At 61.8% G+C, this 56,611-nt stretch carries 55 protein-coding genes and 1 pseudogene (1 of these 56 cut by a window edge); 25 read left to right on the top strand and 31 right to left on the bottom strand.

Annotation, left to right across the window (positions count from 1 at the left end; genetic code table 11):
- From CHU95_RS08220 to CHU95_RS08210, 3 genes are all read right to left on the bottom strand, one after another.
- Window positions 1-189 carry the 5' portion of a hypothetical protein gene (locus CHU95_RS08220; RefSeq protein ID WP_094455586.1) on the bottom strand. 57 nt of this gene lie to the left of the window's left edge, so 189 of the gene's 246 nt are visible here — the first part of the coding sequence; the start codon lies at window positions 187-189; its stop codon lies off the left edge, out of view.
- 4 nt (window positions 190-193) lie between these two features.
- Window positions 194-652, bottom strand: a complete 459-nt coding sequence (locus tag CHU95_RS08215; protein ID WP_094455584.1) for a Fur family transcriptional regulator — start codon at window positions 650-652, stop codon at window positions 194-196.
- Between the two features lie 107 nt (window positions 653-759).
- On the bottom strand, window positions 760-1,134 hold the full coding sequence (locus tag CHU95_RS08210; protein WP_094455582.1) for a helix-turn-helix domain-containing protein: 375 nt from the start codon (window positions 1,132-1,134) through the stop codon (window positions 760-762).
- A 431-nt stretch (window positions 1,135-1,565) separates the two neighbouring features.
- Here CHU95_RS08210 and CHU95_RS08205 point away from each other — a divergent pair, with 431 nt between their 5' ends.
- Window positions 1,566-2,816 (top strand): Hsp70 family protein, encoded by a 1,251-nt coding sequence (locus tag CHU95_RS08205; protein WP_094455580.1) that lies wholly within the window; start codon window positions 1,566-1,568, stop codon window positions 2,814-2,816.
- Window positions 2,817-2,821: 5 nt separating this feature from the next.
- Here the strand turns inward: CHU95_RS08205 and CHU95_RS08200 are convergent, their stop codons facing one another.
- Window positions 2,822-3,562, bottom strand: a complete 741-nt coding sequence (locus tag CHU95_RS08200; RefSeq protein WP_094455578.1) for a DUF599 domain-containing protein — start codon at window positions 3,560-3,562, stop codon at window positions 2,822-2,824.
- A gap of 10 nt (window positions 3,563-3,572) precedes the next feature.
- Complete coding sequence (locus tag CHU95_RS08195; protein WP_094455576.1) at window positions 3,573-5,057, bottom strand: pentapeptide repeat-containing protein; 1,485 nt, start codon at window positions 5,055-5,057, stop codon at window positions 3,573-3,575.
- Between the two features lie 162 nt (window positions 5,058-5,219).
- Between CHU95_RS08195 and CHU95_RS08190 the strand changes: the two genes are divergently transcribed.
- Window positions 5,220-5,720, top strand: coding sequence for a PaaI family thioesterase (locus tag CHU95_RS08190; protein WP_094455574.1), 501 nt, complete (start codon window positions 5,220-5,222; stop codon window positions 5,718-5,720).
- Window positions 5,721-5,758: 38 nt separating this feature from the next.
- Here the strand turns inward: CHU95_RS08190 and CHU95_RS08185 are convergent, their stop codons facing one another.
- Window positions 5,759-6,124, bottom strand: a complete 366-nt coding sequence (locus CHU95_RS08185) for a ribbon-helix-helix domain-containing protein (protein ID WP_207762423.1) — start codon at window positions 6,122-6,124, stop codon at window positions 5,759-5,761.
- Window positions 6,125-6,340: 216 nt separating this feature from the next.
- Window positions 6,341-6,748: a metallopeptidase family protein gene (locus CHU95_RS08180; protein ID WP_094455570.1), complete on the bottom strand. Its 408-nt coding sequence runs from the start codon at window positions 6,746-6,748 to the stop codon at window positions 6,341-6,343.
- A gap of 116 nt (window positions 6,749-6,864) precedes the next feature.
- Between CHU95_RS08180 and CHU95_RS08175 the strand changes: the two genes are divergently transcribed.
- Window positions 6,865-7,176, top strand: a complete 312-nt coding sequence (locus CHU95_RS08175; protein ID WP_094455568.1) for a 4a-hydroxytetrahydrobiopterin dehydratase — start codon at window positions 6,865-6,867, stop codon at window positions 7,174-7,176.
- Between the two features lie 118 nt (window positions 7,177-7,294).
- Here the strand turns inward: CHU95_RS08175 and CHU95_RS08170 are convergent, their stop codons facing one another.
- The 6 genes from CHU95_RS08170 to CHU95_RS08145 form a co-directional block, all read right to left on the bottom strand.
- The gene (locus tag CHU95_RS08170; RefSeq protein WP_094455907.1) at window positions 7,295-8,218 is read right to left on the bottom strand and encodes a 5'-methylthioadenosine/S-adenosylhomocysteine nucleosidase; all 924 of its coding nucleotides are present in this window, start codon (window positions 8,216-8,218) and stop codon (window positions 7,295-7,297) included.
- A 484-nt stretch (window positions 8,219-8,702) separates the two neighbouring features.
- The gene (gene dnaQ / locus CHU95_RS08165) at window positions 8,703-9,389 is read right to left on the bottom strand and encodes a DNA polymerase III subunit epsilon (RefSeq protein WP_094455567.1); all 687 of its coding nucleotides are present in this window, start codon (window positions 9,387-9,389) and stop codon (window positions 8,703-8,705) included.
- A 5-nt stretch (window positions 9,390-9,394) separates the two neighbouring features.
- The gene (gene coaE / locus CHU95_RS08160; protein ID WP_094455565.1) at window positions 9,395-10,018 is read right to left on the bottom strand and encodes a dephospho-CoA kinase; all 624 of its coding nucleotides are present in this window, start codon (window positions 10,016-10,018) and stop codon (window positions 9,395-9,397) included.
- Window positions 10,015-10,860: a shikimate dehydrogenase gene (locus tag CHU95_RS08155; protein ID WP_094455563.1), complete on the bottom strand. Its 846-nt coding sequence runs from the start codon at window positions 10,858-10,860 to the stop codon at window positions 10,015-10,017. Before CHU95_RS08155 ends, coaE begins: the two co-directional genes overlap by 4 nt.
- A gap of 16 nt (window positions 10,861-10,876) precedes the next feature.
- Window positions 10,877-11,491: a Maf family protein gene (locus CHU95_RS08150; RefSeq protein WP_094455561.1), complete on the bottom strand. Its 615-nt coding sequence runs from the start codon at window positions 11,489-11,491 to the stop codon at window positions 10,877-10,879.
- A complete protein-coding gene (locus CHU95_RS08145) occupies window positions 11,491-12,402 on the bottom strand; it encodes a pyruvate, water dikinase regulatory protein (RefSeq protein ID WP_094455559.1) in 912 nt (303 codons plus the stop codon). Before CHU95_RS08145 ends, CHU95_RS08150 begins: the two co-directional genes overlap by 1 nt.
- 436 nt (window positions 12,403-12,838) lie before the next feature.
- On the opposite strand from CHU95_RS08145, the gene hemE reads away from it, so the two are divergent.
- From hemE to CHU95_RS08120, 5 genes are all read left to right on the top strand, one after another.
- The gene (gene hemE, locus CHU95_RS08140; protein ID WP_245838047.1) at window positions 12,839-13,903 is read left to right on the top strand and encodes a uroporphyrinogen decarboxylase; all 1,065 of its coding nucleotides are present in this window, start codon (window positions 12,839-12,841) and stop codon (window positions 13,901-13,903) included.
- A gap of 30 nt (window positions 13,904-13,933) precedes the next feature.
- The gene (locus tag CHU95_RS08135; protein WP_133065476.1) at window positions 13,934-14,959 is read left to right on the top strand and encodes a ferrochelatase; all 1,026 of its coding nucleotides are present in this window, start codon (window positions 13,934-13,936) and stop codon (window positions 14,957-14,959) included.
- 65 nt (window positions 14,960-15,024) lie between these two features.
- Window positions 15,025-15,579 carry a NifU family protein gene (locus CHU95_RS08130; protein ID WP_094455553.1) on the top strand — a complete coding sequence of 185 codons (555 nt, stop codon included), beginning with the start codon at window positions 15,025-15,027 and terminating at the stop codon, window positions 15,577-15,579.
- A 316-nt stretch (window positions 15,580-15,895) separates the two neighbouring features.
- Window positions 15,896-16,993: a glucosaminidase domain-containing protein gene (locus CHU95_RS08125; protein WP_094455551.1), complete on the top strand. Its 1,098-nt coding sequence runs from the start codon at window positions 15,896-15,898 to the stop codon at window positions 16,991-16,993.
- 99 nt (window positions 16,994-17,092) lie between these two features.
- Entirely contained in the window at window positions 17,093-17,680 is a 588-nt protein-coding gene (locus tag CHU95_RS08120) for a malonic semialdehyde reductase (RefSeq protein WP_094455549.1), read from the top strand.
- A 194-nt stretch (window positions 17,681-17,874) separates the two neighbouring features.
- On the opposite strand, the gene ihfB is transcribed toward CHU95_RS08120, so the two are convergent.
- Together ihfB and CHU95_RS08110 are read right to left on the bottom strand one after the other, a co-directional pair.
- On the bottom strand, window positions 17,875-18,159 hold the full coding sequence (ihfB, locus tag CHU95_RS08115; RefSeq protein ID WP_054168028.1) for an integration host factor subunit beta: 285 nt from the start codon (window positions 18,157-18,159) through the stop codon (window positions 17,875-17,877).
- 441 nt (window positions 18,160-18,600) lie between these two features.
- Complete coding sequence (locus CHU95_RS08110; protein WP_094455547.1) at window positions 18,601-19,263, bottom strand: TetR/AcrR family transcriptional regulator; 663 nt, start codon at window positions 19,261-19,263, stop codon at window positions 18,601-18,603.
- 211 nt (window positions 19,264-19,474) lie between these two features.
- Between CHU95_RS08110 and CHU95_RS08105 the strand changes: the two genes are divergently transcribed.
- The 3 genes from CHU95_RS08105 (at window position 19,475) to CHU95_RS08095 (ending at window position 23,294) form a co-directional block, all read left to right on the top strand.
- Window positions 19,475-20,314, top strand: coding sequence for a SirB1 family protein (locus tag CHU95_RS08105; RefSeq protein ID WP_094455905.1), 840 nt, complete (start codon window positions 19,475-19,477; stop codon window positions 20,312-20,314).
- A 91-nt stretch (window positions 20,315-20,405) separates the two neighbouring features.
- Window positions 20,406-21,356, top strand: coding sequence for a glutathione synthase (gene gshB / locus CHU95_RS08100; protein WP_094455545.1), 951 nt, complete (start codon window positions 20,406-20,408; stop codon window positions 21,354-21,356).
- Between the two features lie 99 nt (window positions 21,357-21,455).
- Window positions 21,456-23,294, top strand: a complete 1,839-nt coding sequence (locus CHU95_RS08095; protein ID WP_094455544.1) for a DUF885 domain-containing protein — start codon at window positions 21,456-21,458, stop codon at window positions 23,292-23,294.
- Between the two features lie 13 nt (window positions 23,295-23,307).
- Here the strand turns inward: CHU95_RS08095 and CHU95_RS08090 are convergent, their stop codons facing one another.
- From CHU95_RS08090 to CHU95_RS08080, 3 genes are read right to left on the bottom strand one after another with little or no spacing between them, the layout of a single operon-like run.
- Entirely contained in the window at window positions 23,308-24,282 is a 975-nt protein-coding gene (locus CHU95_RS08090; protein WP_094455542.1) for a quinone oxidoreductase family protein, read from the bottom strand.
- Window positions 24,283-24,338: 56 nt separating this feature from the next.
- Entirely contained in the window at window positions 24,339-25,031 is a 693-nt protein-coding gene (locus CHU95_RS08085; RefSeq protein ID WP_094455540.1) for a dienelactone hydrolase family protein, read from the bottom strand.
- A gap of 45 nt (window positions 25,032-25,076) precedes the next feature.
- A complete protein-coding gene (locus tag CHU95_RS08080) occupies window positions 25,077-27,131 on the bottom strand; it encodes a thioredoxin domain-containing protein (RefSeq protein ID WP_094455538.1) in 2,055 nt (684 codons plus the stop codon).
- A 131-nt stretch (window positions 27,132-27,262) separates the two neighbouring features.
- Between CHU95_RS08080 and CHU95_RS08075 the strand changes: the two genes are divergently transcribed.
- From CHU95_RS08075 to CHU95_RS08035, 9 genes are read left to right on the top strand one after another with little or no spacing between them, the layout of a single operon-like run.
- Window positions 27,263-27,526 (top strand): DUF6489 family protein, encoded by a 264-nt coding sequence (locus CHU95_RS08075; RefSeq protein WP_094455536.1) that lies wholly within the window; start codon window positions 27,263-27,265, stop codon window positions 27,524-27,526.
- The gene (locus CHU95_RS08070; protein WP_245838044.1) at window positions 27,523-27,912 is read left to right on the top strand and encodes a (2Fe-2S) ferredoxin domain-containing protein; all 390 of its coding nucleotides are present in this window, start codon (window positions 27,523-27,525) and stop codon (window positions 27,910-27,912) included. Before CHU95_RS08075 ends, CHU95_RS08070 begins: the two co-directional genes overlap by 4 nt.
- A gap of 22 nt (window positions 27,913-27,934) precedes the next feature.
- On the top strand, window positions 27,935-29,254 hold the full coding sequence (gene mnmE / locus CHU95_RS08065; RefSeq protein ID WP_094455534.1) for a tRNA uridine-5-carboxymethylaminomethyl(34) synthesis GTPase MnmE: 1,320 nt from the start codon (window positions 27,935-27,937) through the stop codon (window positions 29,252-29,254).
- Between the two features lie 60 nt (window positions 29,255-29,314).
- Window positions 29,315-31,183, top strand: a complete 1,869-nt coding sequence (gene mnmG / locus CHU95_RS08060; protein WP_094455901.1) for a tRNA uridine-5-carboxymethylaminomethyl(34) synthesis enzyme MnmG — start codon at window positions 29,315-29,317, stop codon at window positions 31,181-31,183.
- A gap of 55 nt (window positions 31,184-31,238) precedes the next feature.
- Window positions 31,239-31,844: a 16S rRNA (guanine(527)-N(7))-methyltransferase RsmG gene (rsmG, locus tag CHU95_RS08055; RefSeq protein ID WP_094455899.1), complete on the top strand. Its 606-nt coding sequence runs from the start codon at window positions 31,239-31,241 to the stop codon at window positions 31,842-31,844.
- Between the two features lie 40 nt (window positions 31,845-31,884).
- Window positions 31,885-32,703, top strand: a complete 819-nt coding sequence (locus CHU95_RS08050; RefSeq protein ID WP_094455532.1) for a ParA family protein — start codon at window positions 31,885-31,887, stop codon at window positions 32,701-32,703.
- Window positions 32,696-33,592: a ParB/RepB/Spo0J family partition protein gene (locus tag CHU95_RS08045; RefSeq protein ID WP_094455530.1), complete on the top strand. Its 897-nt coding sequence runs from the start codon at window positions 32,696-32,698 to the stop codon at window positions 33,590-33,592. The genes CHU95_RS08050 and CHU95_RS08045 overlap by 8 nt, the downstream gene beginning before the upstream one ends.
- 51 nt (window positions 33,593-33,643) lie before the next feature.
- Window positions 33,644-34,066 (top strand): DUF6841 family protein, encoded by a 423-nt coding sequence (locus CHU95_RS08040; RefSeq protein WP_094455528.1) that lies wholly within the window; start codon window positions 33,644-33,646, stop codon window positions 34,064-34,066.
- A complete protein-coding gene (locus CHU95_RS08035) occupies window positions 34,066-34,449 on the top strand; it encodes an ACT domain-containing protein (RefSeq protein ID WP_094455526.1) in 384 nt (127 codons plus the stop codon). Before CHU95_RS08040 ends, CHU95_RS08035 begins: the two co-directional genes overlap by 1 nt.
- Before the next feature lie 112 nt (window positions 34,450-34,561).
- Here CHU95_RS08035 and CHU95_RS08030 read toward each other — a convergent pair whose 3' ends face one another.
- The 6 genes from CHU95_RS08030 to CHU95_RS08005 form a co-directional block, all read right to left on the bottom strand.
- Complete coding sequence (locus CHU95_RS08030) at window positions 34,562-35,263, bottom strand: DJ-1/PfpI family protein (RefSeq protein WP_207762422.1); 702 nt, start codon at window positions 35,261-35,263, stop codon at window positions 34,562-34,564.
- A gap of 27 nt (window positions 35,264-35,290) precedes the next feature.
- Window positions 35,291-36,322 (bottom strand): DNA polymerase III subunit delta, encoded by a 1,032-nt coding sequence (gene holA / locus CHU95_RS08025; RefSeq protein ID WP_094455522.1) that lies wholly within the window; start codon window positions 36,320-36,322, stop codon window positions 35,291-35,293.
- Between the two features lie 12 nt (window positions 36,323-36,334).
- Complete coding sequence (gene lptE / locus CHU95_RS08020; protein ID WP_094455520.1) at window positions 36,335-36,856, bottom strand: LPS assembly lipoprotein LptE; 522 nt, start codon at window positions 36,854-36,856, stop codon at window positions 36,335-36,337.
- Window positions 36,857-36,965: 109 nt separating this feature from the next.
- Window positions 36,966-39,551: a leucine--tRNA ligase gene (leuS, locus tag CHU95_RS08015; protein WP_094455518.1), complete on the bottom strand. Its 2,586-nt coding sequence runs from the start codon at window positions 39,549-39,551 to the stop codon at window positions 36,966-36,968.
- A 168-nt stretch (window positions 39,552-39,719) separates the two neighbouring features.
- Window positions 39,720-40,229 (bottom strand): DUF3576 domain-containing protein, encoded by a 510-nt coding sequence (locus tag CHU95_RS08010; RefSeq protein ID WP_094455516.1) that lies wholly within the window; start codon window positions 40,227-40,229, stop codon window positions 39,720-39,722.
- A 363-nt stretch (window positions 40,230-40,592) separates the two neighbouring features.
- Window positions 40,593-41,807, bottom strand: coding sequence for a glycosyltransferase family 4 protein (locus CHU95_RS08005; RefSeq protein ID WP_094455514.1), 1,215 nt, complete (start codon window positions 41,805-41,807; stop codon window positions 40,593-40,595).
- A 17-nt stretch (window positions 41,808-41,824) separates the two neighbouring features.
- Between CHU95_RS08005 and CHU95_RS08000 the strand changes: the two genes are divergently transcribed.
- Together CHU95_RS08000 and CHU95_RS07995 are read left to right on the top strand one after the other, a co-directional pair.
- Entirely contained in the window at window positions 41,825-42,604 is a 780-nt protein-coding gene (locus CHU95_RS08000) for an alpha/beta hydrolase (RefSeq protein WP_245838041.1), read from the top strand.
- Window positions 42,605-42,637: 33 nt separating this feature from the next.
- Window positions 42,638-44,362 carry a sensor histidine kinase gene (locus tag CHU95_RS07995; RefSeq protein ID WP_094455510.1) on the top strand — a complete coding sequence of 575 codons (1,725 nt, stop codon included), beginning with the start codon at window positions 42,638-42,640 and terminating at the stop codon, window positions 44,360-44,362.
- A gap of 14 nt (window positions 44,363-44,376) precedes the next feature.
- On the opposite strand, the gene xth is transcribed toward CHU95_RS07995, so the two are convergent.
- Window positions 44,377-45,171, bottom strand: coding sequence for an exodeoxyribonuclease III (xth, locus tag CHU95_RS07990; protein ID WP_094455897.1), 795 nt, complete (start codon window positions 45,169-45,171; stop codon window positions 44,377-44,379).
- A gap of 196 nt (window positions 45,172-45,367) precedes the next feature.
- On the opposite strand from xth, the gene CHU95_RS07985 reads away from it, so the two are divergent.
- The 3 genes from CHU95_RS07985 (at window position 45,368) to ilvD (ending at window position 50,252) form a co-directional block, all read left to right on the top strand.
- The gene (locus CHU95_RS07985; RefSeq protein ID WP_165772088.1) at window positions 45,368-46,849 is read left to right on the top strand and encodes a methyl-accepting chemotaxis protein; all 1,482 of its coding nucleotides are present in this window, start codon (window positions 45,368-45,370) and stop codon (window positions 46,847-46,849) included.
- Window positions 46,850-47,032: 183 nt separating this feature from the next.
- Window positions 47,033-48,250 (top strand): MFS transporter, encoded by a 1,218-nt coding sequence (locus CHU95_RS07980; protein WP_165772087.1) that lies wholly within the window; start codon window positions 47,033-47,035, stop codon window positions 48,248-48,250.
- 142 nt (window positions 48,251-48,392) lie between these two features.
- Entirely contained in the window at window positions 48,393-50,252 is a 1,860-nt protein-coding gene (gene ilvD / locus CHU95_RS07975; protein ID WP_094455504.1) for a dihydroxy-acid dehydratase, read from the top strand.
- 5 nt (window positions 50,253-50,257) lie between these two features.
- On the opposite strand, the gene CHU95_RS07970 is transcribed toward ilvD, so the two are convergent.
- From CHU95_RS07970 to CHU95_RS21915, 6 genes and pseudogenes are all read right to left on the bottom strand, one after another.
- Window positions 50,258-51,763 carry an ATP-binding cassette domain-containing protein gene (locus CHU95_RS07970; protein ID WP_094455502.1) on the bottom strand — a complete coding sequence of 502 codons (1,506 nt, stop codon included), beginning with the start codon at window positions 51,761-51,763 and terminating at the stop codon, window positions 50,258-50,260.
- Between the two features lie 137 nt (window positions 51,764-51,900).
- Complete coding sequence (gene mepA / locus CHU95_RS07965; RefSeq protein WP_094455500.1) at window positions 51,901-52,776, bottom strand: penicillin-insensitive murein endopeptidase; 876 nt, start codon at window positions 52,774-52,776, stop codon at window positions 51,901-51,903.
- Window positions 52,764-53,429 carry a peptidoglycan L,D-endopeptidase MepK gene (gene mepK, locus CHU95_RS07960; protein WP_094455498.1) on the bottom strand — a complete coding sequence of 222 codons (666 nt, stop codon included), beginning with the start codon at window positions 53,427-53,429 and terminating at the stop codon, window positions 52,764-52,766. Before mepK ends, mepA begins: the two co-directional genes overlap by 13 nt.
- 194 nt (window positions 53,430-53,623) lie before the next feature.
- Window positions 53,624-55,348 (bottom strand): L,D-transpeptidase family protein, encoded by a 1,725-nt coding sequence (locus CHU95_RS07955; RefSeq protein ID WP_165772086.1) that lies wholly within the window; start codon window positions 55,346-55,348, stop codon window positions 53,624-53,626.
- Window positions 55,349-55,448: 100 nt separating this feature from the next.
- Window positions 55,449-56,321 (bottom strand): 3-hydroxybutyryl-CoA dehydrogenase, encoded by an 873-nt coding sequence (locus tag CHU95_RS07950; protein WP_094455495.1) that lies wholly within the window; start codon window positions 56,319-56,321, stop codon window positions 55,449-55,451.
- A gap of 140 nt (window positions 56,322-56,461) precedes the next feature.
- Window positions 56,462-56,611: pseudogene (locus CHU95_RS21915) on the bottom strand (electron transfer flavoprotein subunit alpha/FixB family protein); the annotation flags it as partial.

Below are 56,611 nucleotides of genomic sequence, written 5' to 3'. Positions count from 1 at the left end.
CTCTGCCTCCGGGTGGTGCCACTGATACACGGCCAGGGCGGCATCTAGGCAATAAGCATCGGGCACCCCGCGCGACCGCAGATCGCGATAGGCGCGGGTGACAGCAGAGCGGCAGCAATCACCGCTGCCTGCCACCGGGTGGTCGGCGCAGGGCTGGCCCAGATATTCCTTGGGAATGTCCCGGCCCATTACATCAAACCTTGGAACCGTGGCCACCCGGCACATAGGTCCGTTCGATAATCGGACGGTCCTTACGCACACCATAGAGTTCAAGACGGTGGCCGATCAGGCGATAGCCCAACTCGTCGGCGATCTTTTCCTTAATCTTCTCCAGTTCCTCGCTGGAGAACTCCACCACGTCACCGGTCTGCACATCGATCAGGTGATGGTGATGCTCCTCGCGCGCTTCTTCATAGCGGGCACGGCCGTCGCCGAAATCCAGCCGTTCGATGACGTTGGCTTCCTCGAACAGGCGCATGGTGCGATAGACGGTGGCGATGGAGATATGGGGATCAATTTCGACAGCCCGCCGATAAACCTGCTCCACATCCGGGTGATCTTGGCTGTCCGACAGCACGCGGCTGATCACGCGGCGCTGTTCGGTCATCTTCAGGCCCTTCTGGACGCAAAGCTGTTCGAGGCGGGATGGCATGTCCGTCGTCTCCGATCCGGTTCTCATGGCAAATCATCCGTCCACATATGGACCATCCCGCGTGCCATGGCGAGGGGGGTTGGGCGTTTCTATTCGATAAATCTGCCTCAGGTCCCGGTCAAGACCGTGCTTTGCGCCCCCAAGACACACAACAAGCCGGAGAGCTGTCCCGGACTCAGCCGGGCGATGTCGCGGGCCAGCAGATTAGCCACCAGCGTATGGTCGGGGGACAGGCCCGCAGTGTCAACCGTGACACGGGGATCGGACAAGGCGGCGACACGCTCCAACTCCTCCGCCGCGTCCCAGATCAGGCCGAAATAAGTGCAGATCTGCCGTAGCAACATGGGCGAGGGCAAACCCTTATGCCCATGTTCCAGGGCCGACAGATAGGCGGAAGAGATTTCAAGCTCATCCGCCATCTGTTTCAGGCTGACGCCCTTCTCAGTGCGAAGTTGACGGACACGGCTACCAAACGGGGTCATGGGCACCGGGCGGAATGACGGGATCAGGGAGCAGCAGCATAAAGGTCGAAGGGTTGAGCGCAAAGTACTGGCTTTCCTGCCCGGGTGACGGGAGAAAAGCCGCCGGCACCCACACTTTTATGCTTGCCGGCGTCCCGACCCTTCCCGGAAATGAAATGGCGGACCGCAATCAAGCGATCCGCCATTCGGAGGCATGGACATGCGCAATATGCCCATTCTTCTGATGTTCCGGTTACCGATCTGGCAGCGGCGTGTCATCCCCGTCACCCTCCTGATCGGCCGGGCCTGGGAATGGGCGGGTCGGGAAAGCACCCCGGGGCGCCTGCTTCCTTTTTTGGGCCATTCCTTATCCCGAGTCGATAGGTGCTTGACGCGACCGGCCCTGCCCCTTACAACCTCGCCCCTTTTGCCGGCTTGAAGGGTTCAGGATCATGGTGGCGTGCGGGCTGGATTTCGGCACCTCCAATTCCACGCTGGGCGTGGCGGACGAGGCGGGTAGCCGCATGCTGGCTCTGGAGGGCGACCATGAGACGCTGCCCAGCGCCATCTTTTTCGATTTTGAGACCCATCGCCCGGCTTTTGGCCGTGCCGCCATCAATGCCTATGTAGCGGGGGGTGACGGGCGCCTGATGCGGTCGATCAAATCGGTGCTGGGCACCAGCCTGATTGATGAGGAAACGCTGCTGGGCCGCCGCCGTATCGGCTTTCGTGAGGTTATCGGTCTGGTCATCCGCCATATCAAGGAAGAGGGCGAGCGCCGGTCTGGCCGGGAACTGACCCATGTTGTGCATGGCCGGCCGGTTCATTTTGTGGATGGCGACGATGCCGCTGACCAGCGGGCAGAAAATGCGCTGGCCGACATTGCGCGGGCCAGTGGCTTCAGGCATGTCAGCTTTCAGTATGAGCCGATCGCAGCAGCGCTCGCCTATGAGGCGCAGATCAATGCAGAGCAGATCGCGCTCATCGCCGATATTGGCGGCGGCACATCGGACTTTTCCATTGTGCGGATTGGACCGGACCGGGCGCGGAGGGCAGAGCGGGCCCAGGACATCCTGGCCAATGATGGCGTGCGCATCGGGGGTACGGATTTCGACCGGCTGTTGAGCCTGGAGGCGGTGATGCCGCATCTGGGCTACCGCTCCCCCCTTCTGCGCCAGGGCCTGCTGACGCCCAACCACCTGTATGTGGATCTGGCCACTTGGGCCAAGATCAACTTCCTCTACAGTCCCGCCGTTCTGGCCGATGTTGAACGGCTGGTGAAGGAGGCGAAGCACCCGCAATTGATCCGCCGGCTGGCCACGGTGTTAGAGGAACATCTGGGCCACGCGCTGGCCATGAAGGTGGAAGAGGCCAAGATCGCGCTGTCGGGGTCCAGCAGTTTCGATATTGACCTGTCGCTGGTCGAAAAGGGCCTGAATGCCCCGTCTACACGCGGACGGCTGGCGGCGGCGGTGGGTGATCCGGTGGAGAAACTGGCGGCCATGACGACCGATTGCCTGCGTCAAGCGGGCTTGCGCGGTGATCAGGTTGACGCCATCTTCCTGACCGGCGGTTCCACCCTGCTGCCTGCGGTACGCGGTGCCATCACCGGCGCCCTGCCGGATGCGCGGATCGTGGAAGGTGACAAGTTCGGGGCTGTCGGCCTGGGCCTGACCATTGAGGCGGGACGGCGTTACAGCTAACCCCCTCACATACCGCTCTGGCTTTTCCCACCCATGGGCCGCTCACCCATGCCATGCGCGGAATAGCGGGCCACCGCATCAAAGGCGGCGGAGCGGAACTGGCGACGCCAAAGGACGTAGGTCACCAGCGCCACCAGGGCAATGAAAGCATAGGGATGGATCATCCATCCAAGGCTGGCAAAGGCATAGTAATAGCCGCGCAGGCCACGGTTAAAGCTGGTTATGGCCAGGGTCATCATCTTGGCCGCTGCCTTCGCTGTCGTCAGCGCTTCGTCCCCCGGATCAAGGGGCGCACCGCCGATCAGGGCGATGGTATAGTTGAATTGCCGCACCGCCCAGGTGAACGAGAAAAAACTGTAGATAAAAATTGCCAGCAGCAGCAGCAACTTTGCCTCGAAGACCGCCTTGTCGGTGGGTTGGGTGAAACCCAGCTCCATCACCACCTTATAGGCACTGTCAGACGAGGCCAGCACACCCAACAGGCCAGCCAGTACCAGCACGGTTGTGGAGGCAAAGAAAGAAACACTATGGATCAGATGGCCCATCAGCATGCTGTCCATCACCCGGTTGTCCCGGTACAGCATGTTGGTCATCCAACGGATACGGATACGCAGCATATGCTGGTTCAGGCTGGTCGGTGCCCCCTGACGGCGGTCGGTCAGCCAGCCATACCCCCACCAGAGCAGGATGAACCAGATAAACGCCACCCCATCCAGCAGCGTCAGAGACGTAAATAGCGGTGGCATGGGAACACCTTCAGCCCAGGCGGTAACGCGGCGCCACCAGCCCGTTCAGATAGGTCTTCAATTCGGGCGTCAGCGGCTCGAATTTCACTGACACGGAACGGGTGGCAACGTCCAGCGCCATGACCCGCGCCTGTACGGGAACAGGCTCGCCGGCGCCCGGTGCTGCCACCAGCAAGGTCAGCAATTCGCCTTCCTGATAAAGGGTGGTATCGGCATCCAGCGCCAGTCCGCCAAACGACCAATTGCGGGTGCGGGCCGTACCTTTGCGACTGCCAACCGCCAAGGGCGGCTGGACAAAGCGACGCAGGCGGCGGCGCTGCTTGGCATCGCCATCACCGGCGCGGGTGGCACCCGCCAGATCGGCGCCGCGCATATTCACGCCCGTAACAATGGCACCGGCCAGATCAGCTTTGCGCAGAATGGCCCCGGACAGGACGGCATTGGTCAGATCGGCACCGCGCAGGTTGGCGCCATCCAGGTTTGCCGGCCAGGTGCGGCCACCCGAAAGGGCCTGGGCTGTTAGATCGACCCCGGCCAGATGCGCGCCCGACAGATTTGCCCGACGCAGGGTGGCCCCCGCCAGGACCGAGCCATCCAGAACCGACTGCGACAGATCGCTGTAGGACAGATCGGCCATTTCCAGCCGGTTGTCGGCCCAGTCAGCCGAAACCAGCCGGCAGCGACGTAGGCGGGCACCGGCCAGGTTGCGGCCATGCAGCACCAGCGGGTCCAGTTCCGCCATGTCCAGATCCAGACGCGCCCCCTTGGCGCCACCGGTCTCGATCCATTGTTCATGGCCATTGATCAGGGCCGACAATTCCGCGCTGGGGATGCGCCGGCGGGTGGGCGACGCAATCATGGTGGTGACACCATCGGGCAGGTGTTTACCCCGCGACAACATCTCGCTATCGACCATGGTCCCGGCCAGTTGTGCGCCCATCAGGTTGGCGCCGGTCAGGTCCACACCCAGCATGACACATTTCGACAGGTCCGCCCCGGCCAGGTCCGCGTCCATCAGATCAGCACCTGTGAGATCACATCCGGTCAGTTTGGCCGAACAGAGGATCGCGCGTTCCAGCCGCGCTTCGGTCAATACCGCCGCCCCGTCGCGCTTGGTGGCCCCGCTGCTGTCCGATAGGGTACCGGAGCGGAAATCGGCCCCACGCAGGATGACATCATTCAGTGTGGCGCGATGCAGGTTGGCACCACGCAGATCGGCGCCCATCAGGTTGGCGCCCGTCAGTTCTGCCCCTTCCAGGTCGGCACCGAACAGATCGGCGCGGGCCAGATCAGCCCCTTCCAGATTGCAGCCCGACAGGTTGGCACCGGCCAGCTTGGCCTCCGCCAGCCGCGCACCCTTTAGCGTGAGACCCGACAGGTCCTGAAAAGCCAGTTCGGCGCGGCGGCCGCCCTTGCCGTCAAGCCATAGACGGTGCATCTGGAATTCCTTGCGCAGGAATTCCACGTCACGGGCGGGCGTGGTCGTTGTGGTCATGGGTCGTTGGCCCTGAAAGCCGGCATCAGTGGTGAGTGCCCTTGCACCCTACGCTAGAGGATAAGCCTCTACAATCCGGTGAAGCGATGTGTTGCACGAATGGTTGACCCCACCGGCTCGTCGCGTATAATACGACCGTTCGTTCTTTTATGGCGGGCTAGAATGACACGACGCACACGCAGTTACGATTGGGATGCCACACCGCTGGATCCAGGCCTGCTGGCCCAATTACCGGGGATTGAGATTATCCGGATGATCGCGCGCGGTGACCTGCCGGCACCCAGCATCGCCGCGACGCTTGGCATGACCCTGCTGCCGGATGCCGTTGATCACGGATCCGTCACCTTCGAGGGAGAGCCAGGTGACCATGTGCTGAACCCTCTGGGTACGGTCCATGGCGGGTTTGCCGCCACCCTTCTGGACAGTGCGATGGGTTGCGCCGTGCATACGCTGCTACCCGCAGGGGCCGGCTATGGCACGGTTGACCTGAAAGTCAGCTTCCTGCGGCCTATTTTGCGCCATGCCGGTGTCGTTCGTGTCGAAGGTAAAGTGATCAATGCTGGCCGTACCCTGATGCTGGCTGAAGGGCGGGTTGTCGGACGCGATGACGGTAAACTCTACGCCCACGGTACCTGCACCTGTTTTGTACAGGCTGGCCAGTAGAGGGGCCCTACCCTTATGCTGGTTTCATCTTCTGGTCGTCATTCGGCGGGGCTGCCGGCAGCGGCGGCATAGTTCAAGGCGGCGGCGATGATATCCATCCCGGTCTGCCCATGTCCGGCCCTGGCATGGCCCTCATCCGTGGCAGCAAGTCGGTAATAATTCACCAGAAACACCCGGATGGCCGCCGTCAGAGACGCCGCTGGCGGCTTACGTTCCACAATCTGGGTACAAATATCGTGGACATTATGTCCTTCACGTGCCGCAACATCCGCCAACGCATCCCACATTTCCGGTTCCATGCGTAGGCTGGTACGCTTGCCCAGGACAACGACATTGCGGATGACCAGGGTGCTGCTGCCATCGGGCAGATCTTCGCTGGTGAAACGCTTTGAACGCGGCGGCACGGCGGCCTCCCCTCTTTGTTCGTCGGGTAGTGTCCGCATAAATCAATATGCGGACACATAAACCTATATGCTAGGTCATATGACTTGATCAATTGAAATAAATTACAGGTTATGTGTTGCCGGCGCTCACTGGCTCCGGGCGAGCGTAAAGAACTGTCGGCCCCTCTTTGGACGCTGCGGACAGGACGGGCGGGCAGGCGTTTGGCGACAGATTGTTCAGTCCAACTCGGCTTCCAGTGCTTCCATATCAGCATCGCTGAAGCCGAAATGGTGGCCGATTTCGTGGATCAGCACATGGCGAACCAAGTGGTCGAGTTCTTCCCCCGTCTCGCACCAGTAATCGAGGATGGGCCGGCGGTAGAGGAAGATCAGGTCCGGTTCCAGATGCGGCTGCGTCACACTCTGCCAGGGCATACCCACGCCGCGATAGAGACCCAGAAGGTCAAACGGGCTTTCCAGGCCCATTTCCCGTTCCGTCTCCTCATCGGGAAAATCCTCCACCCGGATCAGGACATTGCGCACGTGGCGGCGCAAAGCCTCGGGGATGGTGTCCGCCGCGCGGGCAGCGATGCTTTCCATCTCTTCCAGGGTTGGGGCGGTGGTGAAACGACGAAGCGAGGTCATGGGGCACCGATATGGGTTATCGATCGGAGCAAAGGCACCGGACGGCATTGGCGGCTTGACGCCATGACCGTCACGGGGCCACCTACAGGCCAACAAATCCTGATCAGGAGGCACAGATGACGCAAGCCCAAACCGGTCGGCCGCCCAAACTGGCCATCGACGCCATTCATGAAGCCCTGGCCACCCTGCCCGGCTGGACCTTGCGCGATGATGGCGCCGCCATCGTCAAGACCTTTCGGTTCAAGGATTTCAACGAGGCCTTCGGCTTCATGACCCGGGTGGCCCTTCTGGCCGACAGGATCGACCATCATCCTGAATGGTTCAATGTCTATAACCGGGTCGAGGTGACCTTGAACACCCATGATGTCGGCGGCCTGAGCCGTCTGGACATCGAAATGGCGACATTCATGGAGAAGGCGGCAAATTGATCAGCCTGCCCAGTGATCGCTGCCGATCAGTGGCCCCAGGCGCAAGCGTCCCCATCCATGGCGTTTGGCGACCAGCGAGCGGGCACCGGGCAAACCGTCGCCGCCAGAACCAATCCCTTTATCGGGTATGAGGAGTTGATGGCATGACAGACAGCATCGCCGTTACCAATTTGGCAGCATTGCTGGAGGCCAGTGCCATAAAGGTGGGGATGCGGTTTTCATCCGGATCGGCCCCGGCCAGGTCGGAGACAGACCGGAATACAATGTATGGCACCGCGTTCTGTTCAGCGACCAGGGCCACGGCGGCACTTTCCATGTCCACCACCCGGGCCCCGATGGTGCCATTCAGATAGGTACGCCAGCCGGCATTATCCATAAAGGCCGGCCCGGATACCCCGTCACCCCCCAAGACAATCTTGGGACTTGTCTCAAGACAGGTCTTGTTGGCAGCGCATTTATCCAGTTTCACCCCGGCCACTGCCTTTTCAGCCAGTGCCAGAAGGCTGGCGTCAACCTCGAACCAGAATTTGCGCACGGGTTCGGCCTTGTCCGGCACCCGGACATAAGCATTGGACGGCTGGATCACGCCATAGGCTGGGTATGGCAGGCTGGCCCAGGGCACCGGCTTCAGGCTGCCATCGGCCCCTTCCCGCACAAAATGGCTTTCCAGATACTGGCCCCACCGCCGGGGAACAGCCACATCGCCGATATGCAGGTTGGGATCAAGGCCGCCGGCGATGCCACTGAACAGCAAGGCATCGACCTTAAACCGATCCAGCAGCATCTGCGTGGTCATGGCGGCATTCACCATGCTGACACCCGACAGGACCAACACCACGGGGCGGCCCGAGAGGGTGCCCAGTGTGAAATCAATACCGTGAACGCTGATCACCTGCTTGTCCTTCGTCGCCGCCAGCAGGGTAACCAGTTCGGGCGCAAAGGCCGACATGACGGCAATACGCGGGGTTGTGTCCAGCAAGGCCGCCCGCGCGGGCGCCAGGAACAGCAGCAGGGTCAGCAGGGCGGGGATCAGCCGGTTCATGCAGGCGCCATCCATGTTGCGGTGCAGTACAAGCATGGTGATGACAGATCATAGACCCGTCAATAGGCAGGGGTTCCCCTCTCCTGCTGCTGTACCAGGCCGAGGTTAACTTGATCCAAGCCTCAACCTGCTCGCCCCCCAACCCCAGCGGGACAGCGTCGAACCACGCATCAGAACAAGAAAGGCCCGCAGGTCGAACATTGTGTCCAATGCCTGTTTCTTGAGGTTGCGCAGATCCAGAATCTTCTGCACCGGGCGAAACGGGTGTTGGACCAAGCGGAGAGATCGCAGCCCCGGTCTTCGCTATGCTGGTCAGAATGGTCGCGGCTTTTGCCACGAGTTTGTCTTTGTCCACCTGCGGAATGGACAGAGCGGCAATCCTTTGCAGGAAACCGGCGTAAAGCGTGCTGTCCGGCCCCGTTGATCGTCGGCCTGGGCGCAATCCTATCGTTGTTTCATATGAAACACAGGCTGTAACCGGCAGTCAGGAGGCCAGCCAGGCAGCGTTCTTGAGACCTTTGACAAAGGTTTCATGGGCCGCCAGTTCGTCCGGGGCCGGGGCATGCGGGCGGGCGGGCCGGAAGGTACGGTCGCTGCGGATCACCCCCGCATCCAGGGCCGCCCGGTTTTGTGCTGGGCTTCCCGCCAGAACCAGATCCGGCTGCCGCCCGCCCATCAGTTCCAGATACACTTCTGCCAGCAACTGGCTGTCCAGAAGGGCACCATGCAGGGTGCGGTTGGAATTGTCGATGTCGAAGCGGCGGCACAGAGCGTCCAGGCTGGCCGGCGCGCCAGGGAACCGTTTACGGGCGATCTTTACGGTATCGACGACTGGATTGGACAATTTGCCCATGCCGATCCGCACCAGTTCCATATTCAGGAAACCGACATCGAAAGACGCATTGTGAATGACCAAGGGGGCGTCCGCGATGAATGCCAGGAAATCACCGACAATGGCGGGGAACAGCGGTTTATCGGACAGGAAGGCGGCCGACAGGCCATGCACCGCCTCTGCTTCGGCTGGCATGTCGCGTTCAGGATTAAGATAGGTGTGGTAATGTTTGCCTGTGGCCACATGGTTGAACAGTTCCACGCAACCAATTTCGACGACCCGATCGCCATTCAGCGGGTCAATGCCCGTGGTTTCGGTATCGAGGACAATCTCACGCATGGGGTTCAGGCCTTTCGTGCGGGCGACCAGACATGGCCCCGCCGGTTCTTCAGGGCCAATACGATGCGGCGCAGCAGCGACAGGGTCAAGTAGCGGCCCAGGCCCGTGGGCACGACAAAATCGGCCCGACGCCGCTTCACCCGGTCAGGCACCTGCCGGGCCAGGATATTGGCCAGCTTGTCTGGGGTCATGCCGGGGCGGGCCAGGACCCGCTGGCGCTGAAGCCAGGGCGGAGCCGATACCACGGCGACAGCATCCACCCGACGCTCGCCCTTTGTTTCAAACAGCAGCGGGATATCCATCACCACCACCGGCACCCGCCGCCGGGCACAGCGTTTCAAGAAGGCATCGGCATCGGCGCGGGTCAGCGGATGCACCACGGCTTCCAGCCGCTTCAGGGCGTCGGGTTTGCCCAGAACACAGGCCGCCAGAGCCGAACGATCCACGGCCCCGTTTTGAACAACATCGGGGAACAAGGCCTGTACAAGCGCAACTGCCTTGCCACCCTTGGCATAAAGCCGGTGAACGGTGGCATCGGCATCATGTACCGGACATCCCAACCGGCGCAGCATCGCGGCGGCTGTGGATTTGCCCATACCGATGGAGCCGGTCAGGCCCAGGATGATCATCGCGGGTCCAGTACGAAGCGGCGCAGGTCATCGGTGACCTGCGGGTCGGTACCAAACCAGGCATGAAAACCCGGTCGCGCCTGATGCAACAGCATGCCCAATCCATCCACGATGGGATTGCCCCGTGCCGCCGCCGCCTGCAGCAACGGTGTGACCAGGGGGACATAGACAATGTCCGTGACAATGGCATCCAGGGGCAAGGCGGACAGGTTGATCTCCAGCGGTGGATAACCCGTCATGCCCTGGCTGGTGGCATTGACCAGCAGGACGGCCCCGTCCAGTGCCGCGTCGCGTCCATCCCAGGCACCAACCTTGATACGGGCGTCCCCGAGATCGGCAGCAATTTCAGCGGCGCGGGCCTGTGTGCGGTTCAACAGGCGGATTTCCGGCGCGCCAGCATCCAGCAGCGCCACCACCACCGCCCGCGCCGCACCCCCGGCGCCCAAGACCACAGAAGGCCCGCGGGAGACCGACCAGGTGGCAGACGCGCTGCCGATCAGGTTTTCCCAAAATCCGAAGCCATCGGTATTCCGACCCTCCAAGGTTCCATCGGCTGCCACAATGATGGTGTTGACGGCCCCGATACGCCGGGCACTGCTGTCCAGCCGGTCGACGATACGAAATGCCACTTCCTTATGCGGGATGGTGACGTTGCAGCCGCGAAACCCCATGGCCGGCAGCGCCCGGATCGCCTGTTCGGCGCGGTCCGGCGGCACGGCCAGCGGCACATAGGCCCCATCAATGCCATACTGGCGCAGCCAGAACCCGTGCAGCAGCGGGCTGCGTGAATGGCTGATGGGCCACCCCATGACACCTGCGACCAGCCCCTTACCCGTCAGCATTCAGTCAGGCTCCCTTTCAAGCCGGTAGAACCTTGCGCACGCGCAGGAAATCCAGCAGCGGCAGCAGGGGCAGGCCCTGGATGGTGAAGTGATCGCCCTTCACCTTGTTGAACAGTTGCGCCCCCAGCCCTTCAACCTGATAGGACCCGGCGCAGGAAAGCACGGCATCCCCAGCAGCATCCAGATAGCGGTCGATGAAATCATCCGACAAGGACCGCATGGTCAGGGTGGCATGATCGATATGGTGCCAGACCCGCGCACCATTGTGGAAGACCACCACCGCAGAATATAGCGTGTGGGTGCGGCCCGATAGCCGGCGCAGATGGTTGGCGGCATCGGCACGGTCCACCGGTTTGTCGAACCAGTGCCCGTCACATTCCAGCATCTGATCACCGCCCACGATGTAGGGACCGGTATATTTGCGGGCCAGCTTCGATGCTTTCAGGTCAGCCAGGGCTTCGGCCACTTCTGGTGGTTTCATGCCTGCGGCTTTGCCCGACAATTTGATCTCTTCCTCATCCACCCGTGCTGCCTCGGCATGTACTTCCACACCCGCTGCTTCCAGCATGCGGCGGCGTGACGGGCTGGCAGAGGCCAGAATGATCGGTTCAGAAGTCAGGAAGACAGACATCAATCCTTCCCCTTGGATACATCGCCAGTGGCAGCGGCGGCAGCGGCGATCACCTGTGGACGGCGACGGGCCAGCAGCATCATCACTTCAGCCGCCGTCTCTTCAATTGATCGGCGTGACACATCAATGACTGCCCAGCCCTTACGGGTGAACAGGCGCCGCGCTTCCAACAACTCCTCTCTTACCCGTTCGGGGTCGGTGTAGGACGTGTCGTCACCCTGGTTAAGGAGTTTCAGCCGGTTGCGACGGATCTGGACCAGTCGTTCCGGGTCCTTGGTCAGCCCGACGATCAAGGGTCGGGTCAGTTGATCCAGTTCCGGCGGCAGCGGACAATTGGGCACATAGGGGATATTGGCCGCCTTGATGCCGCGGTTGGCCAGATAGATACAGGTCGGGGTCTTCGATGTTCGGCTGACACCGACCAGAATAACATCGGCATCATGCAGAGCCCAGGCGCTTTGCCCATCGTCATGGTTGAGGGCAAAATCCATGGCATCGATGCGTCCGAAATATTCGGCGGTCAGGGCATGCTGGCGCCCCGGTTTCGACTGGCTCTGCAGGCCCAGATAATTGCCCAGCGCGTTGATCAGCGGGTCCAGCACTGAAATGCTGGGAATGCCGATTTCCCGACATGTATCCTGCAATTTGTGACGTAGTTTCTCATTCACCAGGGTGAACATCACCAGACCGGGATTTTCCCGGATACCTTCCAACACCATGTCCAACTGGCGCTCGGTGCGGACCAGGTTCCAGAAATGCTCAATCGGATGCACCTGATCAAACTGGCTGACACAGGCGCGGGCGACAGAATTGATCGTCTCCCCCGTCGCATCGGAGACAAGATGCAGGTGGAAATTCCGGGGTGCAGTGGGCGCCTTGATATGGCTGCCATGGTGTTCGCCGGGATGCATCCTGTGAACCGCTCCTGGGGATATATCGGGGACGGATGTGTGTGAACGCGCCTCAAATGCGTAGCCGGGCTTTTCTATCCCTGGCAAGCCCGACTTTATCGGCCCTGTTGCGCGGGCTGGGATTAAATCTGGGAGTTTACCTGAGAATCAAGGACGACTCCGGCAGCACAGCCGGATTGTCCCCATATCGCAATGATCCCAGTAAACCCAGCATTCACGCGGCTCTTGCATCGGTATCCAGAAAGTTTTCCACAGTTTTTGTCCACAAGCCTGGGATCGACCCTGTTTGTGGACAAAAATGCGGACAAGAAGGAATTACCGTTATCCACAGGACCTACTACCTCTCCTATCCTTTCATTAAAAAAGTTAAGTTTTAAGAGAGGTGTTGGGATAAAGTCCGGCAGCCTTATCGCTCTCCGTCATCCGGGTTGTGCCTATGAACTCTGTCGTTCCTGCACCGAAGAAGAAAATGCTGGCCGCCCTTGCCGGTCAGGCTCAAACACCCCCGCCTTTCTGGCTGATGCGGCAGGCGGGTCGCTATTTGCCGGAATATCGGCAGGTTCGGGCACAGGCTGGCGGGTTCCTCGACCTTTGCATGAACCCTGAACTTGCCTGCGAGGTCACGCTGCAACCCTTGCGCCGCTATGGCATGGATGCTGCGATTCTGTTTTCCGATATTCTGATCATCCCCCACGCACTGGGGCAAGGCTTGCGCTTCGCGGAAGGCGAAGGGCCGGTGCTGGATGCCATCCGTGATCAGCAAGGTCTGCTGAAGCTGGACTTGGATGGGCTGCATCGGCGGGCGGCACCTGTGTACGAGACGGTATCACGCATTCGGGCTGCTCTGGATGACCGGACGGCCCTGATTGGTTTCGCCGGCTCGCCCTGGACCGTGGCCTGTTACATGGTCGAAGGGGGGGGGTCGAAGGAATACGCCCATGTGAAGCGTTTTGCCTATACCGACCCTGCCGGCTTTAACCGGCTGATTGATATCCTGGTGGAAGCGACGGTTGAGTATCTGTCTATGCAGATCCAGGCCGGTGCCGAACTGGTGCAACTGTTCGACAGTTGGGCTGGTGCGCTGTCTGCGCCTGATTTCCAGCGTTTTGTTGTGGCCCCGACACGGCGGATCACGGCGGCGTTGAAGGAACGGCATCCCGGCACGCCGATTATCGGTTTTCCGCGCACGGCGGGACTGAACCTGGAAGGGTTTGTTGAACAGGCGGGTGTGGATGCCGTATCGCTGGACCCGGGTGTACCTGCGTCGTGGGCTGCCAAACACCTGCAGCACAAGGTTGCTGTTCAGGGAAATCTGGACCCGGTTCTGTTGATCGCCGGCGGCGAGGCCATGGACCGTGCCGTCCTTGATCTGCTGGAAACTCTTGGCAACAGACCCTTCATTTTTAACCTGGGTCACGGCATTATTAAGGAAACATCACCGGAAAACGTATCTCGTTTGGCCGGGTTGATACGGGATTGGAAACCTGACACAAGGGATTGATTACTCAATCCCACAATTTGTGTGCCGGTGGTGTCAGACTCTGTTCGGGACCGCATTGCCATCATCATGATGCAGCCGGGCCAACCGGCGGCAGATAGTCTGGTTCTGCCCTATTTTCAGACTTTGCTGACGGCGGCCCATCGGCATCCCCCTTCCCTGCCGATACGGGCCCTGATTGCTTTGCGCGCCCGTCGTCTGAGCCGGCATTTCAGTCTGGATGAATTGACGGCCCAGACGGTGGACCCGTTGATCACAGGCCTGGAAAACGCGCTATGGGGGGAGGGTATTGTACGGGTTTTTGCTGCCAGCCTTTTTGCGTCACCGTCGGCCATTGCCATTGCCCATGATGTGGCCGCCTTTCAACCGGACAGACTGGTGCTGCTTCCGCCTTCCCCGCTTTTTTCTGGTGGTTTGAATGGGATGGCGCTGCAGGTCTGGGACCGTGCGGCACAGGCAGCCGGCCTTGGTGTGACGACCAGCAGCCTGTGTTGTCATCCCATTGATCCAGCCATTCTGCGTATCCTCTCACAGCGAGCATCCGTAGCATTGGGCCGGTCGGGCACAGGATCGCTGCTGCTGGTGGCGCCCGGTATGGCTTGGCCCGATGGGGATCCGTTGGCATGGCAGATGGAACGGCTTGCACGGGAACTTACCCTGCTGCTGGACCTGCCCGTTGGGCGTATCGTCGTCGCCCGCTTGGATGTACCGGGATTTGATGAGGGCGGGTTGCAGACCGTGGAACAGGCCATCCGCCGCACCCGTACACCGTCCTTGTCGGTGCTGCCACTGACCCGATCGCCGCTGCTGCGGGCCAATTGGGCTGCTTACCGGGACGAATGGCAGGAATTGGCCGCGGCTGCCGGTGTCCTGTCCTTCAGTATGGCGCAACCATTTTGGAGTGAGGGAGAGGATCTGGCACCCCTGGTACGACAGGCACTGGCCGGCCGGGCCGGGATCTGTACAGGGTTTGGTCGCCGGCTTTGTCCTGATGATCGCGGCCAATGTCCACATCGCCGCATGGCGGTGGCTGCCATGCATGGGCAGAGCATGGCTTGATTATGCCGGCCATTGGCCCCAAGTTCGCATGTGAGGCCCCTGGGGCATGATCAGGACAGTAAAACATGTTCATTCAGACCGAAGACACGCCGAACCCGGCAACCCTGAAGTTCCTGCCGGGTCGTGATGTTCTGGGTACCGGCACGGCGGATTTCACCGATGCGGTCGATGCGGCCGCCCGCTCTCCCCTGGCTGAGCGTCTGTTTCAGGTCGATGGTGTGACCCGTGTGTTTTTGGCTGCTGATTTCATCACCGTGACCAAGGATGCCGGGCGCGACTGGTATGTGATGAAGCCCGGCATTCTGGGTGCCATCATGGAACATTTTGCCACCGGCAAGCCGGTTTTGACCCAGGTCAAGGCAGATGATAACCAGGTGAATGAGGATGACGACGAGATCGTAGCCCAGATTAAGGAATTGCTGGATGCCAAGGTGCGGCCGGCAGTGGCCCAGGATGGCGGCGATATCACCTTTCATGGCTTTGAGAAGGGCGTTGTCTATCTGGCCATGAAGGGAGCGTGCGCGGGGTGCCCCAGCAGTACGGCGACACTTAAGGCCGGCATTGAGAACATGCTGCGCTATTACATTCCTGAGGTTGTCGAAGTGCAGCAAATCCGGTAAGGTAAAAATCCGTTCCATAAAATGCGCCCTAATTCGGTCGTATTGGAATGGGATAAAGAGCGTCAACAGATGGCGTGCCGGGGGGGTCGGGGCCCCCTTTTGCGGGGGAATTAGACCCCACCGGCATGAAATCCTGCTTGCGGCGAAACCCAGGAAGGGACCGCAGGGGGGATCTGGCCATTGATGCTGTCAGGCCGGCCTTATTAGGGGCCATGGGCCAAAGTGCGGAGTTTGCTCCGGCAAAATGACGGACGCGCGCCTTGAAAGGGCGGCGCTGTTTGTCCATTCGGCTTGGACTGTAAAGGATTGAAACACAATGCAGACAGACGCGAACGAGGGCCTTGATGGCCCCCGCGGCACGGCTGCCCGCATATGGGGCCTGTCGGCCCTGTTCCTGCTGATCACTGTGATTGTTCCGGGTACTGTGTTCATAAGCGCATCCAGCCGTTCGCTGGACAGGACGGCGCGGGAATTCCTGCTGCCGGTGTTGCGCCCGGACCCAGGTTTCACGGTGGAGATAGCGGCGGCCACCACACGCCATGACCCGACCTTCACATTGGAAGCCAAGGCGACCTTGGACCTGTTCCATTCCCGTGAGTACCGGATCGAAGCGGTACGGAGTGGTGAAACAGCGGTGCCGCGCCTGGTGCTGACCGATCTGCCGACCGGGATGACGGCCCTGGAGAAGACGGATGACCGCAAAGCCTTGTTCGTCAAGACATTGCTGCCCCTAATCTTGCTGGCCAATGAGCAGATTGAATTGGATCGTGACCGGCTTCGCCGGTTGCACGCCCTGCGGCAGTCTGGCCAGGGTCTGGCCCCACAGGACCGCCTCTGGCTGGCGGATCTGGCGATCCGTTACGGGCTTTCTGGTGATGGCGAGGTCAATACAAAAGCGCTCTTGCAGCGGGTGGATGTCGTTCCGGTCTCCCTGGCCCTGGCTCAAGCGGCAGAAGAAAGTGGCTGGGGCACCTCCCGTTTCGCTCAGAAAGGCAATGCCCTGTTCGGGCAATTGACCTTCAAGGCCGAGGACGAGGGAATCGTCCCGCGCAATCGCCGCCAGGGTGAGACCCACCGCTTCCGGTCATTTGATGACCCGAAGGGCAGCGTGGAAAGCTATATCCACAATCTGAACACCCACCGTGCCTATACGCAGTTTCGGCAGATGCGGGCCAGCCTGCGCAGCCAGAACAAGCCTGTCGAGGGCTTGATGCTGGTAAATTCTCTGGGTGCCTATTCCGAACGGGGTGAAGATTATCTGCGGACCATCCGGTCGCTGATCCGGGCGAACGCCTTGTCTGATTTTGACAAGGCGGTGTTGAGCGAGGATCACATGGAAGAGGTGGTCGGGCCTCGCACCCGGGCCGAATTGGCCCGCGACCATGGTGTTGTGCCGGTCAGCCTGCGGCGCTGAACCCGCTGTTTACCAGGATGTGGTTCTTGTGACTTGCCCTCATGCCTGTGATGACCGATATCACGGGCATGACTGCCGCTTGCTGCCAAGGATGCGACAATGAGTGAGATGCTTTCAGATGCCGCGCTGGATCAATTGTTCCGGCAGGCCCGTACCTATAATGGCTTCACCGACCGGCCGGTCGGCGGGGAAACCCTTCGCCAAATCCATGATCTACTGCGGTGGGGCCCCACAAGTGCCAATTGCTGTCCCCTGCGGATCGTCTTCCTGACGACGCCAGAGGCGAAAGAAAGGCTGCGGCCGGCCCTCTCTGCAGGCAATCTAGCCAAGACCATGTCGGCGCCGGTCACAGCCATCCTGGCCTATGACACACAATTTGCCGATCATCTGCCGCGGCTGTTCCCGCATGTGGATGCCCGCCCCTGGTTTTCCCACCCGGATGTGGCCTTTGAAACCGCGTTCAGAAACAGCACCCTGCAGGCGGGATATTTCCTGCTGGCGGCGCGTGCCGTGGGTCTCGATTGCGGTCCGATGTCCGGCTTTGATCAGGGCAAGGTCAACGCCGAATTCTTCGCGGATGGTCGCTTCAAGGTCAATTTCATCTGTAATCTGGGTTACGGCGACCCTGTCAGCCTGTTTGAACGCAGCCCGCGCTTCGATTTTGAAGATGTCTGCCAGATTCTGTGATTTCACGGGCTGGCTGAACGGCTGCCATAGGCTCCAACCCCGCCACCCCCAGGGTCGGCGGGGTTTTTTATGGAATTTACCCGTGCCCGAGATTGGCACGTCCGACACAGCAACCGAACGGCACAGCGGAACAGGCCTCTGCGGCGGCCCCGCCTCATGCGTCAGGTCAGCCAGTTTGGTGCGTCCAGAACCCGTCACTCGTCGGTGTTCAGCCGTTCGCGTAACTGTTTGCCGGTCTTGAAGAAGGGGATGACCTTTTCATCGACATCCACACTTTCACCCGTCCGCGGGTTGCGGCCTGTGCGGGCGTCGCGCCGTTTGACGGAGAAGGCACCGAAGCCGCGCAATTCAACCCGGTCGCCTCGGGCCAATGCTTCCGTGATCTCGTCAAAGATCGTGGTCACAATCTTTTCGACGTCCCGCTGATAGAGGTGCGGGTTACGTTCGGCCAGTCGCTGGATCAGTTCCGACTTGGTCATGCCTGTTTATCCCCCCTGGGACCTGTAGCCTTCTAGAGACCCGACCTTCACAGACTGACCGGCGGCCGGGCCGAAGGTCATGGGCCGTCGGCCACCTTTGTTTAACCAAGGAAGATTGCCCCAGCCGGGGCGGCTGCGCAAGGGTAAGTCTTTCTGCGAAAACAGTTTTCCTGGGGATTCCGCAAGCCTGTCCGGCAAGGGCCACAATGGCGGCCAGCCAGTGCCCGCTTGTGCAGATCCTGATCATTGTCCATCCCGCACCGGGGGGCAGACAGCGGCCACCAGTCCAGGTTGGGGCCGGCCTCGGTTAACATCAGACGCAACTGGTAGCGGGCCCGCCGCCGTCCTGCTGGCCGCCATGGTCATGGTCGCATGAAGCGCCTGACGCACCGCGATTGGCCGGTGAGGCAATGACCCCGGGCGTTGTGGCGTGCGGATGGCTCAGCCCTCAAGCCCCCAATACTGGCGCATCAGACGTTTGAATTCCGCCAATAGGCGCGCCTTGACCATCTGGTCTTCTTCGGTATGGGTGAAGCGACTGCTGGCCAGCCCCTGCAGGAATTGCCAAGCCAGGTGCCGCCCCATTTCAAACTTTACCGGATCAGCCACCAGAAATGACCCGTACAGGTCTTTTGCTGTCTGCTCCCAGCGGGCAGCAAAGGCAGCTTTGGCCGGTCCCATGATTGCGGCCAGCTCGGGTTCTGTGCGTGCCGCAGCCTCCAGTTCTTTCCAGGCAGTCCACAATGGGCTGTGCGCGGCATGCCACAGCGCATCGATACCTTGGTCCAGCCCCTCCCCGCCCTCATGCGCGACATTGGCCGTCGCGGTCGCATATTCGGTGGTAAAGCCCTGGATGATATGGTCGACCGTGGCGCGCAGCACTTCCGGTGTCGTAGGAAAGTAATATTGAACCGCACCGCGCGTTACCCGGGCCTGCTTGGCAATTTCCGACGTGGTGGTGCGGTGATAGCCGATTTCCAGGAAGCAACGTATGGCAGCTTCGATGATACGTTGGTGTGTGGCGATGCTTTTTGGCGTCTGCCGGACACGCGAACCCTGAAATTCGCTTTCCTGTTCCTTGGCGATCGAGGAGGAGACCGACATCGTGTTCTTCCAGAAACAAAGGTTACTGACTTAACGATCCCTTAATCCTATATCGGGATGAGTGTTATCTAGAGCGAATGCCCTTACCAAGGCAATATGGCAATGCGCCGGGCAGACCAGACGTCAAGCGGGGTCATGCCGAAAGGCTCGACACCCCGGCCCTGGCTGCGCTATGGGAAGCGCGATTGAACCAGAAACGAGCAGTGCGCCCGTGACGCCGCGCCAACAGGCCCTGGATTATCTGCGCCGCCTTGGTAACAAGGTGGATGCCGATATTGATTTAGGCGAAGCCGCGTTGGCGCTGGCCATTGTGGATTATCCCGCCGATCTGGCCCCCTATCGATCCCATCTGGCACAATTGGGGACAGACCTTGGCCGATTGATACGGGATGTACCCGATGACCTGTCGCAACGGGTCATCGCGCTGGGCCAGTTGTTGGATCTGCACGGGTATACCGGTGATCGCGAAACCTATGAGGATTTGCAGAACGCCAATCTGGTCAGGGTTATTGACCGGCGTCGGGGTTTGCCCGTCTCCCTTGGCATCTTGCTGATCCAGGCGGCCCGCGCCCAGGGCTGGGAAATATTGGGGCTGAATTTCCCGGGTCATTTCTTGCTGCGTCTCGATTATGCCGGTGGTCGGCAGATTATTGACCCGTTCAGCGGTGCCGCTCCTTTGGGACCGCGTGAATTGCGCGACATGTTAAAACAGACCGCCGGCATCGAGGCAGAGTTGACACCCGATCATTATGCGCCTGTGTCGAACCGCGAGATTCTGCTGCGCCTGCAAAACAACCTTAAACTTCGCCACCTGTCGACAGATCAGCCTCAAAAGGCCCTTGCCGTGATCGAGGACATGTTGCTGTTCGCCCCAGACCATATTGGTCTGTGGCGGGAGTCTGGCCTGTTGAATGCCCATCTGGGCAACTTGACCGCTGGCATCGCGGCGTTCGAGGTGTTTTTGCGTATCGGTGAGGAACGGGGCGCTTCGGCACAATTATTGGATCATACGCGCACGTTGCTGCGGCAATTGCGCAGTCGCCTGATTTAATCTCTGCCCTGTGACGTCGCGCATGGTGTTGCGACGGCGCTTATGCTTTCCTGCCGCTCTCTTCATTTCCGCTGGCCGGAGACATTCTGACATGACCCTGAAGGTCGCCATCCAGATGGACCCGATCGAGTCCATCAACATCGATACCGACAGCACGTTTATGATGGCGCTGGAGGCTCAGCGTCGCGGCCATACGCTGTGGCATTATCACCCCCGTGATCTGGCCCTGCGTGGCAACAGGCTGTTCGCCAAGGTGCGCCCGATGCAGGTCCGCCGTGAACGCGGTAATCATCACGCCATGGGCGCGGCAGAAGTAATCGACCTGTCGACCATGGACATGGTGTTGATGCGGCAGGACCCACCCTTCGACATGGCCTATATCACCGCCACCCATCTGCTGGAACATATCCACCCCAAGACCCTGGTGGTGAATGACCCGGCCGCGGTGCGCAACGCACCCGAAAAGCTGTTTGTTACCCATTTTCCCGATCTGATGCCGCCAACCGTGATCACATCGTCGGCGGAAGAGGTGCTGGCTGCCCGTGCGGAATGGAAGGACATTATTGTTAAGCCCTTGTTCGGTAACGGTGGTTCGGGTGTGTTTCACGTGAAACCCGATGATGAGAATCTGGGCGCCCTGCTGGAAACCTTCACCCAGCTTTACCGCGAGCCGATCATTGTACAAAAATATCTGCCGGAGATTCGTAAGGGCGACAAACGCATCATCCTGATCGATGGCAAACCCGCCGGTGCCGTGTCACGCATCCCCCAGGATGGCGAAGCGCGGGCAAATTTCCATGCTGGGGGGAGTGCCGGCAAAACCCAGTTGACCCGGCGAGAGCAGGAGATTTGCGAGGCGATCGGCCCCACCTTGCGTGCGCAAGGCATGATCTTTGTTGGTATCGATGTCATCGGGGATTATCTGACAGAGATCAATGTCACCAGCCCTACCGGCATCCAGCAGATCAACCAGTTGGATGGGTCGGCACTGGAATCCGTTCTATGGGACGCGATGGAAGCCCGGTACGCGGCCACACGGTAAAACTGGCAGGGGCGCACAGGTCGGCTTTGCGCCGCTATTGCCCCTTCTCCGACCTTGCGCCACTCTTCCCGCTTATCGTCAGAACGGGGAGATGCGGTGATGGGTGTCAGCGGCAGCAATGCGGTGATGGGGCGTCGCGGCTTTCTCTGTTCGTGCTGTGGCCTCGCCGCGTGGAACCTGGTGGGTGGTCTGCTGACCGGCCCGGCCCGCGCCACCACCGCTGATCCGGCATTGGACGCGTTTTTTGCCAAAGCTTTTGCCCGTCAGGCTGCGAAATCGCCGGAGCTGCGCACCGCTTTGGGTTTACCGGGCGATCAGGGTGCCTGGGACGATCTTTCCGATGCCGCCGTTGCCGCCGATGATGCTGCGCTGCGCGCTGATCTGGCCACCCTGCGCCGGGACTTTCCTGATGCGGGCCTGTCCCCCGAAGGACGCCTGAACAAGGCACTGTGGGAGTATCAGGCGGAAGCAAAGCTGTCCGCTGCCCGTTGGCGCAGCCATGACTATCCTACTGACCATTTTAACGGCCGGCACAGCGACATTATTGATACCCTGACCACGTATCACCCAGTCCGGGACCAGGCCGGTGCCCAGGCCTGGCTGGCCCGCGTTGCCCGGATCGATCAACCGGTTGACCAACTGATCCAGGCGCTGCAAGTGCGGGCTGAGAACGGCGTTATTGCCCCGCGCTTTTCCATGGAAAAGGCCTTGGCCACCACCCGTGCCGTCTTGACCGGGCGTCCCTTTGTGGCGAATGCGGCGGCAGAGGCGAGCCTGCTGGCTGGTTTTCGGGCCAAAGTATCGGCGCTGGACCTGCCGGACGCCGAGAAGACCGCGTTGCTGGCGGAAGCAGAAACACTGTTGTCTACCCGCTTTGCCGCCGCCTGGACGCGGCTGGCGGCGGCCATGGAGGCGGTTCTGGCCAAGGCTGATGACCGTGATGGGGTTTGGAAACTGCCCGATGGCGAAGCCTATTATCAACATTGCCTCTCCCGACATACGACCTTGCCCCTCAATCCAACGGATGTTCACGCCTTGGGTTTGGCCGAGGTGAAGCGCATCCATGCGGAAATGGAGACAATCAAAGACCAGGTCGGCTTTAAGGGCGATCTGCAGGCCTTTAACCATTTCCTGCGTACCGACCGTCAGTTCTATTTCGCCGATGATGATGCTGGGCGGGAAGCCTATATCAAGGGCGCGAACCTGATCCTGGACCGGGTGAAGCAGGTCCTGGATGGCCAGTTCAATCTGAAGCCCAAAGCACCCCTGGTGGTCCAGCGGTTTGAGCGCTATCGCGAGGCCAGTTCCACCATCGCCCGGTATGGCCAACCGGCCGCCGATGGCTCACGACCCGGCATCTATTATGTGAACCTGTCCAACATGAAAGAGATGCCGATCTGGCAGATGGAGGTTCTGGCCTTTCATGAAGGTATTCCGGGCCACCATATGCAGATCGCCCTGGCGCAGGAAGCGACGGGCCTGCCCGACTTCCGCCGGCATGACTTCCACACCGCCTATGTCGAAGGCTGGGGCCTTTATTCAGAACGGTTGCCCAAGGAGCTGGGTTTCTATGCCGATCCTTATTCCGATTTCGGCCGGTTGACCTTTGCCTTGTGGCGGGCGTTGCGCCTGGTTATGGACACGGGCATCCATGCCAAACGCTGGACACGGGTTCAGGCCATTGATTATTTCGTGGCCAATTCCGCGTTCACCCGCGAGGTGGCGGAACGTGAGGTGGATCGGTATATCGTTTATCCCGGCCAAGCCTGTGCCTATTACATCGGGATGCAGAAAATTCTGGTTCTGCGGGAAGAGGCCAAACAGCGACTGGGCCGCCGGTTTGACATTAAACGCTTCCATGACACCATCTTAGGCAATGGATCATTGCCGTTGTCGGTTCTGGAACAGGTGGTTGATCAGTGGGTCAAAGAGGTGTGATCACCCCCTGCCCTTACGGGATCAGCACTGTGGCGCCGGTTGTGGCCCTGGCCTCCAAGGCGCGGTGGGCTTCGGCCACGTCACGCAGCGCAAAACGCTGATGGATATTCACCACCACCTGCCCTGCCCTGACCATAGTGAACAACTCGTCGGCCATGGCCAGCAATTCGGCCCGCGTGCCGGCATAGTGCTGCACCGATGGCCGGGTCAGGAACAGCCCACCCTTACGATTGAGCAGGCTGATATCGAAGGGTGGTACCGGGCCTGAGGCATTGCCGTAGCTGACCATCAGGCCACGCCGGCGCAGGCAGTCCAGCGACCGGTCGAACGTATCCTTGCCGACCCCGTCGAAAACGACATCAACACCTTGACCGCCCGTGATCTCCCGCACGCGCACAACCAGATCCTCTTCCCGGTAAAGGATGACATGGTGGCAGCCATGGTTGGCGGCCAGGGTGGCTTTTTCTACCGATCCAACCGTTCCGATGACAGTGGCGCCAAGCGCCCTGGCCCATTGACAGGCCAGCAGGCCGACACCACCGGCCGCAGCATGGATCAACACGATATGTCCCGGGTTCACGGGAAAAGTCTGTCGCACCAGATATTGCGCTGTCAGCCCCTGCAAGAGCAGGGCCGCCGCCACCTCATCCCCGATCCAGTCTGGTAGACGAATTAACTTATCCGCCGGGATCAGGCGTCGCTGCGCATAGGCACCCAGGGGGGACTGACCATACCCCACGCGGTCACCCGGCTGGATATCCGTCACCCCCTCGCCCACCGCTTCAACAATACCTGCCCCTTCCATGCCAGGGGTAAAGGGAAGCGGGGCGGGATACAGGCCAGTGCGATAGTAGATATCAATAAAGTTCAGACCGATGGCCGTGTGCCGGATTAAGGCCTGCCCCGGTCCGGGCTGTGGCAGATTGACCGTCTGCCAACGCAGCATGTCAGGCCCGCCCGTCTGTTCAACAGTGATGGCGTGGGTCATGTCTTTTCCTGCACTGGGCCGGGATGGGGGGCCCCGCATCCCGGCCGGGCCATCACTCAGCCCAGATGCTTCTTAAAAAACGCGGCCGAACGGCCATGGGCCAAAAGGGCATCTGCGTCATGGTAATGTTTGCCGCCGATCCGGGTGAAGGCATGGTCGCGTTCCGGATAGACATGCACTTCCACCAGGAAATTGCCGGCAACGGCCTGCTTGATGGCATTCTGTGCGTCAGGCGGGACAAAGCCATCCAGCGCAGCAATATGCAGCAGCAGCGGTTTGGTAATGGCTGGAACCTCTGCCACATCCTTGTCGATCCCCACCCCGTAATAGGAGACGGAAGCATCGATATCGGTGCGAGTGGCCATCAGATAGGCCAGTTTGCCACCCAGGCAGAAGCCAACACAGCCGACCTTGCCGGTGACGCCGGGATAGTGGCGGATGAACGCCAGCGTCGTGGCGAGATCTTCCACGCCCTTCACCTCATTAAATCCCTGATAAAGCTGGAATGCTTTCTGCCATTCTGCCTCGGTCTGATCCGTGATCTGCACACCGGGTTCCTGGCGCCAGAACAGGTCAGGGGCGATGGCAAAATAGCCCGCTTCGGCATATTTGTCGGCAATGGCGCGCAGATTGGCGTTCACACCGAAAATTTCCTGGATCACTACAATGCCGGGGCCTTCGCCGCTGGCCGGGGTGGCCAGATAGGCACTGAAATTACCGTCGGGGGATTGGATCGAAACATCAGGCATCGGGATATCCTTCCTGTGAATGTACAGATGAAATGGAGCGGATGATCATCCGCCCAGAAGGGCCGCCAGATCTGTGGCGACCGTCACCGGGGCTGAACAATGCTGTGCTTGGCAAAGATAAGCGGTTGCGCGCCCTTTAACCATGATTTTGCCGGCGGCGGGATGTGTCGACGACAAGGCGGATGCCTCGCCATGATGGTGGATCAGGGCCAGATTGGGCCGTGACTTGGCCCATGCTACCTGACGCAGGGCAATAAGGTCCGGATCATTCATCGGCCCCACAAGAACCAGTGACTGGCCATGCAGGCGCTGGTCCACACCGTTCAGGAAGCCTGCCAGAGGGAAGAAGTTCCGCCCCACCTCGCCCGCAAAGGCGGTGATCTGGGCATCGGCCTTTTGCCGCCACTGGTCGTCACCGGTGATCAACCACAATCGGCTGAACAGCCAAACCAGGGTGCCGTTGCCGGACGGAACAGCATTGTCATGGGCGTGGCGCGGCCGGCGGATCAGATCATCGGCATCCTCTGCCGTGCTGAAATACCCGCCATCGGTGCCATCACGGAAATGCCGGTCGATCTCGACCAACCAGGCCACGGCCTGTGTCAGATACGCTTCCTGCCCCGTCATCTCATACAGGATGACACCGGCGCGTGCCATGTTGGCATGGTCTTCCAAGGTTCCGCGATGGCGTGCCTGCTGGTCTCTGTAGCTGTGCAGCAACCGGCCATCAGGGGTTGTCATTTGTGCCACCACAAAACGGTAGGCATCTTGCGCGGCCTGTAGCCAGTCGGCTCTCTCAAGCACCGTGCCGGCCCGTGCCAGGGCCGCGATCATCATGCCATTCCAATCGGCCAGGACCTTGTCATCCCAGCCGGGGCGCACCCGGGACGCCCGTGCCCGCAATAGCAGGGCGCGGCAGCGCTGAAGAGTCGCTTCGGCGGTGTCGTCGGCGAGTGTGTCCTCATGCATCCGATTGAGGATCGTGTGACCTTCCCAGTTGCCCTCTTCCGTCACCCCATAGGTACGACAGAACAGGTCGGCATCGTCGGCGGGCAGCAGTCGGCGGATTTCCCTGTCGGTCCAGACATAGAAACGCCCCTCCTCCCCCTCGCTGTCGGCATCCAGTGAGGCGGCAAAACCGCCACCTTCAGCCCGCATTTCCGCCAGTACCCAATCGGCCGTTTCGGTGATGCGGGCTTTCAGCAATGGGTCGCGTGTCTCTTGCCAGACAGTCAACATCAGGTCGATTAATTGAGCATTGTCGTACAGCATCTTTTCAAAATGCGGGACCAGCCATTCTGCATCCACCGCGTAGCGGGCAAAACCGCCGCCCAGATGATCATAGATGCCACCTTGGCCCATCCGGGTCAGGGTCTGGATGACCGCGCTGGCAAAGTGCGGTTGGCCCGTGCGGCAGAAGGCCCGCCACAGCAGTTCAAAAATCCCGGGCTGCGGGAATTTGGGGGCCCCCCCGATACCGCCCCAGACGGGGTCCACCTCCTGCGCAAGATGTTCGGCGACTTGAATGAATGTATCATCGGTGATCGCCTCGCCGGGGCGGCCCGCCGATAGATTATCCATGGCTGTGGCCAGCGCTTTGACATTCCGCTGAACCTTGGCTGGTTCTTCGGCAAAGGTTTGTGCCACGGTCTGCAGGACTTCAGGAAAGCCAGGACGCCCCCACCGCCGTTCAGGTGGAAAGTAGGTTCCGCCCCAGAAAGGATGACCATCCGGGGTCAGGAACATCGTCAAAGGCCAGCCCCCTTGCTGCCCGAGAAGGGCCAGTGCCTGCTGGTAGATATGGTCAAGATCGGGGCGTTCTTCCCGGTCCACCTTGATATTGACGAACAGCCTGTTCATCAGTGAGGCAATGACAGGGTGCTCAAAACTTTCATGGGCCATGACATGGCACCAATGGCAGGCGGCATAACCCACCGACAGCAAGATTGGCTTGCCTTCGGCCTTGGCCTTCGTCAATGCCTCTGGACCCCATCCCATCCAATCCACGGGATTGTCGATATGTTGGCGCAGATAGGGGCTGGTTTCCCGGTACAGCAGGTTGCCGGCGCCGCGATGGGCGCTGTTTGGTGGCGTGGCCATGTTTCATCCTTTGCCGGGTGGTCCATCATGGCGCCAATCCATGACGGGCATGTGAACAACAGATAGTTTATCCTTGTGTCAAACCCAGGGTGCAGGAAAAATCACGGCACGTCAGAAGGAGATCCGGCGCCATGAAGGTGACCATCAATATTGATTGCACACCCGAAGAAGCCCGGACCTTTCTGGGTTTGCCTGATGTGCAGCCCATGCAGACAGCCCTGATGCAGCAGATGCAGGATCAGTTGTCGGCCAATATGAAGGCTATGGACCCCGAAACCATGATGAAGACCTGGCTGCCCGTGGGGCTGCAGGGTATTGAACAGTTCCAGAAAATGATGTGGTCACAAATGTCCAGCGCCATGGGCGGCACCCCGACAAAGGATACCAAAAAGTGAGTGACGACATTCTGACGGACCCCGCCCCCTATTACCGTGCGCATGTGTTTGTCTGCACCAATGAACGTGAAGCGGGTCACCCACGTGGCTGCTGCCGCGAAAAGGGCGGTGATGAGCTGCGTGACTATATGAAGAAGAAGGCCACGGGCCTGGGTCTGGGCAAGGCGGTACGCATCAATAATGCCGGCTGTCTGGACCGGTGCGAGTTGGGGCCGGTCCTGGTGGTTTATCCCGAAGGCGTCTGGTACGCGGTGACCAGTAAGGCCGACATTGACGAAGTGCTGCAAACCCATCTGGTGGAGGGCAAGCGTGTGGAGCGCCTGATGCTGCTGCCTACCGACAAGCTGCCCGCCGATATCGTCGCCCGCCGCGTGGCGGCGGAATGATGTTTCACGTGAAACACGCCTGATGCGGACCGACACGATCTTCGCCCTGGCCTCTGCTCCCGGTCGTGCCGGGGTGCAGGTCATCCGCATCTCCGGCCCGGATGCGGGGACGGCATTGTCACGGCTGACCGGTTGTCCCCTACCCTCGCCGCGCCATGCCAGACTGGCGGCGCTGCGTGACCCGGTCACGGGGGAGCTGTTCGACAAGGCCCTTGTCCTGGCCTTTCCCGGTCCCGGTAGTTTCACGGGTGAGGATGTGGTGGAACTGCATCTGCATGGTGGTCGCGCTGTCCTGTCGGCGGCGACCCAGGCGCTGATGGGTCTGGGTCTGCGTGTGGCTGAACCGGGGGAGTTCAGCCGCCGCGCGTTTGAGCATGGCAAGCTGGACCTGACGGAGGCTGAGGCCATTGCCGATCTGGTGGATGCCGAAACAGCAGCACAAAGGCGCCAGGCCCTGCGCCAGATGGAAGGCGCTTTGGGTCAGCTTTACGATGGCTGGCGCCACCGCCTGACCCGTGCGCTGGCCCATCTGGAGGCGGATATCGACTTCCCCGACGAAGATCTACCCGGTGGCCTGTCGGATGCCGTACGCCCTGTGGTGGAGGGGCTGGTGGCCGACCTGTCGGGGCATCTGGCCGATCAGGGGCGTGGCGAGCGGCTGCGCGATGGCATTTCCATCGCTATTCTCGGGGCGCCCAATGCCGGTAAGTCCAGCCTGCTGAACGCCATTGCGCGGCGCGATGTTGCCATCGTGTCGAACCAGGCGGGTACGACGCGGGATGTGATTGAGGTGCAGTTGGACCTGGGTGGTTATCCCGTTTTGCTGGCCGATACGGCGGGCCTGCGTGATGCCGCCGATCAGGTGGAAAGCGAGGGCATCCGCCGTGCCCTGGACCGGGCCGCCAAGGCCGATCTGAAATTGCTGGTCTTTGATGGCAGTGAATTGCCCGATCCCGCCACCCTGGCGCTGGCCGATGATGATGCCATTCTGGTGATGAACAAGGCTGATCTGCCGGGCGCCGTGGCGCCCCTGGTGGGCCGCCCGATCCTGCCGCTGTCTGCCCGAACGGGGGATGGTGTGCCGGCCTTGCTGTCGGCCCTGGAACAGGCTGTTGCCGCCCGCTACGCCCCTTCGGGTGCGCCGGCCCTGACCCGTGCCCGGCACCGCGCGGCGCTGGAGGAATGTCGGGAAAACCTGCACCGGGCGCTGCAGGCGCCGCTGCCGGAACTGGCGGCAGAGGATGTGCGTCTGGCCGTGCGTGCCCTGGGCCGCATCACGGGGCGGGTGGATGTAGAAGATTTGCTGGACGTGATTTTTCGGGATTTCTGTATCGGGAAGTGACGGGGGCCCATGCGCCCCCAGCCTTTGACACCAACCCCGGCCGCGCTTATCTTCCCGCCCATGCAGCACTATGATGTGATCGTGGTTGGCGGCGGCCATGCGGGATGCGAGGCGGCGGCCGCGGCGGCGCGTGCGGGGGCCCGTACGGCGCTGGTGACCCACAAGACGGAAACCATTGGCGAGATGTCGTGCAACCCGGCCATCGGTGGCCTGGGCAAGGGACATCTTGTGCGGGAGATTGATGCGCTGGACGGTGTCATGGGCCGGGTGACGGACCAGGGTGGCATCCAGTTCCGTATCCTGAACCGGTCCAAGGGGCCGGCGGTACGGGGCCCACGTGCCCAGGCCGACCGCAAACTGTACCGGCAGGCCATGCAGGCGGCGCTGGCTGAACTGCCGAACCTGGACATTATTGCCGCCGCCGTCGAAGACCTGATCATCGATGCTGCGGGTGCTTGCGCCGGAATCGTGACCGGTGACGGTCGGGAAATCCGCGCTGGTGCTGTGGTCCTGACCACCGGTACCTTTCTGCGCGGGCTGATCCATATTGGGGAAGAAAAAATCCCGGCGGGCCGGGTGGGCGAAGAACCAGCCATCGGCCTGTCTTTGACCCTGGAGAAGCTGGGCTTCAATCTCGGTCGGTTAAAGACGGGCACGCCGCCGCGTCTGGATGGTAAGACCATCGATTGGGCCGGGTTGGAAATGCAGCCCGGTGACAACCCGCCCCCGCCCTTTTCCACCCTGACTGACCGGATCACAACGCCGCAGATCGACTGCGCCATCACCTATACGACGGCGGAAGTTCACCGCATCATTCGCGATAACATCCATCGCGCCCCCATGTATTCGGGTCAGATTGAGGGTGTGGGCCCCCGTTACTGCCCCAGCGTGGAGGATAAGGTTGTCCGCTTCGCCGATAAGGAACGGCACCAGATTTTTCTGGAGCCGGAGGGGCTGGACGATGACACGGTCTATCCCAATGGCATCTCCACCTCCCTGCCCCGTGATGTACAGCTCGATATTCTGAAAAACATCCCTGGCCTGGAACAGGTGCGGATGATCCGACCCGGCTATGCCATTGAATATGATTATGTTGACCCGCGCGAGCTCACCCGCACACTGGAAACCCGTCGTCTGCCACGCCTGTTCCTGGCTGGTCAGATCAATGGCACCACGGGGTATGAAGAAGCGGCCGCGCAGGGGCTGATCGCCGGCATCAATGCCGCTCTGCTCGTTGCAGGTTCCGCCCCATTCGTCCTGGACCGGGCCGAGGCCTATATCGGTGTATTGATCGATGATTTGATCACGCGGGGCACCTCTGAACCCTATCGCATGTTTACCAGCCGGGCTGAATATCGCCTGCTCCTGCGCGCCGACAATGCCGATCAGCGCCTGACCGATCGTGGCCTGGATATCGGTGTGGTGGGTAGCCGCCGGCAAGCGCATTGGGCCGCCAAGAAGCAGGCCCTGGCGCGGGCGCGCGACCTGGTCACCAGCCTGTCGGCCACGCCGAACGAGCTGGAAAAGCAGGGGTTGCACATCAACAAGGATGGTGTGCGGCGCAACGCACTGGACCTGCTGCGCTATCCGGAGATTGACTTCCCGCGCCTGTGCCAGGTCTGGCCGGCGCTATCCAGCCTGTCGCCTGACATTGCTGAGCAGGTAGAGATTGATGGTAAGTATGCTGGCTATCTGGATCGCCAGGAGGCCGATATCCGTGCCTTCCGCAAGGACGAGGCGCTGGAGTTGCCGGCTGATCTGGACCCGGGTGGCATCGCCTCGCTGTCCGCTGAGATCCGCCAGAAGCTCAAGGCCACACGCCCTGCCACGCTGGGGGCGGCTGCTCGTATTCCGGGCATGACGCCGGCGGCCCTCACCTCTTTGTTGCGGTATGTGAAGAAGCGCGGGGGCGACCGTGGCGCCGCGTAAACCGTCCAAGCCGCTGAAATTGCCACCAATGCCCCGGCCGCCCGGCCCGCCGCCAATGAGCCCGCATGAGTTTCAGTCCCGCTTCGGTGTTTCACGTGAAACACTGGCCAGGCTGGAACTCTATGCGGCGCATCTGCACAAGTGGAACCCGGCCATCAATCTTGTGTCCAAGTCAACCTTGGATGATCTCTGGTCGCGGCATCTAGCCGACAGTGCCCAGGTCTTCAGCCTGATCCCGGAAGGTGCCCAGGTGCTGGTGGATCTGGGGTCTGGTGCTGGGTTCCCGGGTCTGGTTCTGGCCATCCTGGGTGTGCCGGAGGTGCATCTGGTCGAGTCGGATGTACGCAAGGCTGCTTTTCTGCGTGAGGTGGCGCGGGTGACAGGCGCCCCGGTGACGGTTCACCCGGTTCGGATTGAAGTAGCGGATACCCCTCCGGCTGATGTTGTGTCTGCCCGTGCCCTGGCGGAACTGGCGCTGTTGCTGCCTTGGGCCCATGGAATGCTGAAACTGGGCGGCACCTGCCTATTTCCGAAGGGCAGGACGGCGGAGGATGAATTGACCGCCGTGCAGGATTCCTGGAATATGCGGGTCGAGCGGTTCCCCAGCCAGACTGATCCGGCCGGAACCATCCTGCGTCTTACCGAGCTTTCACCGCGATAAGCCGGTCTCGCACATGCCGAACGACAGAGGTTGAACGACCGTGCCGAGCGCCGCCCTGCCCCTTCCCGCCCACCGTGCCCGTGTGATCGCCCTGGCCAACCAGAAGGGGGGCGTGGGCAAAACCACGACCACCATTAATCTGGCCACCGCGCTGGCTGCTTGTGGCAAGCGGGTGCTGATCATTGACAATGACCCTCAGGGCAATGCCTCCACCGGGTTAGGCATTCCACAGAGCAACCGGGAATTTGGCATCTATGACCTGCTGTTCGCCGACCTGGCGGTGGAAGAGGTCGCAGTAGCGACCTCTGTTCCCGGCCTGTGGGTGGTGACGGCCAATGTCGATCTGTCAGGGGCCGAGGTCGAACTGGTCAATGTCGAACGTCGCGAGTTCCGGCTGAAGGACAGTCTGGAAAAATCATCCGGCGGGTTCGATTACATCTTGATCGACTGCCCACCGGCACTGGGATTGCTGACCCTGAATGCGCTGGCGGCGGCTGATGCTGTGCTGGTGCCATTGCAGTGCGAATTTTATGCCCTGGAAGGGCTTTCGCACCTGATCCGTACCATTGAGCGCGTGAAGCGCGCCTTCAACCCCACGCTTGATATTAACGGCGTGGTCCTGACGATGTTCGACCGTCGTAATAACCTGTCCGACATGGTGGCCGCCGATGTGCGTGGCTTCTTCGGCGAAAAGGTTTATGAGACGGTGATCCCCCGCAATGTGCGGGTGTCCGAGGCGCCCAGCCATGGCAAGCCGGTGCTGCTCTATGACCACAAGTCGGCGGGTGCACAGGCCTATATCCATCTGGCGGGTGAAATGTTGAAGCGCGAGCGGAAGCGGCAGTTGGCTTATGGATGAACCAAAAAAGAACAATTCGCGCACTGGCCTTGGGCGCGGTCTGTCCGCCCTGTTCGGCGAAGCTGCGGGGAACGAGGAAGAGCAGCAGGTTGATCGGGTCCGGCTGACCCGATTGCTGCCCATTGATCAGGTTCATCCGGGCAAATTCCAGCCAAGGCGCCGCTTTGACGAGGAGGCACTGACCGCCCTTGTCGAAAGTGTGCGGGAGCGCGGTATCCTGCAGCCATTGCTGGTGCGCAAAGAGCCCGGTGCTGCCCCTGGGCACACCAGTTATGAGATCATCGCCGGTGAACGGCGCTGGCGAGCGGCTCAGTTGGCCGGCCTGCATGAAGTGCCGGTTCTGGTCCGCACCCTCACCGACCGCGAGGCGCTGGAGATTGCGCTGGTCGAGAATATCCAGCGTTCCGATCTGACGCCTTTGGAAGAGGCGGAAGGCTATAAACGCTTGATGGATGAGTTCGACCACACACAGGAGGACTTGGCGCGTTCAGTCGGCAAAAGCCGGTCCCATGTTGCCAACATGTTGCGTCTCCTGGCCCTGCCGGACGAGGTCAAACATCTGGTCCAAGAGGGCAGCCTGTCGATGGGCCATGCTCGTGCCCTGCTGACGGCCCCCGACCCGATGGTCGCGGCGCAGGAGGTCATCAAGCGCGAACTGAATGTGCGCCAGACCGAGGCGCTGGTAAAGCAGATGTCGGCGGAACCGCTGGTGCTCACAAAGGCGGTCAAGGAAAAGGCGCCTGACACTGTGGCCCTTGAGCGTGAAGTCTCACTGGCGCTTGGGCTGAAGGTTACACTGGCTGGTACCGGCAAGAAGGGGACATTGCAGATCCATTATCGCACGCTGGATCAATTGGATGGTGTGCTGAACCGCATTTTGAAACGGTAAGCCCGTGCGGCATAGAAGTAATCAACAATAACAGGCAATCCAGGGGGAAAAATGACCGATAGCAGCCAGATCGGCGCTGAAGCCGCTGCTTATTTCAACGGCTACAGCGCTGCCTTCGCCGCCTATGACACTGACCGCGTCGCGGCTCTGTTCGATCAACCCCTGACGGTCCTGACGGCGGCAAAGCCCATCGTGTATGGCGATCCGGCGGCCGTGCGCGCCTATGTCGATGGCATGCTGGATACCTATCGCCATATCGGGCTGGCCTGGCCGGTGCCGGCCGCCGTCTGGGCCTGGCCCTGTGGGGAGAATCTGGCGCGGGCAGAGGTACTGTGGCTGCTGCGCTCTGCTGACCGGGCAGAAATCATGCGTTTCTCCACCTCCTATGTCCTGCGCCGTGACGGGGAGGCCGGCTGGCGCGTCGCCGTTGTCATCTCCTATGAAGAGCCGGTGAAGCTGCCGGCCGGCGCCTGATGCCGTCCCTGCCGCTGACGCTGCTGCCCGACCAACTGGCCGTCTGCCGTTTGGCCCCCGCCGCGCCCCTGCCCGCCTGGGCAGCGGGTCCAGGCTTTGTCAGCATCACGCGCACCGACGAGGAATTGTCCGTCGTGGTCCGCCAGGACCGCATTCCGGCCGATGTGGCGGCCGTGGGGCCGTGGCGGGCGTTGAAGGTGCAAGGACCGCTGGACTTTGCCCTGACCGGTATTCTGGCCGCCCTGACAGCCCCGCTGGCTGATGCCGGCATCAGCCTGTTCGCCATCGCCACCTATGACACGGATTACATCCTGGTGCGGGAGGAGACGCTGCAGGCGGCGATCACAGCCCTGACGGCGGCGGGGCATCGGGTAGCGGGGTAAACGCGACGGCTCGACAAATGCTTGTCCGCCTTCACCAGAATTTGTCTGAATCGGGGGGCGGCGCGGAAATTTTGATCGTTGCTCCCGAAATTTTATCCAGAAGGCCCTGTGCTCACGAATTTTTGTCAGACGAAACAGCCAACCCCAACCGTGCCGCCGCTGTCCTCGCCGCCTCCCAGCGCTTCTGCTGCAGTCCTGACGCTCGCGCCCGCATCGCCTCCACCATTGCTGGATCGGCGCTGTTTGGGTGGCCGCTGCTGAAGGGGGGGGCGGGATTGTATTCCATGGAGAGCTGGGTGCGCTCGGCGCGGTCCTGATCGAACAACAGGGCCGCCAGCTGCAGGGCGAAATCGATGCCGGAGGTGACGCCGCCGCCGGTGACGCGGTTGCCGTCCACCACCACCCGCTCGCTGCTGGGTGTGCAGCCGAACAGGGCAAGCTGATCCAGCGACATCCAATGACAGGTGGCACGATAACCGGTCAGCAGGCCCGCGGCGGCCAAAACCAGTGATCCCGTGCAGACCGAGGTGACGTAGCGTGCAGCAACGGCCTGGGCACGCAGGAAATCCAGCGTCACGGCGTCATCCATCAGGTGCAACTGCCCCGGACCGCCGGGCACGAACAGGATATCCGCCTGTGGTGCCTCGGCCAGCGTGTGCGTGGGCAGCAGCCGCAAGCCGCCGCTGTCGGTGACAGGGTCCAGGCTTTTGGCGGCCAGAATGATCTTCACGTCGGGCAGGCGGGTAAAAACCTCGAACGGGCCCGTCAGGTCCAACTGGGTGAGGCGGGGATAGAGCAGCATGACGATGTTCATGGGTCCATCCTTCCCCATCGCATTGGGTCAGTTCGGCCGCCGTGCCAGTTGCGCCAGTTGGAAAAAGGCACGGGAGCAGATGGTTTCGTCCGGCATATGGGTGCGCTTGCACTCCGCTTCCGCCTCCTGCAGCCGGTCCAGCGCCTGATGCAGCTTGGGCAGGGTCCAGTTACGGATCTGGGCCGTCAGCACGGGTTCCAGCTTGAAGAACACGGGCGGGCGCAGGGCCTTTACGGCGGCCTGGGGCGTCTGCCCCTTGGCGACATGGGCCACGGCCATGTGCAGCCGCTGGAAATAGCGTTGGGCGGCCCGCAGGATAGCCACCGTGGCGGTGCCGTCGGCATAAAGCCGGCGTAGAGACCGGTCCAGTTCGGCCATATCGCCGCTGGCGGCCGCTTGCGCCGGTTCATCCATGTCCAGTGCGGCACTATCACCGATGACGGTGCGGGCATCCTCCAGGGTGACCCGCTTTTCCCCCAACATATACAGCGCCAGTTTGTCGATCTCGCCGCGCGCGGTTGAGCGGTCGCCCACCAGATTGCCGGCCAGCCAATCGCGGGCATCCGGATCGATCTGCAGGCCATGATCGACCATCATCCGCCCGATGGTGCCGGCCAGTTCTTCTTCGCCTTCCACATAGCAAGCGATGGCGCCGGCAATCTCGCCGGCATCCTCCACGGCTTTACGCAGCTTTGACCTTGCATCCAGCTCTCCGGCCTCCATCACCAGCAGCGTGTCGCCGGGGGGAAAGTCCTTCAGCAGGGTGGTGACCACCGGCGCCAGCTTGTCGTCGGCGTCGCGCAGGCGCACCACCCGTCGCCCTCCGGTCAGGGCGATGGCAGATAATTCATCGCCCAGGCGTGCAGCATCACCCGTTACCTGATCGGCTTTCATCTCCGTTACCCGGAACGGGTCGGACAGGTCGGGACAGGCCGACTGCGCCGCCATCTTGGCCCGTTCACGCACCAGACCTGCATCGGGACCGTAAAGCAGGATCAGCCGTGTGGCCCCTGGCGGGCGCTTGCTAAAGGCGTCGGCGTTTTTCGGCTGAACCTTCAACGCCTCCTCCCCTTACTGCACGTCGCGCGCGAAATAGAGCGAAAGCCGGGTACGGATATCATCGGCCAGTTCGGTCAGACCGCGATCATAGGCATCCTGACGCGTCGCCAGTACCGCGAACTGGCTGTCCAACAGGTTGAAGCTGACGATGGAACGGGAGAAGGTGCGATAGACCACTTGGCCGGTGCTGATCTCGATCAGTTCGTAACTGGCCTGCAAGCGCAGGCGGGCACGGGTCGCGGTTGCATCCTGCTGGATACCCAGCTCTTCCTCCGTGGCGGCCAGGGCCACAGCCAGCCGATAGCGGGCGCTGCTGGGGCGACCATCGGTGTAAAACCGATCGATCAGGTTATTGCGCAGCACCTGACCGTTGCGGTCCACGATCGGGTCGATCTGTACATTGGCCAGGGCCGCCCCCACAGCACTGCCCTGGGATGCGGTGCCATAGACTGGCTTGAATCCACACCCCCCCAGCGCCACGGGCGGCAGCACCAAGAGCAGGGCGGTGGCAAGACAGGGGAAACGCAGAGCCATGGCACGCCTCGTTGAGGCTTGGTTCAAGAAAAACAGGGGGATTTTTGAGCTGAACCCCCAAAAAAAGCCCAGAAAGTTGAACCAAGCCTCAACCTTCTGGGCTTCTGCCTTACACTACGATATTCACAATCCGGTTCGGCACCACGATGATCTTCCGCGGCTCCTTACCATCCATGGCCCGCTGCACATTTGCATCCGCCAAAGCCGCCTCGCGCGCGACAGCCTCGGCGCAGTCGCGTGCGAGCGTCAGGGTGGCGCGCAGCTTGCCATTGACCTGCACGGCGACCGTGGCGCTGTCATCCACCAGCAGCGACGGGTCGGAGGCCGGCCAAGTGCGGTCGACCAGCAGATCGGCATGACCCAACTCTTCCCACATCTGTTGGGCCAGATGCGGCATCACGGGCTGCACGATCTGCGCCATATATTCCAGCGCCTCCCGCGCGGCCCAGCCCTCATCGGCCGGAACCTCACCCTTGGCCGCCATCTTCGACAAGGCGTCGCCCAGCGCATTGGTGAAGGTACGCAGCTTGGCCACAGAACTGTTGAAGCGGTAACCCTCGATATCGTCAGCCACGGCCGCCGCCGCCTTGTGCGCGGCGCGGCGCAGGGCCGTGGCATCGGCGCCGAAGCTGCTGGGGATGGCGGTACCTGCAGCGGGCAGGGCAAAGCCCGGTTCCGTCACATGCCGCCACAGGCGGTTGATATAGCGCCAGGCACCGTCAATGCCGGCTTCGGTCCATTCCAGGTCACGGTCGGGCGGGCTGTCCGACATCATGAACAGGCGGGCGGCATCGGCGCCATAGCTGCCGATGATGCCTTCCGGGTCCACGACATTCTTCTTGGACTTCGACATCTTGATGACGGGGCCGACGGTGACGGGCGAACCGTCGGCGATCTTGGTGGCCTTGCCGCCCTGGATATCTACATCCACGGGGAAGACCCACTTGCCGTCCGTATCCTGGAAGGTGGCGTGCGTCACCATGCCCTGCGTGAACAGGCCGCCGAACGGCTCCGGCAGATCCAGATAGCCGACATGGCTGAGCGCACGGGTCCAGAAGCGGGAATAGAGCAGGTGCAGAACCGCATGCTCGATACCGCCGATATAGTTATCAACGGGCAGCCAGTACTTTACCAACTCCTTGTCGAAGGCCACCTGCTCGTTGCGGGGGTCGGCAAAACGCAGGAAATACCAGCTCGACTCGATAAAGGTATCGAACGTGTCCGTCTCCCGCTCGGCATCCTTGCCGCAGGACGGGCACTTTACATGCTTCCAGGTGGCATGGCGGGCCAGCGGGTTGCCGGGGGCATCAAAGGTGACGTCGGGCGGCAGGGTGACGGGCAACTGGTCTTCCGGCACCGGCACCACGCCGCAATCCGGGCAATGGATGATGGGAATGGGGCAGCCCCAGTAACGCTGACGCGAAACCCCCCAATCGCGCAGGCGGAACATGGTTGTCCCCTGCCCCCGGCCCAGCGCCTCGATCTTAGCGACCGCCGCCTTCTTGCCCTCTTCCACGGACAGACCATCCAGGAAATCGGAATTGCGGAGGCTGCCCGGGCCGGTATAGGCCTCATTCGCCACGGCGAAGCTGGCGGGGTCCTCACCGTCTGGCACCACCACCGGCTTCACCGGCAGGTCGTACTTGCGGGCAAAGTCCAGGTCGCGCTGATCATGGGCGGGGCAGCCAAAAATGGCGCCCGTGCCATATTCCATCAGCACAAAATTGGCGACATAGACGGGCAGGGTCCAGCCCTTGACGAACGGATGCTCCGCCGTCACCGGCGTGCGCCAGCCCTTCTTTTCTGCCTGTTCCAGCGTGGCTTCGCTGGTGCCCATGCTGTTGCATTCGGCGATGAACCCGGCCAGGCCGGCATCGTTCTCCGCCAGCTTAGCGGCCAGCGGATGGTTGGGGCTGATGGCCACGAAAGACGCCCCGAACAGCGTGTCGGGACGGGTCGTGAACACCTCCAGATCGGCATGTCCGTCGGACAACTGGAAAAAGAAGCGGCAGCCCGTGGACTTGCCGATCCAGTTCTCCTGCATGATGCGGACTTTTTCGGGCCAGCGATCCAGCGTGGTAATGGCCGACAGCAGCTCGTCCGCAAAATGCGTGATCTTCAGGAACCACTGGCTGAGCTTGCGCTTTTCCACCAGGGCGCCGGTGCGCCAGCCGCGACCGTCGATCACCTGCTCATTGGCCAGAACGGTATTGTCCACAGGGTCCCAGTTGACCCAGCTTTCCTTACGATAGGCCAGACCGGCTTTGAGGAAATCCAGGAACATCTTCTGTTCGAACCGGTAATATTCCGGCCGGCAGGTGGCGATCTCCCGCTCCCAGTCGATGGCCAGACCCATGGTCTTCAACTGGCCGCGCATGGCCTTGATGTTCTCGTATGTCCAGGTGCCCGGATGGGTGTTGCGCTCCAGCGCGGCGTTCTCCGCCGGCAACCCGAACGCATCCCAGCCCATTGGGTGCAGAACGTTGAACCCCTTGGACCGCTTATAGCGGGCGATCACATCGCCAATGGTGTAGTTGCGCACATGGCCCATATGGATGCGCCCCGACGGATAGGGGAACATCTCCAGCACATAGGTCTTGGGCTTGGATTGATCGGCGGTGACGGCGAAGCTGCGGCGTTCTTCCCAGACGGACTGCCACTTGGCTTCGGTTTCGCGGACATTATAGCGGGACATGGGGCGGGACCTGTCGAACGGGTGTCGCTTCGCCGGGCGTCACCCGTGACAGGGGCCGATGCCCGGCGGTTCAAAATTATGCTCAGCGATCACTATCATGAACGCTGAAGGCCGGCGAATGCCGGCCTTAGCATGCCTGTGCCGCGAACCGGCGCCAGACGGGCACGATCAGTTGGTCGGAGCTGCCGACTGCTGACGAAGCTGACGGGCACGGGTCAGAATCGTGTCTTCTAGCTGTGTACCGGTTTCTGCCGTCACCGGTGCGTCGATCCAGACACCACCCTTCAACTCCTGGCGGAACACGGTGGCGCGTACGCCATCGGCGCGCAGGGCGGCATCCAGGATATAGAGGTTGATCTTGAACCGCTCATTGGGCGTCGCCGGCGGGCTGTACCAGTCCGTCAGGATCACACCGCCATAAGGATCGGCCTGGACCAGCGGCATGAAGGTCACCGTATCCAGGGCGGCCCGCCACAGGAAAGCGTTGACGGTCACGGTGCCGGCAGGGCGGGCAGCGGCATTCATACCGGCCTGACCATCATTATTCTGGCGCAGGATCTGGGTATTCGGGGCCTCCGGCTCTGAGCCGAAACCCAGCCAGGAGCAGCCCCCGAGACCAAGCACCAGGGTGCCCAGCAGGGCGGAACGACCAATTACGGACAGGGCACGCAAGGACATGGGAATACCACCCGGATAACGCCAGCGGAGATATGGAGCCATCCTTAGAGCAAAAAAGCCGGCACTAGGCAAGGCCGGGCGGATCGCCCCTCGGATGGAGTTGCTGCTTACACGGCAATCAAGGCGGGATTCAGGCGGGGAAAAATGCACAAGGCGGGTTTCGCGACACCCAGGTGAAACATCATGCACCACAAAATGAGGCGGTGTTTCACGGCCATTGCCCCACTCGCTCCGAAGAGCAGCGGCATTGACGGGCGGTGGATATGGGTCTGGTGAGAATAGCCAGATTGTATCAGATGCCGATCGTAAATGCAGGAGTTCCAATCGCTGATCGTGGCCTGAACTGCTCTTCCTACAGGCAACTCACCCCAGCAGTTCCGCATAAACCGCCAAGGTCGCCGCACACATGCCCGCCTTGGTGAAGTTGGTCCGCACATGACGCATACCGTCCAGGCCCACGGCCTGACGCTGCAAAGGATCAAGGTCAAGCGCGGCGCGGATGGCCCCGGCCAGGGCGTCGGGATTGTTGGGCGGCACCACCAGGCCGGTTTCGCCGTTGATGACCGTTTCCTTGACTGCCCCCAGGTCAGACACGATCACCGGGCGACCCATGGCCTGCGCCTCGGCAATCACCCGGCCAAAGGCTTCGGGTTCGACAGACGCGTTCACCACCACGTCTGACAGCATATAGGCGGCTGCCATGTCGTTGCAGTGGCCGGCGATGGTGACCTGCCCGCCCAGATTCAAGCGGCGGATATGGTCTTCCAACTCCTGACGGTAATGGTCACGGCCCTGATCATCGCCGACCAGAACAGCACGCACATCGCTGCGCCCCAGGCGGGATATGGCCTCAATCAGAACGCCTTGGCCCTTCCAGCGGGTCAGGCGGCCCGGCAGCAGCACGATGCGCTGATCCTCCGGCAGGCGCCATTGCTGGATCAACTGGGCCATGCGCGCCTGGGTCACCTTGTCGGGCGACATGATATCGACATCGACCCCGCGATGGATGAGGCGCAACCGGTCGGCCCCGACCCCATATTCACGGGTCACATGCTCATAAACAAAGCCCGACACGGCGATGATGCGGTCGGCCTTGGCCATGACGCTGTTGTACCATTTCTTCACCCGGCCCTTGAAGTTATAGGGCGCGTGGAAGGTGGTGACGAAGGGGATGTCGGTGCGCTTGGCCGCCCAATAGGCGCTCCAGGCCGGTGCGCGGGACCGGGCATGGATCAGGTCCACCCCATGCTGCCTGATGATCTCGGTCAACCTGGTCGCGTTGCGCCGCATGGTCAGCGGGTTCTTGGACTGTACCGGCAATTGGATGTGCTTGGCGCCATAGCGGTCCAATTCGCGCGCCATGGGGCCACCGGCGGAAACCACGATGGCAGTACCCCCCGCCCGCTGGATGGCGGCGGCCATGTCAATGCAGCCACGTTCTGCCCCGCCTGTGACCAGGGTGGGGATTACCTGCAGGATCACAGGTTTGCCGCCGCCAAACAGGCTGGTGGCATCAAGGCCGGGATTGTCCGGCGTGACATCGCCGGCTAGGGTGCCGGCGTCAGCATGGGGCGGCATGGGCGGGAATTCGGACAATGAACGGGACAGCCATGGACGGCGAGGTGCCGATACATAGCCTGGATCGGGCCGGCACCGCCATAGCCTATCGCCGCAGCCCAGGTTTGGGACCGGGGCTCATCTTCTTGACCGGGTTCCGGTCCGACATGGCCGGGGCGAAGGCGGTGGCGCTGGAACGCTGGGCGCGTTCCCAGGGAAGGGCCTTTGTCCGTTTCGATTACCATGCCCATGGGGCCAGCGGCGGTAACTGGGAAGACGGGTCCATCGGGCGCTGGCGCGATGACGCGCTGGCCGTGCTGGATTGTGTGACCGAAGGGCCACAAATCCTGGTCGGGTCGTCCATGGGCGGCTGGATCGCCCTGTTGCTGGCGTTGGCCCGACCGGACCGGATCGCGGGGGTGGTCGGTATCGCGCCGGCGCCTGATTTCACTGAACGCATGATCCGCCCGCGCCTGGGCCCGGTGGAGTTACAGGCCTTGGCACGCGATGGACAGTTCATCGCCCCATCGGCCTATGATCCTGCCGGGTATCCAATCACCCGTCACCTGCTGGAAGAGGCACAAAATCACCTGCTGCTGACGAAGGGGGCCGGGCCGATCCGCGTCGGCTGCCCCGTTCGCCTGCTGCATGGGCAGTGCGACCCCGATATCCCCTGGCAGACCAGCCTGGATCTGGCGGCCGCTTTGGAAGCCCGGGATGTCCGGATCACCCTGGTCAAGGATGGGGACCATCGCCTGTCACGTGATGCTGACTTGATCGTGATGCTGGGGCTGGTGGGTGAACTGGCGGCGGCGTGACGCCGACCGTGCTGCATGGTATAGACAGCAACGATGGGACCGAAGACCCAAGACAGAAGCGACCGGTCTGGCCGGTTGCCGGCCCTTCTGGGCCGTACCGGCATCAACCTGCTTTCGGCCATGGTGCTGGGCGGCTTGTGGCTGCTTGTCGGCTGGCAGATCCATACATCCTACATTGATGCCCTGGCCGATGCGGAACGCGATACGGCTAATCTGACCCGCGCCTTTGGCCAGCATGTCAGCCGCACCGTCAGTCAGGTGCAGCAATTGCTGCAGGAAGTATCCGACCGGGTGGAGGCGGGATATCCCGCCGATCTGGAAGTAATGCGCCGGCGTGTGGCCGGGCTGGACCGCGTGTCGAAATTCCTGGGTATCATGGATGCACGCGGCACGGTGGTGGATGCCACACGCCCCGGTGCCGTGGGTCTGGATATGTCCGACAGCGATTATTTTCGCCAAGCAACAGAGCCAGGATCGCCCCGCCTGGGTTTCGGCAAACCGATCATCGGCCGCACCCCGCTGATGTCCTCCATCCCGTTCTGGGTGCGGGTTGAAACACCCGATGGCAGCCTGATCGCGGTGGTCGTGGGTGACATCCTGTCGGAATATTTTGCGGGCTTCTTCAGTGCGGTTGATCTGGACCTGGGCGCGGTCGCCACACTGATGGATCTGGATGGAACCGTTTATGCGCGCGGGGCCTCCACCCCTGGCATTGTGGGACAATCCTATCCCGATCTTCCCTATGTGGGGGCAGCGCGGGAGGGGGATGGCCATGGCATCATCCGCGCTGTCAGCCCGATTGATGGCGAAGACCGTATCGCCAGTTATGAATTGCTGCCGGGCACCCGGCTGCTGGTTTCGGTGGGCCAGGATATGGACCATGTGCTGCAGCCCTATCGCCAGTTCCGTAATCAGATGCTGTTGCAAGGGGTGTTCGGCACCATTCTGGTGCTGGCGCTGGTCGTGCTGGTCCGACGGTATGTCGCCAAGCTGGAGGCCAGCGAGACGGCGGCCCGACTGGCCCGGGCCGAGGCTGAACAGGCCACCGCTGCGAAATCCCAATTCCTGGCCGTGGCCAGCCACGAATTGCGCACGCCGCTGAATGCGATCATCGGCTTTGCCGAAGTGATGGTGCATCGGATACATGGCGCCATGGGCAACCCCAAATATGCCGAATATGCCGAAGATATCCGCAATTCCGGTCTGCATCTTCTGGCCCTGATCAACGATATCCTGGATCTGTCGAAGATTGAGGCAGGGAAGATGGATCTACGCCTGGAACCGGTGGATCTGTCGGCGCTGGCGGTCGAATGTGCTCGCCTGATGCGCGGCCGGGTGGAGGCAGCGTCTGTAGATCTGCGTGTGGTGGCCGGGGAGGAAACGACGCCCCATCTGCGGGCCGACGCCATGAAACTGCGTCAAGTCCTGCTGAATCTTGTCAACAATGCCGTGAAATACACACCGGCGGGCGGGGTCATCACCTTGGCGGTGGAACCGGACCCGCTCTGGCCGGATGATTTCATGGTGCTGAGGGTCAGTGATACCGGATGTGGCATGACACCGACCGAGGTGTCTTTGGCCCTGGAACCGTTCCGGCAGGTGAACAGCCATCTGACCCGCGGGGGCGAAGGTACGGGCCTCGGCCTGCCCTTGGCCAAATCCCTGGTCGAGTTGCATGAAGGCTCGCTGTCAATCGACAGCGAGCCCGGCATGGGAACAACTGTCAGCATCCGATTGCCGACCCGCCTGCATGCCTGAACGGTACCGGCGGGTTACATATCCAGATCAACAATAACGGGTACATGGTCGCTGGGCTTGGGTTCCCATCCCCGTGCCTCACGCAGGATGGTCTGCCCCTTCAGGCTGGATGCCAGTGGCGGCGTCACCCAGATATGGTCCAGTCGGCGGCCCTTGTTCGACAGGTTCCAGTCGGCGGCGCGGTACGACCACCAACTATAGAGTTTTTCGTCCGCCGGCACGAAATGGCGGACCGCATCGACCCAGTTCAGGCTGTTCTGCAGCGCCGTCAGCTTTTCCACCTCGATGGGGGTATGGGAGACGACGTCCAGAAGCTGTTTGTGCGACCAGACATCATGTTCCAGCGGGGCGATGTTCAGGTCGCCGACCAGGATCATCGGCCGATCCGGGGACCGGTTTTCTTGAAACCAGGTCTGCATCTCGTCCAGGAACTGAAGCTTGTGGGCAAACTTGTCATTTACTGCGGGGTCGGGAATGTCGCCACCGGCGGGGATGTACAGATTATGCACCTCCACCCCGTTGGCCAGTGTGGCCAGGACATGGCGGCAATCCTCCTTGCCACAGGAATGCCGGATATCGCGTGAGGTGAAGGGGATGCGCGACAGGATGGCGACGCCATTATAGCTCTTCATCCCATGAATATGGATATGCTCATACCCGCGCGCCTTAAACTCCCCGCGTGGGAAGGCGTCGTCCACCACCTTGGTTTCCTGCAGGCACAACACGTCGGGCTGCTGTTCGTCCAGCAGCTTGCCCACGATGTCGATGCGCAAACGGACGGAGTTGATGTTCCAGGTGGCGATACGCACGGGCGGGGCCTCGGCTTGTCAGGGACGGGATGGCGACAGGATTAGGCGGACGGCTGACGCCTGTCCAGACCAGCGATGGCAAGCCCGAGCAATTGCCGTCGCCAACACCAGCGGCGGTTTCCCCGTCCGTCAGGTTGGAATCCGGTGGCCTGCATCCTATTTGGAAATGGTGATGAACGCAGGCAAAGGGTGGGCCATGTTTGGCAGGTTTAAGCAGGATGCCGCAGCAACGTTGGCGGCTGTTTCAGGAACGCAGGCCCTGATTGAATTCAAGCCGGATGGCACCATCCTGACGGCCAATAACGCCTTCCTGTCTCTGATGGGGTACTCGCTGGCGGAGATCAAGGGCCAGCATCACCGTATGTTTGTCGATCCTGCCGACGCCGCCGACCCTGCCTACGCCCGGTTCTGGTCTGACCTGGCCAGCGGGCGGGCTGTGCCGGCCCAGGAAAGCCGTCGTATCGCCAAGGGGGGCCGCCCTGTCTGGATCCAGGGGTCGTATAACCCGGTGCTGGATGGACGGGGACGTGTCTACAAGGTTGTGAAGGTTGCCAGCGACGTCACAAACCAACGATTGCGCGCCGCCGACCTGTCCGGCCAGATCGAGGCGTTGGGCCGGTCACAGGCAGTGATCACCTTTGATCTGGACGGCCATATCCTGGATGCGAATGAAAATTTCCTGTCGCTGATGGGCTATCGGCTGGAGGATGTGAAGGGCCGCCATCACCGTATCTTCGTTGATCCGGTGGACGCATCATCGCCGGCGTATCGCAGCCTGTGGAACGACCTGCGTCAGGGCCGGCACAGCGCTGGTGAATTCCGGCGTCTGACCCGCGACGGGCGCGAAGTCTATATCCATGCCACCTACAACCCCATCCTGGACATGAATGGCAAGGTGTTCAAGGTGGTGAAGTTTGCCAGCGATATCACAGCCCAGGTGAAAGCGCGGCACAGCAATGAGCAGGTCCTGGCCCTGGTGCAGCGCTATCTGGACGATATCGTCCAGGCGGTGGAGGTTTCCAACCGTCAGGCTGTGGAGATGTCGGGCGCTACCGAACAGACCAGTGCCAATATCCAGGCTGTGGCCGTCGGTACTGACCAGTTGGACGGTTCCATCCGTTCCATTGCCCAGAATATGAACCAGTCACGCGATGCCGCCGAAAGGGTCTTTGCCCAGGTGGATGCGGTGGGTCAGGCCATGGCCCGGCTGGTGGATGGCACCAGCGCCATGAACGGCATTGTCAGTCTGATCCAGGACATCGCCGGTCAGATCAACCTGCTGGCGTTGAACGCCACCATCGAAAGTGCGCGCGCCGGAGAGGCCGGCAAAGGCTTCGCGGTGGTGGCAACAGAAGTAAAGGGCCTGGCCCGACAGGCATCAGAGGCCACGCAGCGTATTGCCGATGAGATCGGCACGGTGCAGCATGTCGCCGATGATGTGGCAAGTCAGGTCAGCCACATCCATGACGCTGTCGCCGCCGTGCGCAGTCTGGTGCTGAGTACCGCCGGCGCCATTGATCAGCAGAGCAGCGTGGCCCGATTGATGACGCGGAACATGCAGGAAAGTTCCCTGGCGGTTCAACGCATCGCCGGTAATGTCGGTGATATCTCCCGCTCCACCGCCCTGGCCAATGACCAGGTAACACGGGTGCGTGAAGCCCTGAGCGCGCTCGCCTGACATCGCGTTGGCCACATGGCCCTGTTCGGGGGCGGGATCTGGGCAAGGATGGCGGGGGCCTGCCATTCCTGTGCCTGTCTTGCCGGGGGCTTTGCCGGCATGATATCGATTCCATCACCGGCTTTGGGCCGGTTTCGGCCTGACCCATGCGCATGGCCGGCATTGCCCCCTGCCCTGCGGATCATGACCCCTTCCGGCCCCCGTTCCCGTCTGCCAACCGCCCTGATTGCCATGGCGTTCATGGCCTTCATCAGCCTGGGGCTGCCCGACGGGTTGCCTGGCGTGACCTGGCCCTTCATCCGCGAGACTTTTGATCGGCCGCTGGGCAATCTGGGTATTCTTCTGATCTGCGGCACGGGCGGCTATCTGTTCTCCGGTCTGGCGGGAGGCAGCATTGTCCGCCGAACGGGCCTGGGTACCGTGCTGACGGTCAGCAGTGCCGCCATGGTGGTCAGTCTGGCGACCTATGCGCTGACGCCGTCCTTCTATCTGCTGATCCCGGCCGCCATCCTGGGCGGGCTGGCCAGCGGGGCCATCGATACGGGCATCAATCTTTATGGCGCCCGCCGCTTCTCCCCCCGCGTCATGAATTGGCTGCACGGGTCCTGGGGCCTGGGGGCGACCGCCGGGCCGCTGTTGATGACAGCGGCGATCACCAGCGGCGCGGGCTGGCGTTGGGGTTATGCCCTGATCGCCTTGATCCTGACCGGTATGGCGGTGATGTTTCTGGTTACCATGCGGCGTTGGGAAGAGGCTAAGGCTGCTCATGGCGATGGTAGCGGCAGCGGCATCGTGGCCATAGCGCCCTTTGCCGATGCCTTACGCCATCCCGTGATCTGGCTGAATGCTGCCCTGTTCATGGTCTATTGCGGGGTGGAAATGGCGGCGGGGCAGTGGCTGTTCACCCTGCTGACCCGTCAGCACACTATTGATGTCGGGGTCGCCGGCACCATTGCCGGCCTCTATTGGGGGGCGCTGACCTTCGGGCGGCTGGTGTTTGGGCAGGTCACGGCGCGGGTGCGGCCGCTGAACGCCTTGCGCGCCGGTCTGGCCATCGCCCTGGTCTCTGCGCTGCTGTTCGCCTGGTTCCCCACCCCGGCCATCGGCATGGCGGCCGCATTGGGCCTGGGTTTTGGCCTTGCCCCCACCTTCCCCACCCTGGTTTCCCTGACCCCCGTCCGGGTCGGTGACGCCATCGCTCCGCATGCGGTGGGATTTCAAATGACGGCGGCTGGTGCCGGCGCCACGCTCATTCCAGGGGCGCTGGGCTGGTTGGCGCAGCATCTGGGGCTGATCGTGTTACCGGTCTGGCTGCTGCTGGGCATGGTCCTGCTGATCGGTCTGTCGGAATTCACCGAACGGTTGGTCCGACAACGCGCTGTCCTGGCCCGCGCGGCCTGACCCCCATCTTGAACCGCTCCCCAGCAGGGGCATATACGGGTTGCAGGAATGTTGGATGCGATTTGATGGTCGCATTCATATTATTCTGTCCATCAGCAATCAGTTTTTGAAATCTTCGTACCAAGCCTGAAGGAAGACCCCCGTGCCGCATCTTCGTTCCCGCAAAAGCACCCATGGCCGCAACATGGCTGGCGCCCGTGGCCTGTGGCGCGCCACAGGCATGAAGGACGAGGATTTCGGCAAGCCCATCGTGGCCATTGCCAATTCCTTCACGCAGTTTGTGCCCGGCCATGTGCATCTGAAGGATCTGGGCCAACTGGTCGCGCGGCAAGTGGAAGCGGCGGGCGGTGTTGCCAAGGAGTTCAACACGATCGCGGTGGATGACGGCATCGCCATGGGCCATGACGGCATGCTGTATTCGCTGCCCTCGCGTGAGGTGATCGCCGATGCCGTGGAATATATGGTCAATGCCCACTGCGCCGATGCGCTGATCTGCATTTCCAATTGCGACAAGATCACGCCCGGCATGCTGATGGCGGCCCTTCGTCTGAACGTCCCGACCATCTTTGTGTCCGGGGGCCCGATGGAGGCCGGTAAGGTGCAGGTGAAGGGCAAGGAGATTGCCATCGATCTGATCGATGCGATGGTGGCTGCTGCCGATGACAAGTACAGCGATGAAGAAGTGACGGCCATTGAGAAGGCAGCCTGCCCGACCTGTGGTTCCTGTTCCGGGATGTTCACGGCCAATTCGATGAACTGCCTGACGGAAGCGCTGGGCCTAGCCCTTCCTGGCAACGGTACCGTTCTCGCCACCCATGCCGACCGCCGCGGCCTGTTTGAAGAAGCGGGCCGCCGCATCGTCGGTCTGGCCAAGCGCTATTACGAACAGGATGATGAAAGCGTGCTGCCGCGCTCCATTGCGACCTTCAAGGCGTTTGAAAATGCCGTCGCCCTGGATATCGCCATGGGGGGGTCGACCAACACCGTCCTGCACCTCTTGGCCGCCGCGCATGAGGGCGAGGTGAATTTCACCATGGCGGATATCGACCGCCTGTCCCGCCGCGTGCCCAATATCTGCAAGGTGGCCCCCGCCGTTGCCGATGTGCATATCGAAGACGTGCATCGGGCTGGTGGCATCATGTCAATCCTGGGTGAACTGGCCCGTGGCGGCCTGCTGCACACCGACGTGAAACGTATTGATGCAGACAGCCTGGGTGAGGCGCTGGCCCGTTGGGACGTGACACAGACCAACAATCCCGAGGTGGCGCATTTCTATAAGGCCGCCCCTGGTGGTGTGCGCACGACGGTTGCCTTCAGCCAGGCCAGCCGCTACCAGGAACTGGACCTCGACCGGGCCACGGGCGTGATCCGTTCGGTCGATCATGCCTTCTCCAAGGATGGCGGTCTGGCGGTGCTGTTCGGCAATCTGGCGGAGGAGGGCTGCATCGTGAAGACGGCGGGCGTCGATGCCTCCGCTCTGGTCTTCTCCGGCCCGGCCCGCGTGTTTGAAAGTCAGGATGCCGCCGTCAGTGCCATCCTGGGCAACCGCATCCAGGCCGGCGATGTGGTCTTGATCCGTTATGAGGGGCCGAAGGGTGGGCCCGGCATGCAGGAAATGCTCTACCCGACCAGTTACTTGAAGTCGAAGGGCCTGGGCAAGGTCTGCGCGCTGGTCACCGATGGCCGCTTCTCCGGCGGTACATCGGGTCTGTCCATCGGCCATGCCAGTCCCGAAGCTGCCGAGGGGGGCACCATTGGTCTGGTGGAGGAAGGCGACCGGATCGAGATCGACATACCCAACCGTCGTATTCATCTGGCGGTGTCGGATGAGGAACTGGCGCGCCGCCGCGCGGCGGAAGAGGCCAAGGGTCTGGCGGCATGGCAGCCGTCCGCCCCGCGGGAACGCGTCGTTTCCCAGGCGCTGCAGGCTTATGCAGCCCTGACCACGTCTGCCGCCCGGGGTGCGGTGCGTGATGTCAGCCAACTGTACCGGCGGAAGTAACACCATCACCCCAACTGGATCTCCTGTGTCACCCCCACGGCCCGGCGGAAATCCGGGTCGTGGCTGACCAGGACCAGGGCACCATCATAAGCCGACAAGGCCTCCAGCAGGGCGGCGCGACCCTCCAGATCCAGGTGGTTGGCGGGTTCGTCCAATAACAGCACCTGCGGTGGTGCCGCCCCGCCCAGGGCGGCACAAAGATGGGCGCGAACCCGCATGCCGCCTGATAGAAGCCGCAACGGCATTTCTGCCGCCGCTGCACGAAAGCCGAACCGGGCCAAGGCTGCGCGGGTTTCACCCTCTCCTTGCGCTTTATGTGCCAGCCGGGCCAGTGACAGGGGCGTGGCATCTGAAGGTGCTGCCAACCGCTGATCCAACCGGGCGATCTGCAGATGGGGGGCGCGCGTCAGTGTGCCGGTGTCAGGGCACAGGCGGCCATCCAGACAATCCAGCAGACTGCTTTTGCCGACCCCATTGCGGCCGGTCAGGGCCAACCGTGCCGGCCCCGTCATTTCGAACGACACATTCTGCCATAAGGGCCGCCCGTTGCGCGACAGGCTCAGCCCCACCGCCCGGAGCAGCATTTTGCCCGCCGGCACCCCGGTTGGGTTGACAGCCATGTCCAATGGCGGCGGCGGCGGGGGCAGGCCGCGGCGCGCTTGTTCCAGTGCATGGTCTGCCGCTTCTTGTTGCCGCTCCCCCTTGATGCGGCGCGCTGAGGCTGCCTGTTCGGCCTTGTCACGGCGTTGGCCCATCAGGATCGGGGCGTTTGACCCGCGTGCCTTTGCCTGTTTGCCGGCCCGGGCCCGCCGCGCGGCCCTGGCCTCGGTTTCCCGAACGGCCACCTGCGCCCGTCTTGCCTGTTTTTGGGCGTCGACCAAGGCGCGCTCTGCGGCCCGGCGTTCCGCTTGCCTGGCCGCTTGCCACCCTTGGTAGCCCCCACCATGGCTGCGCAAACCCAGGGGCGACAGGTCCAGGATACGGTCGGCCAGTGACAGCAACCCCAGCTCGTGGCTGACCAGCAGCAACCCGCCGCGCCAGTTCCGGATCAGATCGGCCAACGAGGCCCGGCCATCGGCATCCAGATCATTACCCGGTTCATCCAGGATCAGCATGTCCGGTTGGATCAGGCGGATGGCGGCCAGATGCAGACGTGCAACCTGCCCGCCCGATAACCGGCTTAACGGCAGATCGTCAGGCATCTCCGGCGGTAGACCGAGGCGCGACAAGGCCGCTGCCCGACCCGGATCATCCGGTGGCAGCACATCGCCCACCACCTGTCCTGGTTCCGGCATCTGTGGCCAATGGACCTGCCGGCCCCGCCGAGCGATATGCCCGCGCTGTGGAACCAGCGCCCCGGTCAGCAACCGCAGCAAGGTCGTTTTGCCGGCGCCATTGCTGCCGATCAGCGCGACACGTTCATCATTGATGGTAAGGTGAATATTCTCAATCAACGGCCGATCGGCGGCGTGCGCAAAGCACAGCCCCTCGGCAACAAGCCAAGAAGACATAGATGGAACCCTGGCCAGACATGGATGCCCCACGCGGGGGATGGCGGTCAGACGTACGGGTTCAGATCCATGGGTCTCAGGCTCCAACTCAACAATCGTGCAACATTAATACATCCGCGCTCGGATGTAAATACCTCTCAATCCGGCTCCCCATAAAGGGCCAGACAGGCGGCGGGTGGCGGTGGGGGTGGTTTGGGTGGGGCTGGCGGTCCCGTCTCGGGTGGGGGCGGCTGGAACCAGCTCAGTAGTTCCTCGCCACAGCCGTCACCTTCGGGCGGGGGTTCTTGCACCTCGCACTGACTGGCACCGGACGGGCAGGCCAGACGCACATGCAGATGGGCGGCGTGGCCGAACCAGGGGCGAACCTTGCGCAGCCATCCCTTATCCTCCCCCGCCGCCTCACACAGGGCCAGCTTGATCGCCGGGTTCACGAAGATGCGGGTGACGTTGGGTGCGGATGCCGCCAGCTTCATCAGTCGGATCTGGGCGGGGCCGAAATTGCTGTTCACCCGTTGTGTCTGAACATCCACCATGGTGGCGAAATCTTCGCGCTCCCGTGCTGCCGGGGGCAGACGGCCCAGGTCCAGCACAAACCAGATATCGACATCCAGGCCCATCTGGTGGCTGGCATGGCCTGTCTTCATGCGCCCACCGCGGGGCATTGACATGTCGCCGATGGAAAGAATACCCAGCCCTTCACGCTCCACCTCTGCCGCCAGACTTGTCAGATAGGCGATCAGGTCGGGATGGCCGTAATTGCGGTGGCGGGACAGATTCAACACCTGAAACCCGTGACCATCGGCGGGCAGCGCCTCAGCCCCGCGCACACAGCCATTGGCATAGGTTCCGATCGGTTCCGCCGGCCCCTTGCCGGGATGGCGCAGATCATGCGGGGCGGATGCTGGCGCGACGCTGCTTTGCTGCGGACGATCAGTATCGACCGCCCAAACGGGTGCGGCGCCCAGCATCAGGGCCAACAGCAATGGCGCCGAACGGTGCGTCAAACGCCCCATTGCCGGACACGGCCCGTATCGACATGCACAAAACCGGACCGGCTATAGATGCCGACACCGCCGAGGCGCAGGTTCAGCGCTTCCTGTCGGATACGGCTCAACTGCCGACCGGCCATGGTGATGTCGATGGCCTTGCCTTCCATATGCAGGCTCTTGGTGGCCACCCCTTCTGACTTGGACGTCAGCATGGCGTTGGTCTTGGGGCAGCGGTAGCCGGAGATGACCTGAAACGGTTCTTCGGTGCGCAAGCGCTGACGCAGATGGAACAGCAGGTCCAACAATTTCGGGTCCATGGACCCGACCTCACCCGTGCGCCAGTCGCGCAGCATATGGTTCACATCCTTCAGCGCCGACCGGTCATAAGCGCCATTGGCGAAATAGGTGATCTTCAGTTTCTCGTTCGTGTGCAGCGACACAAAGGATAGCTGCCGGCGTGGGGCACTGACCGGGGCCGCATCGGCCGGAGCGGTCAGGATGGCAGGGGCCGCGATGGCAGCGCCAGCCCCCAGGAACAAACCGCCAAGGCCCCGCAGAAAACTGCGGCGCCCGCTTTCGACAGCCGGATCAATGGATGATTGGGAAAGGGAGCGTGAATCCGGGGGGGCGTGTTCTTGTCCAATGGTCAGGTCGATCCCGTTCGGCCGTGCCACCATGCCCCAATCCCCCTTCGCCCCGTCAGGCACCCCCCGCGTCCGTTGCGCCGAGGACACTCTCTTTCTTGATTTCGCCAAATGCCCCTGCGCCAAAAGCAGGACACCGTTGCACTTCTGGCAGAACGGCATGGGGCATGCAAGCGGAAATCCACCCTTCCGGCCTATTTCTGATCTCGTTCTTTCGTGACCGGGGTTCAGCGATCGACGCTATCAGTGCCCCGCCCCGCCGCCGCCCCGCCGGGGGCAAGACGGGCCTCGGCCTCGACCGCGTCCCATTTCACGCGTGAGGCGCGCAGGGCTGTGGCCAGCTTACGGTCGCGGCCATAGATATCGGATCGGAAATTGACCGACCCGTCTCCGGCCACAAAGGCAGTGACATAGGAAATATGGATGGGAATCGGTTTTTTCAGACGCACGACGGTGCGTTGCCCGCTGGCCAGCACCTCGTCCACCCGGGTGCGGGGCCAGTCGGTGGTACCGGTCAGGCGCAGAATGGTGTCCGCCACATCGAACGGATGCTCAACCCGGATGCATCCATGGCTGAAACTGCGGTTGGCGCGGTTAAACAGGTTCTTGGATGGCGTGTCGTGGAGATAGACGTCGAACTCGTTGGGGAACATCATCTTGATGCGGCCCAGACTATTCTTGTCGCCCGGTACTTGCCGCACACGATAGGGCAGGCGCGTCATATGGGCCCAGTCCAGGGTCTTGGGATCGACGGTCACCGCACTTTCCGACCAGTCGGACAGCAATTCATAACCCTGTTTGGCCAAATAGGTGGGGTCCTTCTTGGCCTTGGGGAAAATCTCATCCCGGACAATCTTGGTCGGCACATGCCAATAGGGATTGATCTCCAGATAGGACATTTTGCGGGAAAAAACCGGCGTGCGGGTGGAACTGGTTCCAACCACGACACGGGCTTCATGCACAACATTGCCCTGGTCAAAGATCGACAGATGGAAGGCCGCTAGATTGACCAGGATGTAGGAAGGTCCCATATCCAGCGGCATCCAGCGCCAGCGCTCCATATTCATGGCGATCTGGGCCACCCGCTGTTCGGCGCTGATGTTGAGGGCCAATAGCGTCTGTTTGCCCAGCACCCCGTCCGGTTCCAGCCCGTGCCGGGCCTGGAATATCTTCAGGGCCGCAATGGTGGCTTCATCAAACAGGGTCGGGTCCGCCGGCACCGGCGCGTCTACGGCCAGTTCGCCTGTCACCTTCAGCCGGGCGCGCAATGCGGGCACGCGTTCGTCCGTGCCGCCGGGCTTTAACGAGGCCTCGGCCAGGGGCACTTGTTTCCAGCCACCGGCCGCCGCCAGTTCGCGATAATGCTGCAAGGCCAGTTTAAGCTGTTGATATTCCGCCCGGCGCGGCGGCAGTTCCGCCAGTTCACTGCCCGGATCGGGCAGTTTGGCCAGCCGATCCAGCAGGGTCAGAACATCAATTTCGCGTTTTTCGACATAAAGCTCGCTGTCAATGGCCATGGGAGCCAGCCGCCCCGTGGCCAGATCGCGCCCATAATCCAACGCGCCGTGCGACAGCATCAACTCCAACTCGGCCAGCGCATCGGGACTGTCGCCGCGTTCCAGCAGGGTGGTAATGCGGGCCACGCCATAATCGGCAGGGTTCAATCCCTGGGATGCGGCCTGTTGCAGGGCCAGCAGCAGCAGGTGGGCCCGGGGCGACGGCTTGCCCTGCTCAATCCAGGCCGGCGCATAGTCCCGTTTCTCATAGAATCGGCCGAGCGTGAGCAGATCCTGACTGTCCCGGTCCGTCTCCGGCGTGCCGATGCCGCTGGTCAGTCGCTGTTCCAGGGCGGTGGTGAAATCCGGGGCCGCCGTTGCGGCGGCGGGCAGGGTCAGGAAGCCGGCCAGCAGTGCCAGGCAAAGGCCACGCAACAGAACTGAACCCACCATCATCTCCGCCACGCCACCCTGGATGGGGGTAACGTAGCATCGGGTGGGGGCAATACGAACCCCTCCTTCAGGAGAATTCAACGGATACGCAGATAAGCCTGCCTCACCGCGTCGGGCGCGGGGTGGGGCCGGAATAATCGTAGAAGCCCCGGCCAACCTTGCGGCCCAGCCAGCCTGCCTCGACATATTTCACCATCAGGGGGCAGGGGCGGTACTTGCTGTCGGCCAGACCTTCATAAAGCACCTGCATGATTGACAGGCAGGTGTCCAGGCCAATGAAATCGGCCAGTTCCAGCGGGCCCATCGGGTGGTTGGCCCCCAGCTTCATGGCCGTATCAATGGCTTCCACCCCGCCCACACCTTCATAGAGCGTATAGACCGCTTCATTGATCATGGGCAGCAGGATACGGTTGACGATGAAGGCCGGGAAATCCTCGGCAATGGCCGCCGTCTTGCCCAGCCGCGCCGTCAAGGCCTTGATCGACTGGAATGTGTCATCGTCGGTGGCAATACCGCGAATGATCTCCACCAACTGCATCACCGGCACCGGGTTCATGAAATGCATGCCGATGAACTTTTCCGGCCGATCGGTCGATGCGGCCAGACGGGTGATGGAAATGGAACTGGTATTGGTGGCGATCATCGCCTTTGGCGGCAGGTTGGGGACAAGCGCCTTCAGGATCAGGCGCTTGACGTCTTCCGATTCGGTCGCGGCCTCGACCACCAGATCGCTGTCCTTGAAGATGGACAGGTCTGTGGACGTGGCGATACGGGCCATCGCCGCATCTTTTTCCGGCTCGGTCAGCTTGCCCTTGGCAATCTGACGATCGAGATTCTTGGCGATGTTGGCCAGGGATTTGGCGAGTTGTTCGGCGTTGATGTCCGAAATTGCCACCGACAGGCCAGCCACGGCGCAGACCTGCGCAATGCCGCTGCCCATCTGACCCGCCCCGATAACGCCAACCTTCTCAATCATCGCTGTCCCCATTCAGGGTTGGAAAGCAAGATACCCACTGTCGCATGAAGGCGATGCCCTCGTCCCGGCGACATTTGTCCAATAGCATGGTTGCAAAAACGCGCCGGGTGAGTATCCCGGCGCGTCGACACAACCGCCCGTCACCCCAGCGCTTCGGTCAGTTCTGGGACGATCTTGAACAGGTCACCGACGATACCGTAATCGGCGACCTGGAACATGGGGGCTTCTTCGTCCTTGTTGATGGCGACTATGACCTTGCTGTCCTTCATGCCGGCCAGATGCTGGATGGC

The sequence above is a fragment of the Niveispirillum lacus genome, from assembly GCF_002251795.1.
In the GTDB taxonomy this organism is placed as follows: domain Bacteria; phylum Pseudomonadota; class Alphaproteobacteria; order Azospirillales; family Azospirillaceae; genus Niveispirillum; species Niveispirillum lacus.
The sequence above is the reverse complement of the archived record's forward strand: the minus strand, read 5'-3'. Positions and strand labels throughout refer to the sequence as shown.

Bases quoted from the DNA above. Each gene is read 5' to 3' on its own strand.
- CHU95_RS08215 (WP_094455584.1), bottom strand. From the start codon at position 652: ATGCCATCCCGCCTCGAACAGCTTTGCGTCCAGAAGGGCCTGAAGATG.
- CHU95_RS08210 (WP_094455582.1), bottom strand. From the start codon at position 1,134: ATGACCCCGTTTGGTAGCCGTGTCCGTCAACTTCGCACTGAGAAGGGC.
- CHU95_RS08205 (WP_094455580.1), top strand. From the start codon at position 1,566: ATGGTGGCGTGCGGGCTGGATTTCGGCACCTCCAATTCCACGCTGGGC.
- CHU95_RS08200 (WP_094455578.1), bottom strand. From the start codon at position 3,562: ATGCCACCGCTATTTACGTCTCTGACGCTGCTGGATGGGGTGGCGTTT.
- CHU95_RS08195 (WP_094455576.1), bottom strand. From the start codon at position 5,057: ATGACCACAACGACCACGCCCGCCCGTGACGTGGAATTCCTGCGCAAG.
- CHU95_RS08190 (WP_094455574.1), top strand. From the start codon at position 5,220: ATGACACGACGCACACGCAGTTACGATTGGGATGCCACACCGCTGGAT.
- CHU95_RS08180 (WP_094455570.1), bottom strand. From the start codon at position 6,748: ATGACCTCGCTTCGTCGTTTCACCACCGCCCCAACCCTGGAAGAGATG.
- CHU95_RS08175 (WP_094455568.1), top strand. From the start codon at position 6,865: ATGACGCAAGCCCAAACCGGTCGGCCGCCCAAACTGGCCATCGACGCC.
- CHU95_RS08170 (WP_094455907.1), bottom strand. From the start codon at position 8,218: ATGAACCGGCTGATCCCCGCCCTGCTGACCCTGCTGCTGTTCCTGGCG.
- dnaQ (WP_094455567.1), bottom strand. From the start codon at position 9,389: ATGCGTGAGATTGTCCTCGATACCGAAACCACGGGCATTGACCCGCTG.
- coaE (WP_094455565.1), bottom strand. From the start codon at position 10,018: ATGATCATCCTGGGCCTGACCGGCTCCATCGGTATGGGCAAATCCACA.
- CHU95_RS08155 (WP_094455563.1), bottom strand. From the start codon at position 10,860: ATGCTGACGGGTAAGGGGCTGGTCGCAGGTGTCATGGGGTGGCCCATC.
- CHU95_RS08150 (WP_094455561.1), bottom strand. From the start codon at position 11,491: ATGTCTGTCTTCCTGACTTCTGAACCGATCATTCTGGCCTCTGCCAGC.
- CHU95_RS08145 (WP_094455559.1), bottom strand. From the start codon at position 12,402: ATGCATCCCGGCGAACACCATGGCAGCCATATCAAGGCGCCCACTGCA.
- hemE (WP_245838047.1), top strand. From the start codon at position 12,839: ATGAACTCTGTCGTTCCTGCACCGAAGAAGAAAATGCTGGCCGCCCTT.
- CHU95_RS08130 (WP_094455553.1), top strand. From the start codon at position 15,025: ATGTTCATTCAGACCGAAGACACGCCGAACCCGGCAACCCTGAAGTTC.
- CHU95_RS08125 (WP_094455551.1), top strand. From the start codon at position 15,896: ATGCAGACAGACGCGAACGAGGGCCTTGATGGCCCCCGCGGCACGGCT.
- CHU95_RS08120 (WP_094455549.1), top strand. From the start codon at position 17,093: ATGAGTGAGATGCTTTCAGATGCCGCGCTGGATCAATTGTTCCGGCAG.
- ihfB (WP_054168028.1), bottom strand. From the start codon at position 18,159: ATGACCAAGTCGGAACTGATCCAGCGACTGGCCGAACGTAACCCGCAC.
- CHU95_RS08110 (WP_094455547.1), bottom strand. From the start codon at position 19,263: ATGTCGGTCTCCTCCTCGATCGCCAAGGAACAGGAAAGCGAATTTCAG.
- gshB (WP_094455545.1), top strand. From the start codon at position 20,406: ATGACCCTGAAGGTCGCCATCCAGATGGACCCGATCGAGTCCATCAAC.
- CHU95_RS08095 (WP_094455544.1), top strand. From the start codon at position 21,456: ATGGGTGTCAGCGGCAGCAATGCGGTGATGGGGCGTCGCGGCTTTCTC.
- CHU95_RS08090 (WP_094455542.1), bottom strand. From the start codon at position 24,282: ATGACCCACGCCATCACTGTTGAACAGACGGGCGGGCCTGACATGCTG.
- CHU95_RS08085 (WP_094455540.1), bottom strand. From the start codon at position 25,031: ATGCCTGATGTTTCGATCCAATCCCCCGACGGTAATTTCAGTGCCTAT.
- CHU95_RS08080 (WP_094455538.1), bottom strand. From the start codon at position 27,131: ATGGCCACGCCACCAAACAGCGCCCATCGCGGCGCCGGCAACCTGCTG.
- CHU95_RS08075 (WP_094455536.1), top strand. From the start codon at position 27,263: ATGAAGGTGACCATCAATATTGATTGCACACCCGAAGAAGCCCGGACC.
- mnmE (WP_094455534.1), top strand. From the start codon at position 27,935: ATGCGGACCGACACGATCTTCGCCCTGGCCTCTGCTCCCGGTCGTGCC.
- mnmG (WP_094455901.1), top strand. From the start codon at position 29,315: ATGCAGCACTATGATGTGATCGTGGTTGGCGGCGGCCATGCGGGATGC.
- rsmG (WP_094455899.1), top strand. From the start codon at position 31,239: ATGAGCCCGCATGAGTTTCAGTCCCGCTTCGGTGTTTCACGTGAAACA.
- CHU95_RS08045 (WP_094455530.1), top strand. From the start codon at position 32,696: ATGGATGAACCAAAAAAGAACAATTCGCGCACTGGCCTTGGGCGCGGT.
- CHU95_RS08040 (WP_094455528.1), top strand. From the start codon at position 33,644: ATGACCGATAGCAGCCAGATCGGCGCTGAAGCCGCTGCTTATTTCAAC.
- CHU95_RS08035 (WP_094455526.1), top strand. From the start codon at position 34,066: ATGCCGTCCCTGCCGCTGACGCTGCTGCCCGACCAACTGGCCGTCTGC.
- CHU95_RS08030 (WP_207762422.1), bottom strand. From the start codon at position 35,263: ATGAACATCGTCATGCTGCTCTATCCCCGCCTCACCCAGTTGGACCTG.
- lptE (WP_094455520.1), bottom strand. From the start codon at position 36,856: ATGGCTCTGCGTTTCCCCTGTCTTGCCACCGCCCTGCTCTTGGTGCTG.
- leuS (WP_094455518.1), bottom strand. From the start codon at position 39,551: ATGTCCCGCTATAATGTCCGCGAAACCGAAGCCAAGTGGCAGTCCGTC.
- CHU95_RS08010 (WP_094455516.1), bottom strand. From the start codon at position 40,229: ATGTCCTTGCGTGCCCTGTCCGTAATTGGTCGTTCCGCCCTGCTGGGC.
- CHU95_RS08005 (WP_094455514.1), bottom strand. From the start codon at position 41,807: ATGCCGCCCCATGCTGACGCCGGCACCCTAGCCGGCGATGTCACGCCG.
- CHU95_RS08000 (WP_245838041.1), top strand. From the start codon at position 41,825: ATGAACGGGACAGCCATGGACGGCGAGGTGCCGATACATAGCCTGGAT.
- CHU95_RS07995 (WP_094455510.1), top strand. From the start codon at position 42,638: ATGGGACCGAAGACCCAAGACAGAAGCGACCGGTCTGGCCGGTTGCCG.
- CHU95_RS07985 (WP_165772088.1), top strand. From the start codon at position 45,368: ATGTTTGGCAGGTTTAAGCAGGATGCCGCAGCAACGTTGGCGGCTGTT.
- CHU95_RS07980 (WP_165772087.1), top strand. From the start codon at position 47,033: ATGACCCCTTCCGGCCCCCGTTCCCGTCTGCCAACCGCCCTGATTGCC.
- CHU95_RS07970 (WP_094455502.1), bottom strand. From the start codon at position 51,763: ATGTCTTCTTGGCTTGTTGCCGAGGGGCTGTGCTTTGCGCACGCCGCC.
- mepA (WP_094455500.1), bottom strand. From the start codon at position 52,776: ATGGGGCGTTTGACGCACCGTTCGGCGCCATTGCTGTTGGCCCTGATG.
- mepK (WP_094455498.1), bottom strand. From the start codon at position 53,429: ATGGTGGCACGGCCGAACGGGATCGACCTGACCATTGGACAAGAACAC.
- CHU95_RS07955 (WP_165772086.1), bottom strand. From the start codon at position 55,348: ATGATGGTGGGTTCAGTTCTGTTGCGTGGCCTTTGCCTGGCACTGCTG.
- CHU95_RS07950 (WP_094455495.1), bottom strand. From the start codon at position 56,321: ATGATTGAGAAGGTTGGCGTTATCGGGGCGGGTCAGATGGGCAGCGGC.